This is a genomic window from Streptomyces iconiensis (genome assembly GCF_028657195.3).
GTDB classification, from domain to species: Bacteria; Actinomycetota; Actinomycetes; order Streptomycetales; family Streptomycetaceae; genus Streptomyces; species Streptomyces iconiensis.
Genome location: NZ_JANCPR020000039.1, coordinates 1 through 56,359, shown reverse-complemented (window position 1 = coordinate 56,359; position 56,359 = coordinate 1). Strand labels below are relative to the sequence as shown.

General features: G+C 71.0%; 48 protein-coding genes and 2 tRNA genes (1 of these 50 cut by a window edge). 22 read left to right on the top strand and 28 right to left on the bottom strand.

Annotated elements, in window-relative coordinates; all coding sequences use genetic code 11:
* Positions 1 to 414: the 5' portion of a ferritin-like domain-containing protein gene (locus NMN56_RS31350; protein WP_274038741.1), read on the bottom strand. The gene continues 378 nt to the left of window position 1, outside the view; only the first 414 of its 792 coding nucleotides appear in the window; its start codon is at positions 412 to 414; its stop codon lies off the left edge, out of view.
* A gap of 284 nt (positions 415 to 698) precedes the next feature.
* On the bottom strand, positions 699 to 1,754 hold the full coding sequence (locus tag NMN56_RS31345) for an LLM class F420-dependent oxidoreductase (RefSeq protein ID WP_274039341.1): 1,056 nt from the start codon (positions 1,752 to 1,754) through the stop codon (positions 699 to 701).
* Positions 1,755 to 1,840: 86 nt separating this feature from the next.
* On the opposite strand from NMN56_RS31345, the gene NMN56_RS31340 reads away from it, so the two are divergent.
* Together NMN56_RS31340 and NMN56_RS31335 are read left to right on the top strand one after the other, a co-directional pair.
* Complete coding sequence (locus tag NMN56_RS31340; protein WP_274038740.1) at positions 1,841 to 2,872, top strand: aldo/keto reductase; 1,032 nt, start codon at positions 1,841 to 1,843, stop codon at positions 2,870 to 2,872.
* Entirely contained in the window at positions 2,869 to 5,043 is a 2,175-nt protein-coding gene (locus tag NMN56_RS31335; RefSeq protein ID WP_274038739.1) for a helix-hairpin-helix domain-containing protein, read from the top strand. Before NMN56_RS31340 ends, NMN56_RS31335 begins: the two co-directional genes overlap by 4 nt.
* Before the next feature lie 286 nt (positions 5,044 to 5,329).
* Here the strand turns inward: NMN56_RS31335 and NMN56_RS31330 are convergent, their stop codons facing one another.
* Positions 5,330 to 6,199: a hypothetical protein gene (locus NMN56_RS31330; protein WP_274038738.1), complete on the bottom strand. Its 870-nt coding sequence runs from the start codon at positions 6,197 to 6,199 to the stop codon at positions 5,330 to 5,332.
* Positions 6,200 to 6,246: 47 nt separating this feature from the next.
* Between NMN56_RS31330 and NMN56_RS31325 the strand changes: the two genes are divergently transcribed.
* Entirely contained in the window at positions 6,247 to 6,435 is a 189-nt protein-coding gene (locus NMN56_RS31325; protein WP_274038737.1) for a DUF5703 family protein, read from the top strand.
* A gap of 221 nt (positions 6,436 to 6,656) precedes the next feature.
* Here the strand turns inward: NMN56_RS31325 and NMN56_RS31320 are convergent, their stop codons facing one another.
* The 3 genes from NMN56_RS31320 to NMN56_RS31310 all read right to left on the bottom strand — a co-directional run bounded on the left by NMN56_RS31320 (position 6,657) and on the right by NMN56_RS31310 (position 9,567).
* Positions 6,657 to 7,568: a chaplin gene (locus tag NMN56_RS31320; protein WP_274038736.1), complete on the bottom strand. Its 912-nt coding sequence runs from the start codon at positions 7,566 to 7,568 to the stop codon at positions 6,657 to 6,659.
* Between the two features lie 160 nt (positions 7,569 to 7,728).
* Entirely contained in the window at positions 7,729 to 7,962 is a 234-nt protein-coding gene (locus NMN56_RS31315; protein WP_274038735.1) for a chaplin, read from the bottom strand.
* Between the two features lie 288 nt (positions 7,963 to 8,250).
* Positions 8,251 to 9,567 (bottom strand): M20/M25/M40 family metallo-hydrolase, encoded by a 1,317-nt coding sequence (locus NMN56_RS31310; RefSeq protein ID WP_274038734.1) that lies wholly within the window; start codon positions 9,565 to 9,567, stop codon positions 8,251 to 8,253.
* 136 nt (positions 9,568 to 9,703) lie between these two features.
* On the opposite strand from NMN56_RS31310, the gene NMN56_RS31305 reads away from it, so the two are divergent.
* The 3 genes from NMN56_RS31305 (at position 9,704) to NMN56_RS31295 (ending at position 12,265) form a co-directional block, all read left to right on the top strand.
* A tRNA-Leu gene (locus tag NMN56_RS31305) sits at positions 9,704 to 9,788 on the top strand.
* A gap of 400 nt (positions 9,789 to 10,188) precedes the next feature.
* A complete protein-coding gene (locus NMN56_RS31300; protein ID WP_274038733.1) occupies positions 10,189 to 11,154 on the top strand; it encodes a cupin domain-containing protein in 966 nt (321 codons plus the stop codon).
* Positions 11,155 to 11,164: 10 nt separating this feature from the next.
* Positions 11,165 to 12,265: an alcohol dehydrogenase catalytic domain-containing protein gene (locus tag NMN56_RS31295; protein WP_274038732.1), complete on the top strand. Its 1,101-nt coding sequence runs from the start codon at positions 11,165 to 11,167 to the stop codon at positions 12,263 to 12,265.
* 101 nt (positions 12,266 to 12,366) lie between these two features.
* Here the strand turns inward: NMN56_RS31295 and NMN56_RS31290 are convergent, their stop codons facing one another.
* From NMN56_RS31290 to NMN56_RS31280, 3 genes are all read right to left on the bottom strand, one after another.
* Entirely contained in the window at positions 12,367 to 12,954 is a 588-nt protein-coding gene (locus NMN56_RS31290; RefSeq protein ID WP_274038731.1) for a S26 family signal peptidase, read from the bottom strand.
* On the bottom strand, positions 12,951 to 13,316 hold the full coding sequence (locus NMN56_RS31285; RefSeq protein ID WP_430542753.1) for a hypothetical protein: 366 nt from the start codon (positions 13,314 to 13,316) through the stop codon (positions 12,951 to 12,953). The genes NMN56_RS31290 and NMN56_RS31285 overlap by 4 nt, the downstream gene beginning before the upstream one ends.
* A 136-nt stretch (positions 13,317 to 13,452) precedes the next feature.
* Positions 13,453 to 13,953 carry a nuclear transport factor 2 family protein gene (locus NMN56_RS31280; protein ID WP_280842579.1) on the bottom strand — a complete coding sequence of 167 codons (501 nt, stop codon included), beginning with the start codon at positions 13,951 to 13,953 and terminating at the stop codon, positions 13,453 to 13,455.
* A 504-nt stretch (positions 13,954 to 14,457) separates the two neighbouring features.
* Here NMN56_RS31280 and NMN56_RS31275 point away from each other — a divergent pair.
* The 3 genes from NMN56_RS31275 (at position 14,458) to ctaF (ending at position 17,262) form a co-directional block, all read left to right on the top strand.
* Positions 14,458 to 14,850, top strand: coding sequence for a DUF2267 domain-containing protein (locus tag NMN56_RS31275; protein WP_274038729.1), 393 nt, complete (start codon positions 14,458 to 14,460; stop codon positions 14,848 to 14,850).
* Between the two features lie 184 nt (positions 14,851 to 15,034).
* Positions 15,035 to 16,876, top strand: coding sequence for an aa3-type cytochrome oxidase subunit I (ctaD, locus tag NMN56_RS31270; RefSeq protein ID WP_274038728.1), 1,842 nt, complete (start codon positions 15,035 to 15,037; stop codon positions 16,874 to 16,876).
* On the top strand, positions 16,873 to 17,262 hold the full coding sequence (gene ctaF, locus NMN56_RS31265) for an aa3-type cytochrome oxidase subunit IV (protein WP_274038727.1): 390 nt from the start codon (positions 16,873 to 16,875) through the stop codon (positions 17,260 to 17,262). Before ctaD ends, ctaF begins: the two co-directional genes overlap by 4 nt.
* Here ctaF and qcrB read toward each other — a convergent pair.
* A complete protein-coding gene (gene qcrB, locus NMN56_RS31260; protein WP_430542752.1) occupies positions 17,207 to 18,874 on the bottom strand; it encodes a cytochrome bc1 complex cytochrome b subunit in 1,668 nt (555 codons plus the stop codon). The two genes, ctaF and qcrB, sit on opposite strands and share 56 nt — an antisense overlap.
* A gap of 264 nt (positions 18,875 to 19,138) precedes the next feature.
* Here qcrB and NMN56_RS31255 point away from each other — a divergent pair, with 264 nt between their 5' ends.
* Positions 19,139 to 21,700 (top strand): ATP-dependent Clp protease ATP-binding subunit, encoded by a 2,562-nt coding sequence (locus NMN56_RS31255; RefSeq protein WP_274038726.1) that lies wholly within the window; start codon positions 19,139 to 19,141, stop codon positions 21,698 to 21,700.
* Positions 21,701 to 21,738: 38 nt separating this feature from the next.
* On the opposite strand, the gene NMN56_RS31250 is transcribed toward NMN56_RS31255, so the two are convergent.
* A complete protein-coding gene (locus NMN56_RS31250; RefSeq protein ID WP_274038725.1) occupies positions 21,739 to 22,296 on the bottom strand; it encodes a quercetin 2,3-dioxygenase in 558 nt (185 codons plus the stop codon).
* A gap of 243 nt (positions 22,297 to 22,539) precedes the next feature.
* On the opposite strand from NMN56_RS31250, the gene NMN56_RS31245 reads away from it, so the two are divergent.
* Positions 22,540 to 22,992, top strand: coding sequence for a MarR family winged helix-turn-helix transcriptional regulator (locus NMN56_RS31245; protein ID WP_274038724.1), 453 nt, complete (start codon positions 22,540 to 22,542; stop codon positions 22,990 to 22,992).
* Positions 22,993 to 23,041: 49 nt separating this feature from the next.
* Here NMN56_RS31245 and NMN56_RS31240 read toward each other — a convergent pair.
* A tRNA-Met gene (locus NMN56_RS31240) sits at positions 23,042 to 23,115 on the bottom strand.
* A 525-nt stretch (positions 23,116 to 23,640) separates the two neighbouring features.
* Between NMN56_RS31240 and NMN56_RS31235 the strand changes: the two genes are divergently transcribed.
* Positions 23,641 to 25,050, top strand: coding sequence for an MFS transporter (locus tag NMN56_RS31235; protein ID WP_274038723.1), 1,410 nt, complete (start codon positions 23,641 to 23,643; stop codon positions 25,048 to 25,050).
* 124 nt (positions 25,051 to 25,174) lie between these two features.
* Here NMN56_RS31235 and NMN56_RS31230 read toward each other — a convergent pair whose 3' ends face one another.
* From NMN56_RS31230 to NMN56_RS31210, 5 genes are all read right to left on the bottom strand, one after another.
* On the bottom strand, positions 25,175 to 26,092 hold the full coding sequence (locus NMN56_RS31230; protein ID WP_274038722.1) for an enoyl-CoA hydratase/isomerase family protein: 918 nt from the start codon (positions 26,090 to 26,092) through the stop codon (positions 25,175 to 25,177).
* A 23-nt stretch (positions 26,093 to 26,115) separates the two neighbouring features.
* Entirely contained in the window at positions 26,116 to 27,282 is a 1,167-nt protein-coding gene (locus NMN56_RS31225; RefSeq protein ID WP_274038721.1) for a CaiB/BaiF CoA transferase family protein, read from the bottom strand.
* A 2-nt stretch (positions 27,283 to 27,284) separates the two neighbouring features.
* Positions 27,285 to 28,979 (bottom strand): class I adenylate-forming enzyme family protein, encoded by a 1,695-nt coding sequence (locus tag NMN56_RS31220; RefSeq protein WP_274038720.1) that lies wholly within the window; start codon positions 28,977 to 28,979, stop codon positions 27,285 to 27,287.
* Complete coding sequence (locus NMN56_RS31215) at positions 28,966 to 30,171, bottom strand: hypothetical protein (RefSeq protein WP_274038719.1); 1,206 nt, start codon at positions 30,169 to 30,171, stop codon at positions 28,966 to 28,968. Before NMN56_RS31215 ends, NMN56_RS31220 begins: the two co-directional genes overlap by 14 nt.
* A 150-nt stretch (positions 30,172 to 30,321) precedes the next feature.
* A complete protein-coding gene (locus tag NMN56_RS31210; protein WP_274038718.1) occupies positions 30,322 to 31,338 on the bottom strand; it encodes a LacI family DNA-binding transcriptional regulator in 1,017 nt (338 codons plus the stop codon).
* 523 nt (positions 31,339 to 31,861) lie between these two features.
* On the opposite strand from NMN56_RS31210, the gene NMN56_RS31205 reads away from it, so the two are divergent.
* The gene (locus NMN56_RS31205) at positions 31,862 to 33,298 is read left to right on the top strand and encodes an MFS transporter (protein ID WP_274038717.1); all 1,437 of its coding nucleotides are present in this window, start codon (positions 31,862 to 31,864) and stop codon (positions 33,296 to 33,298) included.
* Between the two features lie 278 nt (positions 33,299 to 33,576).
* On the opposite strand, the gene NMN56_RS31200 is transcribed toward NMN56_RS31205, so the two are convergent.
* The gene (locus tag NMN56_RS31200; RefSeq protein ID WP_274038716.1) at positions 33,577 to 33,993 is read right to left on the bottom strand and encodes a VOC family protein; all 417 of its coding nucleotides are present in this window, start codon (positions 33,991 to 33,993) and stop codon (positions 33,577 to 33,579) included.
* A 105-nt stretch (positions 33,994 to 34,098) separates the two neighbouring features.
* Here NMN56_RS31200 and NMN56_RS31195 point away from each other — a divergent pair, with 105 nt between their 5' ends.
* Positions 34,099 to 35,199, top strand: a complete 1,101-nt coding sequence (locus tag NMN56_RS31195; protein WP_274038715.1) for a helix-turn-helix transcriptional regulator — start codon at positions 34,099 to 34,101, stop codon at positions 35,197 to 35,199.
* A gap of 279 nt (positions 35,200 to 35,478) precedes the next feature.
* The gene (locus tag NMN56_RS31190; protein ID WP_274038714.1) at positions 35,479 to 35,937 is read left to right on the top strand and encodes a PPOX class F420-dependent oxidoreductase; all 459 of its coding nucleotides are present in this window, start codon (positions 35,479 to 35,481) and stop codon (positions 35,935 to 35,937) included.
* Here the strand turns inward: NMN56_RS31190 and NMN56_RS31185 are convergent.
* The 3 genes from NMN56_RS31185 to NMN56_RS31175 form a co-directional block, all read right to left on the bottom strand.
* Positions 35,927 to 36,487, bottom strand: a complete 561-nt coding sequence (locus tag NMN56_RS31185) for a cysteine hydrolase family protein (protein ID WP_274038713.1) — start codon at positions 36,485 to 36,487, stop codon at positions 35,927 to 35,929. The two genes, NMN56_RS31190 and NMN56_RS31185, sit on opposite strands and share 11 nt — an antisense overlap.
* Before the next feature lie 190 nt (positions 36,488 to 36,677).
* On the bottom strand, positions 36,678 to 37,094 hold the full coding sequence (locus tag NMN56_RS31180; protein WP_274038712.1) for a CBS domain-containing protein: 417 nt from the start codon (positions 37,092 to 37,094) through the stop codon (positions 36,678 to 36,680).
* 194 nt (positions 37,095 to 37,288) lie between these two features.
* Positions 37,289 to 37,495, bottom strand: coding sequence for a hypothetical protein (locus NMN56_RS31175; RefSeq protein ID WP_274038711.1), 207 nt, complete (start codon positions 37,493 to 37,495; stop codon positions 37,289 to 37,291).
* 294 nt (positions 37,496 to 37,789) lie between these two features.
* Between NMN56_RS31175 and NMN56_RS31170 the strand changes: the two genes are divergently transcribed.
* Positions 37,790 to 38,701, top strand: a complete 912-nt coding sequence (locus NMN56_RS31170) for a phosphatidylinositol-specific phospholipase C (protein WP_274038710.1) — start codon at positions 37,790 to 37,792, stop codon at positions 38,699 to 38,701.
* A 287-nt stretch (positions 38,702 to 38,988) separates the two neighbouring features.
* Here the strand turns inward: NMN56_RS31170 and NMN56_RS31165 are convergent, their stop codons facing one another.
* Together NMN56_RS31165 and NMN56_RS31160 are read right to left on the bottom strand one after the other, a co-directional pair.
* Positions 38,989 to 40,590: a serine/threonine-protein kinase gene (locus NMN56_RS31165; RefSeq protein WP_274038709.1), complete on the bottom strand. Its 1,602-nt coding sequence runs from the start codon at positions 40,588 to 40,590 to the stop codon at positions 38,989 to 38,991.
* A complete protein-coding gene (locus NMN56_RS31160) occupies positions 40,583 to 41,368 on the bottom strand; it encodes a serine/threonine protein kinase (RefSeq protein WP_274038708.1) in 786 nt (261 codons plus the stop codon). The genes NMN56_RS31165 and NMN56_RS31160 overlap by 8 nt, the downstream gene beginning before the upstream one ends.
* 367 nt (positions 41,369 to 41,735) lie before the next feature.
* Between NMN56_RS31160 and NMN56_RS31155 the strand changes: the two genes are divergently transcribed.
* Entirely contained in the window at positions 41,736 to 43,568 is a 1,833-nt protein-coding gene (locus NMN56_RS31155) for a glycoside hydrolase family 35 protein (RefSeq protein ID WP_274038707.1), read from the top strand.
* A 50-nt stretch (positions 43,569 to 43,618) separates the two neighbouring features.
* Here the strand turns inward: NMN56_RS31155 and NMN56_RS31150 are convergent, their stop codons facing one another.
* The gene (locus tag NMN56_RS31150; RefSeq protein ID WP_274038706.1) at positions 43,619 to 45,238 is read right to left on the bottom strand and encodes a DHA2 family efflux MFS transporter permease subunit; all 1,620 of its coding nucleotides are present in this window, start codon (positions 45,236 to 45,238) and stop codon (positions 43,619 to 43,621) included.
* Between the two features lie 132 nt (positions 45,239 to 45,370).
* On the opposite strand from NMN56_RS31150, the gene NMN56_RS31145 reads away from it, so the two are divergent.
* Entirely contained in the window at positions 45,371 to 45,892 is a 522-nt protein-coding gene (locus tag NMN56_RS31145) for a MarR family winged helix-turn-helix transcriptional regulator (RefSeq protein ID WP_430542756.1), read from the top strand.
* Between the two features lie 180 nt (positions 45,893 to 46,072).
* On the opposite strand, the gene NMN56_RS31140 is transcribed toward NMN56_RS31145, so the two are convergent.
* Together NMN56_RS31140 and NMN56_RS31135 are read right to left on the bottom strand one after the other, a co-directional pair.
* Entirely contained in the window at positions 46,073 to 46,987 is a 915-nt protein-coding gene (locus tag NMN56_RS31140) for a serine hydrolase (protein ID WP_274038704.1), read from the bottom strand.
* Positions 46,984 to 47,850: a LysR family transcriptional regulator gene (locus tag NMN56_RS31135; protein ID WP_274038703.1), complete on the bottom strand. Its 867-nt coding sequence runs from the start codon at positions 47,848 to 47,850 to the stop codon at positions 46,984 to 46,986. Before NMN56_RS31135 ends, NMN56_RS31140 begins: the two co-directional genes overlap by 4 nt.
* 605 nt (positions 47,851 to 48,455) lie before the next feature.
* On the opposite strand from NMN56_RS31135, the gene NMN56_RS31130 reads away from it, so the two are divergent.
* Entirely contained in the window at positions 48,456 to 49,622 is a 1,167-nt protein-coding gene (locus tag NMN56_RS31130) for a chitinase (RefSeq protein WP_430542755.1), read from the top strand.
* Positions 49,623 to 49,844: 222 nt separating this feature from the next.
* Entirely contained in the window at positions 49,845 to 50,189 is a 345-nt protein-coding gene (locus NMN56_RS31125) for an SAV_915 family protein (RefSeq protein ID WP_274038701.1), read from the top strand.
* Between the two features lie 156 nt (positions 50,190 to 50,345).
* Here the strand turns inward: NMN56_RS31125 and NMN56_RS31120 are convergent, their stop codons facing one another.
* The gene (locus NMN56_RS31120) at positions 50,346 to 51,026 is read right to left on the bottom strand and encodes a GntR family transcriptional regulator (RefSeq protein WP_274039339.1); all 681 of its coding nucleotides are present in this window, start codon (positions 51,024 to 51,026) and stop codon (positions 50,346 to 50,348) included.
* A gap of 221 nt (positions 51,027 to 51,247) precedes the next feature.
* On the opposite strand from NMN56_RS31120, the gene NMN56_RS31115 reads away from it, so the two are divergent.
* The gene (locus NMN56_RS31115; protein WP_274038700.1) at positions 51,248 to 53,251 is read left to right on the top strand and encodes a collagenase; all 2,004 of its coding nucleotides are present in this window, start codon (positions 51,248 to 51,250) and stop codon (positions 53,249 to 53,251) included.
* A 117-nt stretch (positions 53,252 to 53,368) separates the two neighbouring features.
* Complete coding sequence (locus NMN56_RS31110; protein WP_274038699.1) at positions 53,369 to 54,088, top strand: helix-turn-helix domain-containing protein; 720 nt, start codon at positions 53,369 to 53,371, stop codon at positions 54,086 to 54,088.
* Here the strand turns inward: NMN56_RS31110 and NMN56_RS31105 are convergent.
* Positions 54,036 to 56,060, bottom strand: coding sequence for an MGH1-like glycoside hydrolase domain-containing protein (locus NMN56_RS31105; RefSeq protein ID WP_280842578.1), 2,025 nt, complete (start codon positions 56,058 to 56,060; stop codon positions 54,036 to 54,038). The two genes, NMN56_RS31110 and NMN56_RS31105, sit on opposite strands and share 53 nt — an antisense overlap.
* Between the last annotated feature and the right edge of the window lie 299 nt (positions 56,061 to 56,359).

Sequence of the window (56,359 nt, the reverse complement as noted above, 5' to 3'; positions counted from 1 at the left end):
CCTCTTGAGCGTGACCATTTCCTCGGAGGCACGCTGCTCGGTGACTCTGCTGTGCACCAGGTAGATGAGCAAGTCCCCTTCGGAGAGCGGCTCGTCACGGCGCAGCTTCTCGTGCGCCAGGCCGATCCCGAGGCCCTCCAGGAGCATCGTGTAGTCGGTGTCGTCGGGGATCTCGGCGGGCTCAAGGCCACGCTTGCGCAGCAGGGCGGTGAAGATGCGGCCGTGTTTGTCCTCGTCGGCGCCGTGCCGCGCCACCTTGGGCGCGAGACGGGCCTGTGCGGGAGGCACCAGCGCGGCGATACGGGCGTTCTCCCAACCGCCCTGGGACTCGCCGCTGGCCGCGATGGAGCAGAAGAGCCGGAACGACTCGTCGTTGTCGAGGATCTCCTGGAAAAGGCTCTTGGCCGAGAGCATCACTGCCACCTCCGTGCGACATACGCGAGGCATGACATCCGCAAAGGAAGAGTCAAGTACCGCGTGCGCGAACGGGCAACGGGTGGGGAAGCGATCTGCGCCGAACGAAGGAGGAGCGCGTGGCCGCCCGCGTAACGCGGAGGCGGGCGGCGCGTTGTGCTCCGTAACGGCCGTGGCGGGGATGACCCCCGAGCCCCCACCACGGCCGTAGGCATGTCCGGGGCCGCCCGGCCCCACCCGCTACGGAGCGCTCAAGCGATGCTCACGCAGTGCTCAAGCGGTGCTCAAGCGGTCGCGAGCCCGGCCCGCTCCAGCGCCTCAACTCCCGCACGCAGGCTGCTCAGCCGCTCGTCCCGGGTGAATCCGGCGGGAGCGAGCGAGAGCGTGGTCACCCCGGCGTCCGCGTAGGCCCGCATACGGTCGGCGATGCGGTCGACAGGACCGATCAGGGTGGTGGAGTCGATCAGTTCGAGGGGCACGGCCGCCGCCGCGCCCTCCTTGTCGCCCGCCAAGTACTTCTCCTGGATCTCCGCGGCTTCCTTCTCGTAGCCCATGCGCTGCGCGAGCTTGTTGTAGAAGTTCTGCTTACGGCTGCCCATGCCGCCCACGTAGAGGGCGGTGTACGGGCGGAACAGGTCGGCGAGCGCCTCGATGTCGTCGCCGACGGCCATGGGAACGGTGGGGCAGACGTCGAAGCCGTCCAGCGTCCTGCCCGCCGTCGCACGGCCCTGGCGCAGGTACTGGAGCGTGGTGTCCTCGGCGTGCTCGGGCGAGAAGAAGACCAGGAGAACTCCGTTGGCGATCTCGCCCGTCTGCTCCAGGTTCTTGGGGCCGATGGCGGCGATGTAGAGCGGGATCTCCTCGCGCTCCGGGTGCACGGTCAGCTTGATCGGCTTCCCGGGACCGCCGGGCAGCGGCAGCGTCCAGTGCTGCCCCTCATGGGTGAGGCGCTCGCGGGACATCGCCTTGCGGATGATCTCGACGTACTCGCGGGTGCGCGCGAGGGGTTTGTCGAACTTGACGCCGTACCAGCCCTCGGAAACCTGCGGCCCCGAGACGCCGAGGCCGAGCCGGAAGCGCCCGCCCGAGAGCGAGTCGAGCGTGGCGGCGGTCATCGCCGTCATCGCGGGGGTACGCGCCGGGATCTGGAAGATCCCGGAAGCGACGTCGATGCGCTCCGTGTGCGCTGCCACCCAGGTGAGGACGGTCGCGGCGTCGGAACCGTACGCCTCGGCCGCCCAGCAGACGTCATAGCCGAGCCTGTCGGCCTCCTGTGCGACGGCGAGGTTGTCCGCGTCCATCCCGGCACCCCAGTAGCCGAGGTTGATGCCCAATCGCATCCCCATCCGCGCCCACTCCCCTTACTGATCAGTAATGTCCCTGACCCCACGGACTCTAGCGCCCGTCGCAAGTACGCTCAACGCCCATGGAGCTAAGGCACCTCGGCCACACTGGCCTGCGCGTATCCCGGATCGGACTGGGCACCCTCAATTGGGCGCGCGGGAGCGGGGAGCACGCCTCGGCGGGGCAGTACGGACGGCACGAAGAGCACGAAGAGAATGCGGCCGACCAGCTCAAGACGTTCTGGGAGGCGGGCGGCACGCTCGTGGACACGGCCGACGTGTACGGCGACGGCGAGGCCGAATACCTGCTGGGGCGCCTGCTCGACAACCTGGTGCCGCGCCGCGATCTCGTGATCGCGACAAAGGCCGGCAGCGTGCCCGACCCCGACCGCAGGCTCGACTGCTCCCGTGGCCACCTCCTCGCGGCGCTCGACGCCTCGCTGGAACGGCTGGGCACGGACCACGTGGACCTGTGGCAGCTGCACGCCTTCGACCCGGCGACGCCGACGGACGAGACCCTCCAGGCACTCGACACGGCCGTCAGCAGCGGCAGGGCCAGGTACGCGGGTGTCGCCAGCTTCTCGGGCTGGCAACTCGCCAAGGCCGCGACCTGGCAGCTCGCCTCCTCGGGGCCGCGGGCGCGGCTGGCCAGCGCACAGATGGAGTACAGCCTGCTCCAGCGCGGCATCGAGCGCGAGGTGCTGCCGGCCGCACTCGACCTGGGCATCGGACTCCTGCCGTCCTCGCCGCTCGGCCGTGGCGTCCTCACAGGCAAGTACCGGCAGCCGGGTCCGCCGCCCGCCGGATCACGCGCCGACTCCGACCGGCTGGCGATGTTCGTCGAGCCGTATCTCGACGAGCCGGCCAGCCGGATCGTCGACGCGGTGGCCATAGCGGCCGACGGGCTCGCGCTGCCGCCGCTCCAGGTGGCGCTCGCATGGGTGCGCGACCGCCCTGGCGTGGTCGCTCCGCTCGTCGGCGCGCGGACATCACAGCAGCTCGCGGCGGCTTTGTCAGTGGAGGGCCTTAGTCTTCCCGAAGAAATCCGCGAGGCGCTGGACGATGTGTCGGCGCCCTTGCACCGCTACCCCGACCATGACTGGAGCGAGCTGTGACGAACGACAAGGCAGCCGAACTCCTCGCGGCCGTCCGCGCGGTGGAGAGCGGCGAGCGCCCCGCTGCCTCCTTCTTCTCCGACCCCGCACGCCAGACCGCGCCCCCCGCCAGAACCGCGCCCGCACCGCGCCCGGCACCGGGCGCAGGACCGGGAGCCGGGACGCCAGGTGCCGGAGGGCCCGTGGCGGTTCCGGCCGAGGTGCGCGCGCTCCTCACCGAGGGCGGCGCACCCGAGGCGCTCGGACAGCGCGTGGTCGAGGCGCTGGGTGACGGCGCCGCCGAGGTGCTGCGCGGCGACCCCTGGCAGCTCCTCACGGTCACGGGCGTACGCCCCCCGCAGGCTGACGGGTTCGCCCGTGCGCTGCTGGGTGACGAGGCGGCGCCTGACGACCCGCGCAGGACCGAGGCGCTTGTCGTGTGGCTGCTGGAGCGCGCCGCGCTGAGCGGGCACACGGTCCTGGACCCCGCGGCGCTGGGCAAGGGCCTGTCCCAGCACTCCGTGACCGACCCGGAGGAGGCCGTGCGCGGCGCCGTCGACGCGGGTGCGGCACTGGTCTTCGAGGACGCACTCGACGCGGGCCCCGTCGCCTCCGCCATGGACGAGAGCGGCGAGGAGGAGGAGCAGGAGCGCCCCGTGAAGGTCCTGGTGGGCCTGGACCGCTATGCCCTCGCGGAAGAGAGCCTCGCCGACGGCCTGTCCCGTGTCACCAGCACCTTCACGCCTCCCGGCGCCGAACTGCCGGCGGAGCCCGCGGAGGGCCCCGAGGCACCGGAGAGCGCGCCGCCGGCGCCCCCCTCGTCCGCCGACTGGGCCGCAGCCGCGACGGCGGCGCCCTCGCCCTCGGCGGGCGAGCTGATCCGCGCGGTCTCGCAGCATGGCCTGGTCACTCATACGGGCGGTGAGGCCGCACGCGCCGAACCCGTGGCACTCGTCGCGGCAGCACGCGCCCTCGGTCTGCGCGCCTGGCTCACGGCCCACACCGACAACGGCCGCGCCCGCCTCGCGCAGCTCCTGGGCTCCGCCCCGGGGCCCGGCTCAGGGACTGACTCCGCGTCCGGCTCCGGGCCGGACGCGGGGCACGGCGGCCCCGAGTCCGGTTCCGGGCCCGCGGCGGCCGGTTCCCCGGCGCCGGAGCCCGACGGCATGCCCGTCGCGACCCTCACCGGACTGCTGTCGGGTGCCGAGGGCCCCGGGCTCGACGAGGACGGCACCCTGGCCCTCGACCTGCTCGCCGTCTGTGACGCGCCCCAACTCGAAGCAGAGACCGCGGCCGTGCTCCTCGAATCGCTCCCTGACGGCGCCCGCCTCGTACTCAGCGGCGACCCCGGAGTGCTCGGATCGGCAGGCCCGGGGCAGGTCTTCACGGACGTGATGGCCGCCCGCGTGTGCCCGCACGTCGCATCCCGTACTCCTGACCCGGGGCCGGTTGGCGAGCTGGTCTCCGGCATCGGCATCGGCGAACTGAACGAGGTCGCGGCGCCCGGCAAGGAGGTCGTGATCGTCCCCGTGGGCGATCCGGGCGAGGCGGTGCACCGGACGGTGCAGCTCGTCGCCGACTCCGTGCCCCGCGCGATCGGCGTCCCGACGGCCTGGACCCAGGTGATCACGCCGGGACACGGCGGCGCAGCAGGCACCCGCGCGCTGAACGCCGCGCTCAAGGAACGGCTCAATCCGGGCCCCGGCCGCTTCGGCGGCTTCGACCCCGGTGACCGGGTGGCCCACTCCCCCGCACCCGGCCGCACCACCCTGGGCACCGTCGCCTCCGCAGACGAGACGGGGCTCCATCTGGACTGCGCGGGCAAGACGGTGACCGTGCCGCCCGAGAAGGCCACAGAGACCGTGCGCCACGGCTGGGCCGTCACCGCCCACCAGGCCGCCGGCGCACGCTGGCCCGCGGCCGTCGTCGTGCTGCCGGGCGACGCGGGTGACGTGCTGTCCCGCGAGTGGATCTACACCGCGTTCAGCCGCGGCGAACGGCACCTCTCGGTGGTGCAGGGCGCGGGCGAGGCGCTGCCCCGCGCGGTCACCTCGGTGACCGCCCCGGAACGGGTCACACGGCTGCGCACCCTCCTGACCGAATCGGCACGCGCGGCCGAGGCAGCCGAGGCCGCCGAGGCCCTCAGGGCCGCCGCACCGGCGGAAGGAGGAGCCGAAGCCGGGGCTGAGTAGGCGGGCGTACAGGATCCCCGATGAGACCGGTCCTGGGGCCCGGCCGGCACATGCTCCGGGGACGCCGCCGGGGTCCACGCAAAGGCCGGGCGCGAGTCCGCGTGGACAACCCACCTGCCCAACGCCCCCTCGCTCGGCAGCAAAGAAGCCCCCGGGGGAGGGACGCGGCAGGCGCGGAGAACCCGGAGGCGTACAGCCAAGTCCGGCGGTGCGACAGTGCGTTGGGCGCTGCCACACCGCCGGGCGGTCGGGACCAGTCTCGCCGAACGAGCCCGCTTTTAGGGCCCTAGCGGACGCGGGTACCGCGCTCCCCGTCGCTCTCGTCCTCCGTCTCGTCCTCTTCCTCCTCGTCCTCTTCCTCCTCGGCGTCCTCGTCTTCGGCCTCCTCGTCGTCCGCCAGCTCCTCGGACTCGTCGGCCTCCTCTTCCTCCAGCTCGTCGTCGTCCAGCTGCTCCGCCGGAAGCAGGTCCACGTCGTCGAAGATGGAGCTGACGTCGAAGCGGCAGACCACCCTTTGCGGGTCCGCCTGTTCGAAGGGGGCCGACAGCCACTCACCCGGTTCGCTCGGCTCGTCTCCGGCCGAGACCCACAGGGTGGAGTCGCCCTCCTCCAGCCCGAACTCCTTGTGCCGGGTGGCGATCTCGTCGGGCTCGTACTCCCCGAAGAGCACGCCCAGCGCAGCGTGCACGCTGCTCCCGGCGGACGGGCCGTCGACGCCGTCGTGGTCGTCCGCGGAGTCCGGGTCCAGCTCCGTGACGCGTTCGGCCTGCGCGAGCAGGCGCTGCGGTTCGGAGATGGTGTAGTCCCTGCGGATCAGCACGCTGAGCGCATGGGGCGCTTCGGGCCCCTCGTAGGCGGGGAGGGAATCGCTTCCGGGGATCTCGAAGGGCGTGACTTCGTCATAGAGCTCGTACAACAGCTCGTCGTAGGTCTCACCGGCCCCTGCCAGCTCGTCGAACGCGGCGTAGACCGCCGCGTCGAGCGCGGCGGTGTCCGTCGCGGCGGCCCCCTCGCCGGCGCCGGAGCTCGCTCCGGCAGGCGCCAAGGACTCCCCCGCCCGTCGCTCGACCGCTTCAAGGTGCCGGTCCAGAGCGGCTTTGACCGCCTCGGCGGCGGCGCGTACGTCGGCAGCGGTGGGCTGCGCAGCATCAGACATAGTGCAGACGCTATCCGCAGACAGGCACTGCACGCACAATAGATGAGATGCCGGAATACGAATTTCGCGATGTGTATGTCCCTCGCGGGGTCTCACGCAGGGCCGCGACCCAACTGCTGACCGATCACGCCGAGTACGGGCAGTGGGAGCTGGCCCGGCTGCGGCTGCTGCCGGACGGCAGCCGCCGCGTGCGATTGCGGCGCCGGATCATCCGTCAGCTGAGCGCCACCTGGTGAGACCCGGCGCATGCCGCCGGAAGCGACGGAGCGGGTCCCGTGAGTACGGGACCCGCTCCGTCCTGCTTGTACGGCCCCGCCCCAACTCGTACTCCCAGCATCGACCGCCTGACGGCCGATGCTCGTGGAGGTACCTCGGAGCGACCTCGGTACCTCGTGGCGGTACGGAGCGGGTCGGGGCGGTACGGAGCGGCGCGGCGCGTGGCGCGCGCTCGGTGGCGTCAGGGGCGTGCCACGACGCGTGAACGCCGGTAGAGCACGTAACCGCCGACCAGCATCCCGGCCCCCGCGGTCCCGAGGACACCGAGTCCCGAGCCGCCCGTCTCGGCCAGCTCGGCCGGCGCCTGGTGCGCCCGCGCCACGGGCGCCGCCTGCGTCGGCGCCGCCTCTGGCTGGGACTCGCCGCGCACCTCACCCGAGCTGCCGGGCTGCTCCGCCGACCAGGGACCGTCCGGCCCCTCATGGACGCCCGGTTCCCCAGGCTGTCCCGGACCGCCCGACTCCCCGGGCTCCCCCGGCTCCCCGGGCTCGTCCTGCGGTGGGTTGCCCGGCTCGGTGGGCTCGTTCGGCTCTCCAGGGTCATCCCGGTCACCGGGGTCACCGGGGCTGCCAGGGTCACCGGGGTCACCGGGGCCAGCAGGATTGCCCGGGGCGTCGTCGGACGACTCCCCGCAACCGTTGTCCGTGGCCGAGTTGCCGATACCGCCGACATCGATGCTGTTGCCGCACGCGTTGACCGGTACGTCGACCGGCACCTGCACGTTGTTGCCCGAGCCGACGCCGGGCGAATCGGAAGCGAAGCCGTTGGCGTGGGCTCCTCGGCCCCCCTGGACGCCGGGGGCGCCGGCCCGTTGCGAGGGGCCGTCCGTCTGTCGCGAGGAGCCACCCGAGCCGCTGTTCCGGCAGCCGTTGCCCGCCGCCGGGTTGAGCAGTCCCGCGGCGCCCACGGTGTTCCCGCAGACGTTGACCGTGACGTTCACCGGTGCCTCGACCGTGTTGCCCGAGAGCACACCGGCCGAACGCTCGCTCCCTCCCCGCGCGTTGGAGTCCGCTGACGCCGTTCCGCTCCCCGCGGCGAGCACACCGCCCGCCGCGACCACGGTGATCAGGCCCTGTCTGGTGACCTGTCGCATACTTTCTTCCCCTGCCTTGCGTGATCTTCCAGGAAACGGCAAGGGGGAGGCACGCTCACGCGTGCCGTCCCGCCCCCTCGGGAAGCCGACAGCCCCGGAGCGCATGGCACGCGCTCCGGGGCCGTCCGGGCTTCATGTCCTCATCGAGTGAGGCTCAATGTCACGAGTTCTTGCAGGAGTTGCCGAAGGCGGGGTTCAGCAGACCGATCACGGAAATCGAGTTGCCGCAGACGTTCGCCGGCACGTGAACCGGGGCCTGGACGGTGTTACCCGACACCACACCAGGGGAACCCATGGACGCGCCCTGAGCGCCGGAGTCAGCAACGGCCATACCCGCACCGGCGAGCAGGAGACCACCGGTGGCAGCCGCAGCGGCGACGACCTTCTTGATCATTATTCCTCCTTGTTGGCAATGCGGTCCCAGCCGAGGACCGCACCCCCTGTAACGAGGATGGAGGAATCAAGCTACGAGCTTATGGAATCATTCATCCTTCTCAGTCCCATGGGCACATCCAGCCGAATAGTGAAGCCCCCGTGCCGCAGGGCCTCGCGCACCACACGAATCCCGTACGGGCACCGCCGTGCCCTGGGACGGCACGCTGGTTGTCGTACGACTACGTCGGCGTCGTACGTTCGGCCTCCGTTCCCCCTGCGGCCTCGCTCATGCCCGGTCCGGAAACGCTCACGCCTGGTCCAGGAAACGGTCCAGCACGCGCGTACCGAACTGGAGCCCGTCGACCGGAACGCGCTCGTCCACACCGTGGAACATCCCGGCGAAGTCCAGCTCGGGCGGCAGCTTGAGCGGGGCGAACCCGAAGCAGCGGATGCCCAGATCGTCGAAGGACTTCGCGTCCGTACCGCCCGAGAGCATGTACGGAACGGCCTGCGCGATCGGGTCCTCGGCCCGCAGCGAGGACTGCATGGCGTCCACCAGGGCTCCGTCGAAGCTGGTCTCCAGCGCCTTGTCCGCGTGCACGTCCTCGCGGCGCACCCGCGGGCCCAGCACCCGGTCGAGATCGGCGAGGAACTCCTCCTCGTGTCCCGGCAGGAACCTTCCGTCCACGTGCGCCGTGGCCTGCCCCGGGATGACGTTCACCTTGTAGCCGGCGCCGAGCTGGGTGGGCGCGGCCGTGTTCTGGAGTGTCGCCCCGATGATCTTCGCGATACCGCCCAGCTTGGCGAGGGTCTCCTCCATGTCCTCCGGGTCCAGCTCCACGCCGAGCGCGTCCGACAGCTCGTCGAGGAACGAGCGCACGGTCTTGGTGACCCGCACGGGGAACTTGTGCCGCCCCAGCCGACCCACGGCCTCGCACAGCTCCGTGATCGCGTTGTCGGTGTTCGTCATCGACCCGTGCCCCGCCGTGCCGTCCACGGTGAGCCGCATCCAGTGCATGCCCTTCTGGGCGGTCTCGATCAGATAGAGCCGCAGGTTCTCGTTCACCGTGAACGAGAAGCCGCCGACCTCGCCGATCGCCTCGGTGACCCCCTCGAACAGGTCGGCGTGATGGTCGACCAGATGCTTGGCGCCATAGACGCCACCCGCCTCCTCGTCCGCCAGGAACGCCAACACCACGTCCCGGGGAGGCTTACGCCCCGTACGCAGCCGGTCGCGTACGACCGCGAGCGTCATGGCGTCCATGTCCTTCATGTCGACGGCCCCGCGCCCCCAGACGCACCCGTCGGCGATCTCACCGGAGAAGGGGTGGTGCTGCCAGTCGTCCGCGTTCGCCGGCACCACGTCCGTATGGCCGTGGATCAGCAGCCCCGGCCGCGACCGGTCCTCCCCCTCGATACGCGCCACGGTCGAGGCACGGCCGGGGCTGGACTCGATGATCTGCGGCTCCAGCCCCACCTCGGCCAGCTTCTCCGCGACGTACTCCGCCGCGGCACGCTCGCCGGGGCCCTCGTTGTTCCCGTAGTTGCTGGTGTCGATCCGGATCAGATCGCGGCACAGCTCGACGACCTCTTCCTCGGCCGTCCCGGGGCTCTCGGCACTCACGCTGCCTCCTCTTCTCGCAGGTACGCGCCCATCCTCCCGCTACCAGCCCCGCACCCCAAGAGCCGGGTGATCGCACTCCCGAACCAGTGCTAAGGTTTAACCCGTCGCGAGGCCGCACAGGCCCGCGGCACACCTGGTCGGGGTGGCGGAATGGCAGACGCGCTAGCTTGAGGTGCTAGTGCCCTTTACAGGGCGTGGGGGTTCAAGTCCCCCTCCCGACACAGACAGTACAAACTGGCGGCGGGCCGTGATGCAGTTGTCACGGCCCGCCGCCAGTTTTGTGTTGATTGTCATGTTGTGTGGGTGGGCACGGCCCACCGCCCCGTCGGGATTCCGGGTTCGGCGGGCGTGTCGCCTTTGTCGCAGCGACCGTTCTGCCAGGGACCGGGGCCACGGGCGGCAGGGGTGGACTTCGGGAGCCGCGTGTACGACCGTGCGGGGCATGCCTTCGCGTGGGGCGGGCGTCCTCGTCGAGGTACGGCTCGGGGCCGGCCGTCGTCGCCGGGACGGCGCCCGCACCTTTTCGACGCGTTGCCTGCCCGGACGGCGCTGAGGCGCCGGCGTCTGCCTCCTCTGTTCCTCCCCGTCCCCCCGACGCCCTCCCTGAGACGAGGAAGCCCCATGGGAACCGTTACCGAGGTGCTCGCCGTGTTCGGCTCCGACGGGCCGCTGCGGACCGTCGAACGCGACGAGGCGCTGCTGCTCGCGTCGCCTCGCCCGAGCCCGTTCCCCGTCGAGCTCTTCCGCGAGCACGAGCCGCTGGCCGTCGTGCACTTCCCGCAGGAGTTCGCGGCTCAGCCGTTCGCGCCGCCGCGTGGTGTGTACGAGAGCGGTCAACTGCGCATCGAGTGGCAGACGATGGACAACCGGCAGCCCTTCTACCACCGCAACTGCGACGTCGATGAGATCTCGTACCAGATCGCGGGCGAGCGCACCCTCATGACCGAGCTGGGGGTCGTGGAGCACAGGGCCGGCGAGTTCTCCCGGCTGCCGCGTGGTGTGGCGCACGACAACTACGGGCGGCGCGAGAGCCACCTGCTCTTCTACACGCCGGCGCCGGTGGCCGAGGAGCAGGCACCGGTACGGCGTTCGGAGGCGGTCATGCCGCCGTTCCCCGGCTGGGAGCCGAAGCCGGTCAACGAGGCCGTCACCGAGTGCATGGGCGCCCCGGGCCATGACCTCGCCGTGTTCCCTGTCGACGAGGAGCGCCTGCTCGGGCAGGTGTACGGCGAGAAGGAGCGGTTGGCGGTTCTCGTGGCCGGGCCGGAGGCCGCGGGTACGACGTGGCTGTACCGGTCCGGCTCCTTCCGTCTGGGCACCGTACGGCTGGTCCCGGTGGCCGGCGGGCCCCGCGTCTACGTACGCACCGTCGACGCCGATGAGATCCAGTACCAGATCAGCGGGCGCAGGACCCTGTACACGCAGCGCGGGACGGTCGAGTTGGGGCCCGGCGACTTCGTCCGCGTCCCGCTCGGCGTCGCCCACACCAGCGTGGTGTCCGGCACGAGCGAGCACATCAGCGTGCTCTCGTCCCGCGAACTGGCCCAGATGGCCGGGACGGCGCGCACCGCGACCTTCGAGCGCTGAGGAGCCGCACATGACCTCGATGTTGGCCGCACGCGTCCAGAAGGGCGCCGCCGCGCCGGAGTTGGCGAAGACCGCTGTCCCCGAGCCAGGTTCTCAGGACGTTCTCGTCAAGGTCGCCTCGGCCGGTCTGGCTCCTGGAATGACGCGGCTGCTGGCCTTGGGCGCCTTCCGGCATCTGCCGACGACGCTCGGCCACGAGGCGGCGGGCACGGTGGCGGCGGTGGGGGCCGAGGTGGAGGACGTGTCCGTTGGCGCACGCGTACGGGTGCATCCGAACCTCAACTGCCGTTCCTGTACGTACTGCCGCAGCGACCGCGACATGATGTGTCCGCAACAGGCGATGATCGGGCACGCGGCCTTCGGTGACGTGCCGACGCCGCTGTACGACGCGTACCACGACGGCGCGCTGGCCGAGTACGTGTGCGTACCCCACTGGCTGATCGACGAGCTGCCCGGCGCCGTGAGCTTCGACGTGGGCGCCAAGGTGCACGATCTCGCCAATGCCGTACGTGCCCTGAAGCTGGCGCAGCCACCGCTCGGCGGGACGCTCGTGGTCACAGCGGCGACCGGCACGATGGGCACGGCCACCGTGAAACTCGCGGCGCACTTCGGTGTCGCCCGTCTGATACTGGTCGGGCGCAGCGCCGAACGGCTGGCGGCCGTACGGCCGTTGGCCGGCCCAATGTCCGTGGACACCCTCGCCCTCGACGAGCTGCCAGAGGACTGGGCGGACACCCAGGGTCTGACTCGTGGGCTGCGCGAGCTGGCCCCTGAAGGTGCCGACGCCGTACTCGACTTCGTACCGGAGGGGCCGGCATCGGCCCAGGCGCTCGCCGCGCTCGCCACGGGCGGCGCACTCGTCCACATGGGAGCGAACGGGACACCGCTGCTGATACCTCCGAGTGTGCTCATGGTGAACTGCTGGCGGATCATCGGCACGCGCGCGTGCACCCGGGCCGATGCCCGGCAGGTGCTCGATCTGCTGCGCCAAGGCACGTTGCGCGCCGAGCAGTTGATCTCCCATCGCTTCCCGCTCACCGAGGTCGGGCCCGCGATGGCCGCGTTGCAGTCGCGTACGGAGCCGATCTGGATGGCGGTGGTCAACCCGTGAACCCGCCGGAATCCGAGCCGTTCCGGTGGGTGGTCGGCGGCGGGCCGGCCGGGCTGACCGCCACCGCGGGCGGCCCGGACGACGAGCCGGCGACGACGCTCTTACACGGAGGGTGGTGCGGCGGAGCGCGCGCGGGGGCGGGTGAGCAGTACCACTCCCAAGACCCGTTCTGCGGGGAAGTACCCCAACTGGCGGGAGTCGACGCTGTGTTGAGGGTTGTCGCCGAGCAGGACGAGGCGCCCGGACGGCACATGCCCGGGGACCTCGCCGCTCTCGCCGAGGTCAGGAGCGTGGGGCTCTCCCGGCAGTGCGCCCACGCGTTTGATCATCCACTGGCGCTCCGCCACCGCCGTGGCCCGTGCACCAGGGCTCAGGGCTGGTCCGGGCCAGACGTGCCCGTGACCTGGCCTCTCCGCGACAACGACCCGGCCGGTTGAGAGCCTGCGGGCGCGCAGCACCAGTACACGGTCACCGTCGCGGTAGGCGGGCTCCATGCTCCGGCCGCGCACCGTCACGGACACCAGCGCCCGGCGGGCGAGCACGGCGGTGGCGGCCACTCCGAGCGCACCGAGTACGCCGAGCGCACTGCGTACGCCGAGCGCGCTGAGTACGCCGGGCACGCCACGCGAGCCGAGAACCGTGGTTACGGGAGGGGCCGGCCGCGCCATCACCGGAGTCGTCGTGGTCATTGGTCGGCTGCTCCCACGGTGGTCGGTTCGCTCGGCGGCATACGTTCACTCGGGGACGTGCGTTCGCCCGGCGGCGTACGTTCGCCCGGGGACGTACGTTCGTCCGGCTCCTGCCGGTAGCCCGTCGCCTGGAGCGCTAACAGTTGCGCGTACCGGCCGCCGGACGCCATCAGGGCGGCGTGGTCGCCCTGTTCGACGACCTTTCCGTCGGTGAGGACCGCGATGGTGTCGGCGTCCCGCAGGTTGCCGAGGCGGTGCGAGATGAGCAGGCTCGTACGGGCCCCTCGGTGCTCCCGCAGAGAGGTGTGGATCTCGTGTTCCGCTGCCGCGTCCAGGCCGGCCGAGGGCTCGTCGAGGACCATGAGCCACCCCGGGCCGCAGCGTGTACCACCGGCGGCTGACGGACCTGGAACCACGCGCGGGTCAGATCCGGTTCTCACCGTTGGCGCCGAAGGTTCCGGGCGACCTGCGGGGACGGCGCCGCCGGTCGAGGAAGCGTCAGCTCATCAGCTCCGGCGCGAAGTAGTCCCGCAGCCGGGCGATCTTCCCGTCGCGTACGCGGAAGATCTGTACCAGCGAAACGGTCACGTCTCCTCCCGCCCCGCCGAAGACCGTTCCCTCCCCGTCGAAGACCGTTCCCTCCCCGCCGAAGACCGTTCCCTCCCCGTCGAAGACCGTTTCCTCCCCGTCGAAAACGGTGTCGATCTCGGCGATGAACACCTCCGGGTCGGAGGTGGTGTGGAGCACGTATCCCGACTTCGACAGATTCGGCGCACGGTTCGCACGGTTCTCGCGCGCCTGTCGCTCGTAGTACGCCGCCATGCCGCTACGGATCTCCTCCCGGCCCACCAACCGCCTGGGGAACGCGGCGCCGTCCGGCATGAGCGGTGCCTCGAAGACGCCGTCCACGGTGAAATGCGCGGCAAGGGCATCGGCATCCCGGCTCACGGCACCGGCGTATACGTAACTCTCGAAGATCTCCTGCGCCGTCCTCGACACTGCGGCCTCCCTGAACACCTCAACGCCACCCGGCGCCCGCCCCAACCCCCGCACCGGCACCGGCACCGGCGCCGGCACTGCTCCGCCCGGAGTTGTCACAGCTTCTCGTAAACCGACACGTGCTCGCGGCTCGTCGCGCCAATTGGCCCGTGGTTCGTCGTCAGTCCGGGGGCCGCAGGGCTGAGGGTCAGGTTCGTTGCGGGGCCAGGGGGGAGCCAGTGGGGGACGGGTCGGCCACGCAGCCATGGCGCCCGGCGCGGGAAGACCTGGCCCCAGGGGCTTACCGGGCCGCCGGTCGCCCGGACCGTCATGCCCCGAACCTCGCATCGCCGCGGTGACACGGCATCGGCTGCCCGGAACGATGTGCCTCCCCCTGCCGGGCCGGGCCGAGCCAGCGTCGGCCGTTCAGGAGAGTCCCCTCCGGCCGTTTGCCGGGTTTCGTACGCGGGTGCCCAGGGAACCTCTGCGCGGGTCGGACGAACGTCGAAGCTGTGGGGCGCCCCTATGCGTGAAGACGAATTCCTGGCCCGGGTCCGCGAGCGCGGCGAGTACGCCGGCCAAGAAGAGGCAGCGAAGGTCACCCGCGATGTCCTCGCGGTACTCGGAGTCCGTATCACAGCGCCGGAAGCCAACGACCTGGCGGCGCAGTTGCCCGGGGAACTCGGCGAGAGCGTCGCGAGGCAGGACGGCGGCGCCCCGGAAACCTTCGGAGTGGAGGAATTCCTGCACCGGGTCGCCGAACGCACGGGCGCGCACACCCGCACCGCCGAATGGGACGCGAGCGCGGTGCTCTCCACGCTGGCCGACTCCGTCAGCGGAGGGGAACTCAACCACCTCATCAGCCAGCTGCCCTCCGGATACGCCACCTTCTTCGGCAAGGCGGAATTGAGCGACTAGCGCCCAGCGGCCAGCCGCACCGCACGCGGCCGTGCGGGTGACGCGGGTACCGCCCTCGCTGAGCCGCCCCGGCGTGGTTCTCATGCAGGGGTGTTCATCTCGCCGCCGAGCGGTTTCCGGCCGCCGAGGAAGGCTACTTCTGTCGCGGAAGCAGTCCCGAGGCGTTCCGGACGGAGACAGTTGAATGGTGCTGCGCTGGCTGACGACGACCGATCACAAAGTGATTGGCAATCTCTATCTCGTCACATCTTTCTGTTTCTTCGCCGGGGCCGGCCTCATGGCCTTGCTGATGAGGGCCGAGCTGGCCAGGCCCCATATGCAGTTGTTCTCGCACGAGCAGTACAACCAGCTCTTCACCGTGCACGGCACCATCATGATGCTGCTGTTCGCCACGCCTCTGTTCGCCGGTTTCGCCAACGCCATCATGCCGCTGCAGATCGGAGCGCCGGATGTGGCCTTTCCCCGGCTGAACGCCTTCACCTACTGGGTGTACCTGTTCGGTGGCCTGATGGTCGTGGGGGGCCTGCTCACCGCTCAAGGCGCGGCGGACTTCGGCTGGTTCGCCTATGCGCCGCTGCACGGACCCAAGTACTCGCCGGGTACGGGCGGTGATCTGTGGACCATGGGGCTGATCGTCTCAGGGCTGAGCACCATCCTCGGCGCCGTCAACTTCATCACGACCATCATCTGTCTGCGTGCGCCGGGAATGACGATGTTCCGGATGCCGCTGTTCACCTGGAACGTGCTGTTCACGTCGATTCTTGCGCTGTTCGCCTTCCCCGTGCTCTCCGCTGCCCTGTTCGCGATGGAGGCGGACCGTAAATTCGGGGCGCACATCTACGATCCCGCGAACGGTGGCGCACTTCTGTGGCAGCACCTCTTCTGGTTCTTCGGGCACCCGGAGGTCTATATCGTCGCGCTTCCGTTCTTCGGGATCGTCAGCGAGATCTTCCCCGTCTTCAGCCGTAAACCGCTCTTCGGCTATATCGGTCTGGTCGGTGCGACCGCCGCCATCACGATGCTCTCCGCCGTGGTGTGGGCCCATCACATGTTCGCGACGGGGGGCGTGCTGCTGCCCTTCTTCTCCCTCACCTCGTTCCTGATCGCGGTGCCTACGGGGGTGAAGTTCTTCAACTGGATCGGCACCCTGTGGAGGGGTTCGCTGAGTTTCGAGACGCCGATGCTGTGGGGCATCGGCTTCCTCGTCACCTTCCTGCTCGGCGGACTCAGCGGCGTACTGATCGCCTCGCCGCCGCTGGACTTCCACGCGACGGACAGCTATTTCATCGTCGCCCACCTGCATTACGTGCTCTTCGGCACGGTGGTCTTCGCCATGTTCGGCGGCTTCTACTTCTGGTGGCCGAAGCTGACCGGACGCATGCTCAACGAGGGCCTCGGCAAGGTGCACTTCTGGCTGACCCTGGTGGGCTTCCAGGTCACGTTTCTCGTGCAGCACTGGCTGGGTGCCGAGGGCATGCCGCGCCGTTACGCCGACTATCTGCCGGCCGACGGTTTCACGGCGCTCAACACCGTCTCCTCGCTGGGCGCCTTCCTTCTGGGCGTCTCCACACTGGTCTTCGTCTACAACGTGTGGTGGACCACGACCCACGCGGAGAAGGTCACCGAGGACGACCCCTGGGGCTACGGCCGCTCTCTGGAGTGGGCGACCTCCTGCCCTCCCCCGCGGCACAACTTCCACGCGCTGCCCCGCATCCGTTCCGACTCGCCCACCTTCTCGCTGCGCCATCCGGAAGCCGACGAACGGATCGCGATCGTCGCGCCGGGGGCGCCGGAAAGCGAGGGGGTGAGGCCGGCGGACTCCGCGCGCTTCCCCTCCGGGACGGACTCCGGCGCCGGCCTGGACGCCGACCTGGCCGGTGGAAGCGGGGCCGGAGAAGGCGCGGGCGGAGGCGGTGGAGGCACGGGCGTGGGCGTGGGCGGAGGCGCGCGCGGTCCTGGGGTTCCGGCTCCGGACGCCGCGGGCCGCGAGGCGGACGACGCCGGGTCGCAGCGGAGGCCGTCATGAAGGCGGAGGCCATTCTCTTCGCCGGTGTCGCGGTCTTCTTCGCCTGCGTCACCGTCCCCTACGGGCTGTACGCGGAGGATCCGGCGGGGACCTCGGCCGTGTTCATCGCCTTCTTGATGGCGAGCCTCGTCGCGTTCTTCCTCGGCATGCAGTACAGGCGGCGCGGCAGGAGGCCCGAGGACCGCAAGAGCGGCGAAATCAGGGAGCGGGGCGGCCCGTTGGACTTCTTCCCGCCCCGCAGCGCCTGGCCTGTGACCCTCGCGTTCGGTGCGGCGACGACGGCCACCGGCATCGTGTTCGGACTGTGGCTCGCGGTGATCGGGATCGGGATCACCGGGGCCGCCGTGGCCGGCTTCGTCTTCCAGTACGCGCGGGCCCGGCCGTGACCCGGCCGCCGTCCTCACGCGTGCCGGCGCGCTGCCTGCTGATGGCCCCGCTCTCCTCGGGCAGCGATGCGTCGCGGTAGTACCAGCGGCTGAACGCCGCCCGCATTCGGCTCTGTCCGCGCTCCGGGTCGGCGCCGAGGGGCCGGGGGAAGGACTGCGCCGTCAGCCGGTACTTCTCCCCGTGCGGGAGGGGCCGGTGGTCGTCGCTGAAGGTGCCCTCAACCGACTGCCGTACGTTGCCGGTCTCGTCGCCCTCGTCGAGCCGCTCGGCGTCGTGCCTCTGCAGGGCCAGGGCCAGGTGCCTGGTCAGCAGGAAAGCGGCAGGCGGTGCCACCACCAGCAGGCCGCGCAGCGTCCACGTCAGCGCGTTCAGCGACAGGTCGAAGGTGTGGGCGAGGACATCGTTGCCCCCCGCGATCAGCAGCACACCGTAGAAGGTCACCCCGGCGACGCCGAGCCCCGTACGTACCGGGCGGTTGCGGGGCCTGTCGCACAGGTGGGGCGTGCCGTCCTCGCCCGTCACCCACCTCTCGAAGAACGGGTACGCGTACAGCAGCATGAACAGCAGGCCGGGCAGGACGACGGCCGGCACCAGCACGTTCCACATGACGGTGTGCCCGAACAGCGCCGTCTCGAAGGGCGGCATCAGCCGAAGCGAGCCCTCCAGGAATCCGACGTACCAGTCCGGCTGGGCGGCCGTCGAGACCTGCTCGGCGCGGTAGGGCCCGTAGTTCCACACGGGGTTGATCTGCGCCAGCCCGCCCAGCAGCACCAGCACCCCGAAGAGCGTGAGGAACAGACCCGTGGAGCGCGCCATGAACTGCGGATACATCGCGTGCCCGACCACGTTCGCGTTGGTTCTGCCCGGCCCCGACCACTGGGTGTGTTTGAGCACCACCACCAGGATCAGATGTGCCGCGATCAGGGCGAGCAGCAGCCCGGGTACGAAGAGGATGTGCACCGGGTAGAGCCGCTCGATGATCTCGTGTCCCGGGTACTCGCCGCCGAAGACGAACATCGCCACATAGGTGCCCACCACCGGGATCGACAGCATGATGCCCTGCGCGATGCGCAGCCCCGTACCGGAGAGCAGGTCGTCGGGGAGCGAGTAGCCGGTGAAGCCCTCGACCAGCGCCAGGACGAAGAGGGTCACCCCGATCAGCCAGTTCGTCTCGCGCGGCTTGCGGAAGGCGCCGGTGAAGAAGACCCGCAGCATGTGCAGGCCGATGGCGCTCAGGAACAGCAGCGCCGCCCAGTGGTGCACCTGGCGCATCAGCAGCCCGCCGCGCACCTCGAAGCTGATCTCCAGCGTCGAGGCGTACGCCTGTGACATCTCCTGGCCGCGCAGGGGCGCGTACGGCCCGGCGTAGCGGGTCTGCGTCATGTCGGGGTCGAAGAAGAGCGTGAGGTAGGTGCCGGTCAGCAGCAGCACGAGAAAGCTGTAGAGCGCCAGTTCGCCCAGCAGGAACGACCAGTGCTCGGGAAACGCCTTACGCAGCAGCGCCCGGCTCCCGTTGGCCACCGGCAGCCGGTCGTCGACGGCGTGGAAACCGCGCTCCACCCGCTCGCGCATCGCGGACCTGCGCCCCCCGGCCGACCGGGACCGATTCATGCGTTCGCCCTCCTTGAGATCGCATCCTCAGTCCCCCGCCTCCATACCGGCAAACGCACGCCGGCCCGGGTTGCTGCGGACGCTCCGCCGCGACACACCAACGGCGGGTGACAGGGCGTCCCCCGCCGTACGGGCCCCGCGTGGGGATGTGTCGTACGGGCGCCCCTGGGAACCCCGGGACGCAAGGGCTGTCCCGCAGCTCTTAGCCGCATGCAGCCGACACAGCGTGGCCCGTATCGGTCGGGTCAGCGGGACGGATACTCAATGACCAGCGGGTACATGGGTCCCGGCGACTTCGGACGGGACCCGTTCGGAGACTTCATCGCGCGTTTCCTGGGCGGAGGCCCCTCGGGGGGCGGAAGGCGGCGCGGCGATTCCCGGTACTTCGACTTCCTCCGCCTGATGAGCGAGCCCGCCAGGCAGCTCGTCTCCGAGGCGGCTTCGTACGCGGCCGAGCACGGCAGCAGCGACCTGGAAACGGAGCACCTGTTGCGGGCGGCGCTCACTTCCGAGCCGACCCGCACGATGGTGATGAAGGCGGGGGCCGACGCCGACGCGCTCGCCGCCGAGATCGACCGGGAGGTCGGAGACAAGCAGCCGCGTACGTCCCTCGCCGTCAGCCCCGCCGTGAAGCGGGCGCTGCTGGACGCGCACGAGATCGCCCGCTCGCGTGGCGCCTCCTACATCGGCGCCGAGCACGTACTGATCGCGCTCGCCGCCAACCAGGACTCCACGGCGGGCCAGATCCTCAACGCCGCCCGCTTCGACCCCCGCTCGGCGGCGCCGGGCAACGGCGGCGCCGGCCAGGGCGGGACCGAGGCACCGGCGCGTGGCGGGGCCCAGGCGGTCAGCAGCAACACCCCCAGCCTCGACAAGTACGGCCGCGACATGACAGCGCTGGCCCGCGAGGGCCGTATCGACCCGGTCATCGGCCGGGAGAAGCAGATCGAGCAGACCATCGAGATCCTCGCCAGGCGCGGCAAGAACAACCCCGTGCTGATCGGTGAGGCCGGTGTCGGCAAGACCGCCATCGTGGAGGGCCTGGCCCAGCGCATCGTGGAGGGCGAGGTGCCCGACAACCTGCTCGGCCGCCGCGTCGTCGAGCTGGACTTCGGCAGCGTCGTCGCCGGTACCCGTTACCGGGGTGACTTCGAGGAACGGCTCTCCGGCATCATCGACGAGATCCGCGCCCACAGCGACGAGCTGATCGTCTTCATCGACGAGCTGCACACGGTCGTCGGTGCCGGCGGCGGCGAGGGCGGCTCGATGGACGCGAGCAACATGCTCAAGCCGCCGCTGTCCCGGGGAGAGCTGCACGTCATCGGCGCCACCACGCTGGACGAGCACCGCCGGCACATCGAGAAGGACGCGGCGCTGGCCCGCCGTTTCCAGCCCGTCCTCGTCCCCGAGCCCACCACGGCCGACGCCATCGAGATCGTGCGCGGCCTGCGGGACCGCTACGAGGCGCACCACCAGGTCCGTTACACCGATGAGGCGCTGGTCGCCGCCGTGGAGCTGTCCGACCGCTATCTGTCGGGGCGCTATCTGCCGGACAAGGCGATCGACCTGCTGGACCAGGCGGGAGCCAGGGTACGGCTGCGCACGGCCACCAGGGGAACGGACATACGGGCCCTGGAGCGCGAGGCCGAGCAGGTCAGGCGGGACAAGGACCAGGCCGTCGCGGCGGAGGACTACGAGCGGGCCAAGGAGCTGCGCGACCGGCTCAAGGAGCTGGAGGAGAGCATCGGCCAGGACGAGCGGCGGCACGAGACGCAGTCCTCGCAGCGCATCGCCGAGGTGACCGTCGAGGACATCGCCGACATCATCTCCGGGCAGACCGGCATCCCCGTCAGCAACCTCACCCAGGAGGAGAAGGACAGGCTGCTGGGTCTTGAGGAGCAGCTGCGGCACCGGGTCATCGGCCAGGACGAGGCCGTCACCGCCGTGTCCGACGCCGTGCTGCGCTCGCGGTCCGGGCTGTCCAGCCCGGACCGGCCCATCGGCAGCTTCCTCTTCCTCGGCCCCACGGGCGTGGGCAAGACGGAGCTGGCGCGGGCGCTGGCCGAGGCGCTGTTCGGCACCGACGACCGGATGGTGCGCCTGGACATGAGCGAGTTCCAGGAGCGGCACACCGTCAGCAGGCTCGTCGGCGCCCCGCCCGGGTACGTCGGGCACGAGGAGGCGGGGCAGCTCACCGAGACGGTACGGCGCAACCCGTACTCGCTGCTGCTGCTGGACGAGGTGGAGAAGGCGCACGCCGATGTCTTCAACATCCTGCTCCAGGTCCTCGACGACGGACGGCTGACCGACTCGCAGGGCCGCACGGTCGACTTCACCAACACCGTGATCGTCATGACCAGCAACCTCGGTTCGGAGGCCATCGCCGGGCGCGGCGCCGTGCTCGGCTTCGGTGGCGGCGGTGAGGAGGCCGACGAGGACGCCCGGCGGGAGCGGGTGCTCCGGCCGCTGCGTGAGCACTTCAGGCCGGAGTTCCTCAACCGTATCGACGAGATCGTCATCTTCCGCAGGCTCGACGACGAACAGCTGCGGCAGATCACCGACATGCTGCTGGAGGAGACCTGGAGGCGGCTGCACGCGCAGGATCTGTCGGTCGACTTCGCCCCCGCCGCCGTCGAATGGCTCGCGCAGCGGGGATACCAGCCGGAGTACGGGGCCAGGCCGCTGCGCCGCACGATCCAGCGCGAGGTCGACAACAGGCTCTCCCGCATGCTGCTGGGCGGCGAACTCAGCCCGCACACCCGGCTGCTGGTCGACGTGGAGGACGGAAAGCTGGAGTTCCGCACCGAGGGCGCCGGGGCTGCGTAGGAGAGGGCGCGGAAGATCCGGAGGCGCCCCGGGGGGGCTCACCGGGTGTGCCACTCGTGGTCGGGGAGGAAACGCACGTCGTGCTGCCCGGGGACGGTGGCGAACTTCTCGGGGGCCGGCACGACGGGCTCGCGCGGCAGCCCGAGCTGTTCGGCCGGTGCGCCGAGGGTCTCGAAGAAGCGCTCGAAGGTGCCGCCGGGGCCCGCGGCCACGCCGGTGACCTGGCTGTGGTGCCGCTCCATGCGGTACGCGTGCGGACACCCCTTCGGAACGAAACCGAAGTCGCCGGGGGTCAGCAGCTTCTCCTGCTGGGCTCCCCCGGTGTCCTCGACGAACAGCCGGACGGCTCCGGCGGTGACGTAGAAGACCTCGTAGGTGTCGTGGTGCACATGGGCGGGGATGACATCGCCCTTGGGGCCCTCGACGGTGAAGAAGTTGAACCCGTTCTCCGTCTGCTCGCCGCCCGCGTAGATGGTGACCAGGTCGCCGAAGAGGTGGGCGCGGTCGCCCTCGCCCTTCTCGATGAAGTACGGCTTCCCCGGCTCGGCCGGGATGCGCGAGGCGCGGCGGTAGCGGGTGGCGTACTCGATGGTCATGGGGACTCCGTTCCTCGGCATCACTAATGTCAGGCAGCCTGACATATGCTTCCCGGGGTGGACAAGCCGGTGCCGGGCGAGCGGAGATGATGGGGGCACCCGGCTCACCGCCGTACCGTCCGGATCACCGCCGTACGGTCCGCGTCACCGCCGTACAGTCCGATCAGCGCCTACCGCCCGGCCCGCAGCCGTAACAGTCCGGCCCGCAGCCCGTGCCGCCCAGCCCACCGCCGTGAGGAACAGATGCACCCCACCCGCCGCAATCTCCCCCAGCTGCTCGGTGAAGCCAGGCGCTGGTTCGACGAGGCGCTGCTGGCGGCGCTGGACGAGGCGGACGCCACCCCCGTCTCGCCGACCCAGCTCCAGCTCTTCACGGTGCTGGACGAGCAGGGCACCACGGTCTCCGAGCTGGCCCGGCGCATGGGTGTCACCCGGCAGACCGCGCACCAGGCCGTGCACGGGCTGATGCGGAGCGGGCTGCTGGAGCAGGTGCCCGACCCCGCGTCGGCGCGGCAGCGGCTGATCCGCCGCACCCCCGAGGGGGAACGCGCGCACAGCCGGGCCGAGTCCCTCCTCGAAGCGCTGGAGGAACGGCTCGCTGACCGCCTCGGCCGGGAGGCGGTGGACGCGCTGCGGGCCGCGCTGGAGGAGCCGTGGGGGCCGCCGCCGTCCGTGGCCGTGCCGACGCAGCGGTGAGGCCACGCGAAAGGGCCCGGATCCTGAAGGATCCGGGCCCTGTGCGCAGTAGCGGGGACAGGATTTGAACCTGCGACCTCTGGGTTATGAGCCCAGCGAGCTACCGAGCTGCTCCACCCCGCGTCGGTAGACCTCACCCTACGCCCTCCCGGCACCCACCCGTGACCACCCCCTCCACACGGGGCCCGGCCCGGAGGCCGTCCGCCGGGAACCGCTCGCCGCGAGCGCCCATCGGGAGCACCCGCCGGGACCGCCGTCCGGGACCGCCGTCCGACCGCTGTCGACGACCGACGTGCGGGACTGCGGACGGCCAAGTCGCCGTCGCAGCCCGTAGCGTTCGCGCACGAACGACTCCCCAGCGTCAGGAAACACGGGGCAGGCGGCGGGCTGCCGCCCGCTGTGATGAAGGGCATACACCGCTCAACCCCCATGGCAGCTGTGCCAGTTGAGGGAGCCGGTGCGCCAGGTACCGCCGGTTCGGGGCGAGTACCGCGCTCACGTTTGTGAACATGGGGGGCTGAAGCGCCGTTGCCGGCCTGGCCACCGCGTTCGCGATCAGCGCCGGCCTGCCTCGTCCGCCACCCCGCCCAGCACAGCCGCTGCCCGGGGCACCCTGTCTCCTCCGCGTGCCTGGCCTGGTTCCCCCACATGACTTCAGCACCCGCGCCGCCCGAGGCCGCTCCGCCCGTCGAGCGCCCCTCGCGAGGCCGCAGCCTGCCCCGAATCCCCTCACCACGCCGAACGAAGACCGCCGGACCCGAAGGCACACCCCGCGACAAGGAGGACCGCACTCCCTGGCGGGCTCTGCGTCACCGGAGCCTGCGGTGGTGGTCGGTCGCGAACTTCGTCTCCAACACCGGCACGTGGATGCAGCTCACCGTGCAGAACCTTCTGGTACTGCAGATCAGCGGTTCAGCCGCGGCCACCGGCCTCTCCCTGTCCGTGCAGGCGGCTCCGGGGCTGCTGCTCGGTCTTGCGGGCGGCGCCGTGGTGGACGCCTGGCCACGCAAGCTCACGGCGGCCGTGAGCCAGGCGGTGCTGGGCCTCGTCGCCTTCGTCACGGCGGCGCTGGTGGCCTTCGACATGCTGAACATGCCCGTCCTGATGGTGCTCGCCGCCGTCACAGGACTGATCGCCACGGTGGACGGCCCTGCCACCTCGCTGCTGGGCAACGACCTGGTGCCGACCAAGGACGTACCGTCGGCCATCGCTCTGGGGTCACTCGTGCACAGCGCGGGACGGCTCACGGGGGCCGCGCTGGCGGGCGTCGTGGTGGGTGTCTTCGGCATGGCGGTCGCCTACGGCGCCAACGGCCTGTCGTTCCTCTTCGTGGCCGCCGTCATCCCGTTCCTGAAGCTCGCGGTCAAGGAGGAGAACAGACCCGCGCCCGCCGACCCCGCCACGTCCGACGGCAAGCCCTCGTCCCGTAAGCGCGCCCAGCGGGGCACCGCGCGGGAAGGCATCGCGTTCTTCGTACAGCGGCCCCGGCTGGTGGCCCTCGCCGTGATCACGGGCGTCAGCGCCATCTTCGGGCGCAACTACTCGCTCACCCTCGCCGTCCTGGTCACGGGGCCCCTGGCCAGCGGTCAGGAAGCGTTCGGCACCGTCTCCACCATCCTCGCCGGCGGTGGCATCGCGGGCGCGATCCTCGCGGGCCGCCTCCAGAAGCCGTCGGTCCGGCTCGTCGGGACGCTCGCCGCCACAGGGGCGCTCCTCCAGGTCGCGGCCGGGTTCTCGCCCAGCCTGTTCCTGCTGATGCTGCTCGTGGCCCCCATGGCCGTGCTGGAGTCCATATCCGACACGGCGGGCACCACCATCCTCCAGACGGACCCGCCTCCGGAGATGCGAGGCCGCGTGCTGGGTGTGTGGCGCAGCGCGAGTACGGGCTGGGGCCTGGCAGGTCCGGCCCTCATCGGCGTGCTGATGGAGGTCGTGGGGCCGCGCGGCACCCTGGCGGCGGGCGGAGTGCTGATCGCGCTGGTCGTGGTCGCCGGCCGGGTCCTCCACACGACCCGCAACCGCGCCCTGCCCGAACCTGTGCCCGCGCCCGCGACCTGACCACTCTCCCCTGCCCCACGCCCGTCTCCCCCTGTCTCCACGCCCGCCCGTCCCGCCCGTCCCGGCTGTCACCCTGCCGGGACGGGCGGGCTACGAGCGGGGCGCGAGCTACGGGCGGGCGGTGTCAGGCGCCCTTGAAGCGGGGGGCGCGCTTCTCCATGAAGGCGGCGATGCCTTCCTGGCCGTCGGCGGAGCCGAAGAGCCCGCCCAGCGCCGACTGCTCGGCCGTGAGCGCCGCGTCCAGTGCCTGGCCCACTCCCCCGTCGATGACCCGCTTGGCCTCGCGCACCGCCAGGGGCGCCCGCGTCGCGAGGAGAGCGGCGAAGGCGAGGGCGCGTGCCGTCAGCTCCTCCGGTTCGGCGACCTCGGTCACCAGGCCACGGCGTGCTGCTTCGTCGGCGCTCACCCTGCGGCCGGTCATCACCAGCTCCTTGGCGAACCTGGTACCCGCCGCCCTCGCCAGCCGCTGGGTGCCCCCGCCGCCCGGGATCAGGCCGAGGGTGACCTCGGGCAGCGCGAACCTGGCGCGGCGGGAGGCGACGATGAAGTCGCAGCAGAGCGCGATCTCGAAACCGCCGCCGAAGGCGTAGCCGTTCACTGCGGCGACGCTGGGCTGCGGCAGTCGTTCGAGCGAGTCGAAGACCTGGCGTGACCTGCGCTGGTACTCCATGAACGCGTCGGTGCTCGCACCGGAGTACTCGCCCACGTCGGCGCCCGCGATGAAGCCGCGACCGGTGCCGGTGAGGACCACCGCACGGACGCCACGGTCCTGCCGGACACGGACGATCTGTTCGCCGAGTGCCGCGACGAGTTCGCCCGACAGCGCGCCCAGCTTGTCCTCGCGGTCGATCCTCAGCACCCGTACGGTCCCGCGGTCGTCGTCACGGTCGCCGCCCTCTTCGCCGCCCGCGCTCCCGCTCCCGCCCCTGCTCCCACCGCCGTCACCGACCATGTGGACCGCGTGGGCTGGGTGGACTGGGTGGGCCGGGTGATCCTGGACCGCCAGGTGCGGGTGCGGGTACTCGACCTGTCCCGCCGTCACGGAGGGTTGCTCATGGCCCGTACTCACCTGGCATCACCGACCAGGCGGGCCACGCTCCGCGCGTCGAGCACCTCGCCGAGTACGGCCGCCGTGTGCTCGCCCGTCCGTGGCGGGGCGAGGCGCTGCCGCCAGGGCGTCGCGCTGAGCGAGACGGGGCATCCCACGAGTTCGATCGGCGTACCCGCCGGTCCTTCGAGGTTCACCAGCAGGTCCGAGCCCTCGTGACGCAGCTCGTCCACCGCCTCCTTGGTGGTGCGCACCCGTGCCGCCCAGACGCCGGCCGGGAGCAGTGCGTCGAGCCAGTGCTCGACGGTGTTCGTCCGGGTGACCGCCTCAAGTGCCCTTTTGGCCTCGTCCCGTTGGGCCCAGGCGTCGAAGTCGGCGAGGCCGGTGCAGCCGACGGCCGCAGCGACCGTTTCGAGCGGCGCCATCGCGATGGCGAGCCAGCCGTCACGGGCCTCGTAGACACCGAACGGCGCCGACAGCCACGCCTGGCCGATGCCGGATTGCGAACGCTGGTACTCCGTGCCCTGGTTCGTGAAAGCGGAGATCTCCTGGCACTGCATCGCGATCGCGGTCGAGTACAGATCCACCTCGACCCGCTGGCCGATGCCGTGGGTGTTGCGGGCGATGAGCGCGGCCAGTATGCCGTTGGCGAGGGTGAGCGCGGTGGCGTGGTCGACGATGGCCGTTCCCGCCGGGGTGGGCGGATCGGTGGCGCGGCCCGTCGAAGCGGCGAGCCCCGACATCGACTGGATGAGCAGGTCCTGGCCCGGCCTGCCCTCCCTGGCGAAGCCGGTGTCCTGGCCCCAGCCCGAGCCCGAGCAGTAGACGATGTCCTCCCTGACGGCCTTGAAGTCCTCGTATCCGAGGCCGAGTCGGTCCATCACGCCGGGGCGGAAGTTCTCGACGACGACGTCGCATGTCGCGCCCAGCTTCAGCAACGCCTCTTTGGCGCCCGGGTCCTTCAGGTCGAGCGCCACCGAGCGCTTGTTGCGGTTCATCGCGAGGAACGCGGCGGACTCCCCGTCCACGTACCCGCCCATCATGGAGAGGTCGCGTTCCCACTCCCCCGCCGGGCGTTCCACCTTGATGACATCGGCACCGAGGTCGGCCAGTACCTGGGTGGCGTACGGGCCCAGCATCATCTGTGTGAAGTCGAGGACGCGGATGGCGTCGAGCGCTTGCATGCTCAGTGTTCCTCTCGGTCGGACAGCAGCTGCCGCAGCGTCCTGCGGTCGATCTTGCCTGCGGGGTTCCTGGGGATCTCCGGTACGGCGTGCACCGCCACGGGTTTCTTGTAGCCGGCCAGCGCCGCGGCGCAGGCGTGCGCGATGCCGGCGAGGACGCCCTCGCCCGGGGTGCCGGTGGCCGGGCCGCCGTCGAGTACGACCGCGGCCGTGATGCCCTCGCCCCACACCGGGTGGGGCAGGCCCACGACGGCGACCTCGCTCACTCCGGGTACCTCGGCGACCACCCGCTCGACCTCGGCGGGTTGGACGTTGAACCCGCCGGTCACGATCAACTCGCTGGAGCGGCCGGTGAGATGGACATAGCCGTCGGCGTCGACACGGGCCAGGTCGCCGGTACGGAACCAGCCGTCGTGGACCGCCTCAGCGGTCAGCTCGGGGCGGTTCCAGTAACCGGCCATCACGGTGTCGCAGCGCACCACGATCTCTTCGCCGACGAGCCGCAGCTCGACACCGCCGACGGCCCGCCCCGCGGAACCCAGGCGCTCCGGCACCCCCGAGGCGTGGTCGGCTGGCGAGAGCACCGTGAGCGGCGCCAGCGCCTCGGCCAGCCCGTAGAACTGGGTGAGAACGCCCGGGAAGACCCGCTCGGCCAGCGCCAGGGAGTCGGCGCCGATGGGCGAGCCGCCGTACGGCACGGCCCTGACGCCTCGCAGGGAGGCCAGCGGTCCGCCCGCCGCACGCGCCACCCGTTCGAGCATGATCGGCGCCAGCGGGATGACCGTCACGCCGTACGCCGCGACGGCCTCCAGGACCGTACGAGGGTCGAAGCGCGCCATCGTCACCGTTGCCGCGCCGCTCACGGCGCAGTCGAGCCCGATCGACCCGCCGAAGTGGCTCATGGGCGCCACCGCGAGAACCACGTCGCCGGGTCCGACCGACGGCAGTTCGCCCAGCGCCCGGTCCGTCTGCGCCACCCAGGCCGCGTGCGTGACGACGGCGCCTTTGGGGCGACCGGTCGTCCCTGAGCTGTACATCAGCATCGCGGTGTCGGAAGGAGCCGGTGCGGGCCATACGGGGAGCGGTGCACGCGCCTGCTCAGCCAACGACGCCGGGGAGAGCGCCGCGTCCGGACGGCCGGGCCGCGGTGCCGTACCGGAAGGACGGGGGGAGCCGGCGGAGCGGCCGGAACGGTCGGAACAGGCCGTCACCGTGGCCGCCGATCCGACGGCGGCGAGAGCCGTACGGATGCCGGCCGCTGCCTCGGGGCCGCAGCAGACCACCCGGGCCCCGCAGTCGGCCGCGATGCCGGCGATCTCGCGGGCGTGCAGCCGTGGGGAGAGCGCCACCCGTACGAGCCCGGCGCCGAGTACGGCCCGGTCGAGGACGCGGAGCACCACACTGTTCGGCAGCGCGAGAACGATCCGGTCGCCGGCGACCGCGCCCTGCCCTGCCAGATGTGCGACGGCTGCCCCGGCCAACTCCGCGACCTCGGCGAACGTCAGCCAGCCGGAAGCCTCCTGCCCCTCAGCGACCGGCTCAGCCCCGGCCGTCGCCGCACGCAGAGCCCGGCGGTCTCCGTAGGCGGATTCGACGCGCGCGAACTGTTCCGCGATGGTGCGGGGCCGCGCGACGGTGCCGGCCCCGGCGGCGGTGCGGGCGCTGGCGCCGCCCGGTCCTGGATCAGACGCGGACATATTTGCGCCACAGCTGTCCGAGCGAGGTCACGATCTCCCGCGTCCGTACGTCGGTGACCACGCCGCTGTGCAGCGTCTCCGCCGCCGCACGCTGGTAGGCCGGGTAGCCGGGGAGCCGGGGGCGCAGGAACGAGCGGTCCATCGTGGCGAGGGTGTCCCGGTAGAAGTGCGTGACCTCGGCGTCGACCCGTTCGTCCGTCCACACGGAGCGGCGGCCCGCCTGCCCTCCGGCGTCGTGTGCGCATCCTGCCTGCGTATCGGCCGAGGTCGCGAAGCGTACGAACGCCGCCGCTTCCCTTCCGGCGGCCGAGCCGGCCGAGCCGGCCGAGACGGCGAGCCCCACCCCTCCCGTCAGCGTGCCGACGGGGGCCTCGCCGATCCGCGGTGCGTCGCTGAACGCCACCAGCGCTTCGCGCTCACCGGGTCTGGCGTAGGTGATGTAGCCGAACACCAGCGGGCTGTACAGCGCGCGGTCGTCGGCGCCGGCGAGGCGTTCGAGGACGGTGACCGGATCGCTCTCCAGCGACTCGGGGGCGCACAACGCCAGCAGATGGCGGGCCCGTTCGACCGCTTCGCCCAGCACAGCGGGGTCGATCCCGGTGTCCTCCCACCAGTACGGGCGCCCGTCGGCGCCGCGCCGCCAGCCGCCAGGGGGACCGACGGCGGTGTTCGCGCCCGCTTCGCACAGGGACAGCACGGTGCCCCACAGGTGGGTCGGGTTGGCGGCCAGCAGCACCGCGTCCTGCCCGTGGCGCCGCGCGAACCCGGGGACGTCGTCCCAGCGGTCCGGTATCTCCTCGCGCGCAACGGCGCCCGCGCGATGGGCGCCGACCATGCACGCGGCGTCGACGGCGCCGCCCCACTGGCGCCCCTGCCAGTGGTAGCTGTCATGGCTGGCACCGGCCGAGTCCCCGGCCCGTTCGGCCAGTTCGCCGGGGAGGAAAACGGTCTCGAGCGGCAGCAGCGCACCGGCGTCCACCGCGTCACCGATGAACGGGTGATCGAGCGCGACGAGGTCGTACGCCGCCGCCAGTTCGACCACCGGGGTGTCCTCGAACTCCCGCAGCGAACGGACGGTCCAGTCGATCGCCGTCCCCGTTGCCCGTGCGAACTCGTCGCCGGCCGCACGGAGGGCGTCGATGCCGCGCGGGTGGTCCCAGGTGATTCCTTGAAGGCGGCTCGCGTTCCGCATCAAGACCTCCTCGTCCGGCTCGTCAGACGCCACACTCCGGGCCGGTCGGCACGCTGCGGCACCGGGTCACGCGCCGGGTGGGCATCAGGTTGGTAAAACGCCTTACCACCCTAGCCTCTTCTCCCCGGGCCGGGCAAAGGCGGGTTTCGGTCAGTGACGCGCGGGCGGAGCCGTGGAGGCGCGGAGCACCATGACGGGCTCCGGCGTCTGGATGCTCTCGTGCCGGGCCGGCTCGTTCTCCATCTGGCTCAGGAGCAGCGTGACCGCCCTGGCGCCCAGCTCGAAGAGCGGAAGGCGCACCACCGTGAGCCGCGGCTGGAGGAAGTCGGCGACGAAGACATCGTGGAGACCGACCAGCGAAATACCGTCGGGCACCTGCACATCCCTGTCGTACGCGGCACTGAGCGCACCGACGGCGGAGAGCACATTGGCCGCGAACACGGCCGTGGGCAGGGTGGGTTCCATGAGCAGTTCGCTCATGCCGCGATAGCCCTGCTCGGCGGTGTGCCCACCGCGGAAGACGCGGGAAGCCCGCGCCTCCAGCCCTGCCGCCTCCAGCGCGTCGGCCCAGCCCTTGCGCCGACGGGTCGCACGGCTACGGGGCCCGTCGACCTGGAGCAGAGCGATGTCCCTGTGCCCCAGCTCGATCAGATGCGAGACCGCGAGACGGGCCGCCGCGTAGTCGTCGACGGCGACACTGCCGATGGCGCCCCTGGTGTGGTCGTTGAGCAGCACGGTCGGCACTTCGCCCGAGGCGATCTTCGACACCAGGGCGTCGGCCGAGGTACCGGCCCGCTGGAGGAGCAGCCCGTCGATCGCACCGCCGGAGACGAACCGCTTGAACCTCTCGTCGTCCGTGGCGAGCGCGTCGACGTCCGACAGCATGAGCGCGTAACCCGCCTTCGTCGCCTCGGCCTGGGCGCCCGCGATGATCTCGCTGTAGACGGGGTTGCTCGCGTCGTGCACCGCCAGGCCGATCACGCCGACCCTGGATTTGCGCAGTGCGCGCGCGGCGTAGTTCGGCGTGTACTCCAGTTCCGCCGCCGCGGCCCTGACCCGCTGCTTCGTCTCCTCGCGTGCGCGGAGGGTGTCGTCACCGTTGAGCAGTCGGGAGACGACCCCGACCGACACCCCTGCCCGCTTCGCTACATCAGCGAGAGTGGCCATCGTGTGCAATCCTCCCCAAGGCTGCTCCCCACACTAGCTTGATCGCCCCTGCTCCAGCGCGTGCCCCGGCACCTGGCCGGGGCCTTACGCGGCATGCGGGGCCACGCCGGACCGTTCGCACCGCGCCCTGGTCCGTCCCTCACGTGCGGCCGGTTCCCCGCGGCGCGGACGGCGGGCACCCACTGTCCGCACGGCGCCCGCACGGCGGGCACACATCCTGCGGAACAGCGGGCGCGCCGCCTCCTCAACTCCCCTACCCGTACGGGTAGTTACCGCCACCACGCCTCCACGGCGGGGCTTCGGCGGGACGCCACCGAGCCCCGGTGCGGGTGGGCGGGAAGCGCCGGGGCGGGGCCGGGGGCGTGGTCACAGCACTGCTTGACGGCGCATCGTCCGGGACTTAGCTTGACTGGTAAAACGTCATACCAGATCGTGCAACGGCCTGGTTCTGAGTGCCGAGCGACAGACATCCCCGCGCAGCGCGACGGATGGAGCCGCCCGTCCGACTGCCAAAGGAGACCCGGTGAAGACAAAGGGGTCCGGCAAGACCAAGATCGTCGTCGCAGCCGCCGCCGGTAACTTCGTCGAGTGGTACGACTTCGCCATCTACGGGTACTTCTCACCCGTTCTTGCCAAGAACTTTTTCCCCGATTCCGACGGGCTGACCGGCCTTCTCGCCACGCTGGCGATCTTCGGTGCCGCGTTCGTCCTCCGTCCGGTCGGCGCGGTCGTCTTCGGTCACCTCGGCGACAAGAGGGGGCGGCGCTGGGTACTGTCCGTCGTCATTCTCACCATGGCCGGTGCGACGACGCTGATCGGAGCGCTGCCCTCGTACGCCTCCGCCGGATTCCTGGCACCGCTCGCGCTCACGGTGCTGCGTCTCGTCCAAGGGCTGTCGGCCGGCGGCGAGTTCGGCGGCGCCGCCTCGCTGCTGTTCGAGCACGCGCCGTCGCGGCGGCGCGGCCTGTTCGGTTCCGCGCAGGCCGCGAGCATCGCCGTGGCCCTTGCCGTCTCGGCCGGTCTCGGTACCGCGCTCACGAGCTGGATGAGCCACGACTTCCTCTACTCGGACGGATGGCGCATCCCGTTCCTGCTGGGCCTGCCCCTCGGCATCGGCGGCTGGTACATCCGCAGGCACGTCGAGGAGACGCCCTCCTTCACCGCCATGCAGGAGAAGGGCGAGGTCGCCGACAGCCCGGTCAAGGACGTCTTCCGAGGCCATTGGCGCATGATCGTCGCGGGCACCGCCGCGATCGTGTCCTGGACGGCCGGCGGATATGTCACGCTCCAGTTCCTCCCGACGTTCTTCGACGGTGTGCTCGGCCGGGAACTCTCCGAAGGGCTGACCGCCTCGCTCGTCGGGCTGACGGCGTACGCCGCTTTCATCGTGCTGGGCGGCTGGCTGTCCGACCGCTTCGCACGCTGGAAGGTCATGATGGTGGGCGCGGCCGGGCTGGCGGTGCTCGCCGTTCCCTGTTACCAACTCCTCATCCATGGCGGGGCGTTGGGCATCGGAATCGGAGTGGTCCTGTTCGCGGCCTTCCTCGGGCTCACCGCGGGGCCGACACCGGCGATGCTGTCGGAACTCACCCCGGGCAACGTCCGCAACTCCTACCTGTCGATCGTCTACTCCATCGCCAACGCCGCGTTCGGCGGGTTCGCCCCGTACATCGTCACCGCCCTCATCGACTCCAGCGGCAACCAGTTGTCACCGGCCTTCTACCTCATCGGCCTTGAGGCCCTGGCCGTCGCCGGGCTCGCCGGCATCGCCGTCCACGTCCGCAACCGCGCACGGCGGCCGGAGGGGAGGCCGACGCGGGGTGCGGGCGCGGGGTCAGGAGCGGACTCGGGGTCAGGAGCGGACTCGGGATCGGGTGCGGGTGCGGACGGGGGGCCGGGGCCGAGTGCAGGCCCGGACGGGGGTCCGGGGGCGAGTGCGGGCGCGGGTGTCGGTGCGTAGGGCGTGCTTGCCGTGAGATTGCTCGGCGGCGGCCCGTGAGTGGGTGGCCCGTGAGTGGGTGGCAGCGGAGCTGCCGGGGGCTGTACGGGGACGGACCACGTACCCCCCCGGCGTGCGGCGGGTGGGCCCCGCGCCGGCGGGGCCGCTCACATCCCGCGTACGTCCCCCGGCTCCGGGTGACGGCTCACCGCAGCACAAGCCCCGATGACCCGGCCCCATGATCCCGCCGCCTGCTCCGCCCGCTCCATCGGCCCAAGTGCCGCCCCGCTCCTACGGTTTCACGCCGACGGCGTCTGCTGGCGGTCCTGGCGCCGCAGGGCATCTTCCGTGACGGGCGTGAAGAAGTTGATCAGGTTGCCGTCGGGGTCCCTGAAGAGGAGGGAACGGTTGCCCCACGGCATCGTTGTCGGCTCCTGGACGAACTCGATGCCGAGTGCCGACAGACGCCGGTGTTCCGCGTCGACGTCGCCGACGCGGAATTCTGTGATCACGGTGTGGTTCGCCGCCGCTCGGGCGGAGTCGGCGCCGAACAGCGCCACCGTGCTGCTGTCGGCGATCGCGAGCGTGCACGAGGGCGTCACCAGCTCGGCGAACACAGGGGCAGGCCACGTCGCCGTGACGCCGGTGACCTGCTCGTAGAAGGCGACCATGCGGGCGGCATCGTCGGTAATGACACGAATTGAAACGAAGTTCATGAAGCACTTCCTATCAGCGCGGGGAGGTCGAATGGTGGGAACGCCTCGAAGGCTAGGAGCTATACCGGGCAGAATCCGCCCGGTATCTGCGGCAGACTTTCCGGTGTGACCACATCGACCGCCCGAGTGCTCGCCCTGCTGGAGATCCTTCAGGGCGGCGGCCTCCGTACCGTCCCCGATCTGGCCTCCCGCCTCGACGTGGACGAGCGCACCGTCCGCCGCTACGTAGGGCACCTGCTCGACCTCGGGGTGCCCATCGACTCGGTGCGGGGCCGCCACGGTGGCTACCGGCTCGCTCCCGGCTATCGGATGCCGCCGCTGATGCTCACGGACGAGGAGGCCCTCGCCGTTCTGCTCGGCCTCCTGACCGGCCGGCGTGCCGGGCTGCTCGCCGCCTCGGCCGCCGCGAGCGAGAGCGCGGCGGCGAAGCTGCGCCGGGTCCTGCCCAAAGCTCTGGGACTGCGCCTTGAGGCGCTGCTGGAGACGGCCGACTTCACCGCGCGGCCCCGTCCCGGCACCGCGCCGGAAACGGATGTCCTCCTCACACTCGCCGAGGCCGCACGCGATCAGCGGCCGGTGGCGATCGCCTACACGGACAGGAAGGGCCGCGGCAGCGAGCGCACCGTTCTCCCCTATGGCCTCGTGGCCCATTCCGGACGGTGGTATCTGACCGGTGCCGATCCGGCCACCGAAGAGGTGCGCACCTTCCGGCTGGACCGGATCACCGCCATGACCGTAAGGGCCGGCTCGTTCACCGTCCCGGCGGAGTTCGACCCGGCGTCCACGGTGCTCGCCAGCCTCGCCCGCACACCGTGGGCCCACGACGTGTCGCTCCGTGTCCGCGCCACCGTCCCGCACATCCGCCGCCACCTCCCCGCCGACATCGCCACCCTGACCACGCTCCCGCCCGCCGCACCCGACGGGGCCCACGGGACGGACCCGGCCGATCACGGTGCGGCCGGCTCCGACGGCTCGGGAGCCGACGACCCCTCCAACTCCCCCTCCGCCGCCGAAGGACACACCGGCTCCGCCGGCGACGGACACACCGGATGGGTTCGGGTGCGGATCCGGGCCGAGCGGCTGGACTGGATTCCTCCCGTACTCGCCGCCCTCGACAGCCCGTTCGTCATCGAACACCCCACCGCCCTCCGCGATCTCGTGCACGCCCTGGCCCACCGCCTGAACGAGCACGCCGCCGCGCGTTAGGACGCGTGGCGGGCCCGGAAAAGGCCGCGGTCACGGGGGGGGCTGCTCCTTGGCCCCTCTCCCGGATCCCGCTCCCGGCGCGGAGAGGGGGCTGCCCCTGTGTCGTGCGTCCCCGGGCGCGGACCGGTCGTGGCTGGGCGCGCAGTTCCCCGCGCCCCTGGCGGGGTGCGTCCTCTCCCCTGTGCCGGATCGGCCGGGGAGAGGTGTCGGTGACGTCAAGTGGGCCTGGTTTTCCGCCGGTCGGGGAATTCCTGGGCGCATGCGGGGAGTTCCCCCGCCATGAATCCTGGTCCCGCACCTCGCTTGCTGTCCGACGAAGCACTCTCCGACCTGCTGGGCGAGCAGCAGTTCGGCACGCTCGCCACCACCAAGCGCAGTGGCCATCCTCATCTGACCACCATGCTCTACAGCTGGGACCCCGACAGCCGCACGGTGCGGTTCTCCACCACGGCCGACCGGGTCAAGGTCCAGCATCTGCGGCGTGACCCGCGCGCGGCCCTGCATGTGTCGGGCGGGGACGTGTGGTCGTTCGCTGTCGCCGAGGGCGAGGCGGAGATGTCCGGGATCACGGCGGTGCCGGGTGACGCGGTCGGGCGGGAGTTGCTCGCGATCGTTCCGGAGGCGGCCCAGCCGGAGGACGAAGGGGCGTTTCTGGAACAGCTGGTCGCCGACCGCAGGCTCGTCATCCGGCTGAAGGCGCACCGGCTGTACGGAACGGCGCTGGACATCAGCGGCTGAGGGTCTTCAGCCAGGTGTCGGTGGGGAGGACGGCCGCCCACTGGGGGAACAGCCGTTCCGTCAGGAGCCGGTGCACCTCGGGGTCGGTGTCGAGGCAGGCGTCCGGCAGGACGGTGAGGGCGAAGTCCAGGTCGTTGGCCTGGCACAGGGTGTAGAGCACGACGCCGCTGGTGGCGATGCCGGTGAGGACGAGCGCGTTGATGTCCCGTGCTCTCAGCACCAGGTCCAGGTCGCTGCCGGAGAACGCGCTGCCCCGCCGCTTCGTGACCAGGATGTCGTCCTGGTGGGGCGCGACGGCGGGGTGTATCCCGGTGCCCGGGGCACCCTCGGTGAACAGGCCGCCCTCAACGGCGGCGGTGAGCACCCTGTTGCGTGTGCTGACCTCCGGGTTGCCCGGCCGTAAGCCGATGGTCACGTAGATCACGGGGAGCCCCGCCGCGCGGGCGCCGTCGATCGCGCGGCGCAGGCGCGGCAGATATCCGGAACCGTCGTCGGCGATGTCCACGATGTCCCGTTGAACGTCCATCACAAGGAGTGCGCTGTTCGCCATCTCGTCGTCCTCTCTCTTCACCGGGAGGGACGAGCGAGTCTGGCTGATCGAACGGGCCGGCGCTGGGCACATGCGCGGATTTCCGCCCCGGCCCCGCCCCGGCGCCGCGCCCCGCCCGTGCGGCGGGGGCGTGCGCGAGAGCTGAGGAGCCGACGGGGCCTTCGCCCGGGCGGGGACCGCCGGCGGGGGCTCAGTCCGCCGAGAGTGATTCGACGAGCTGTCCCGTATCGGGGTGGGGAAGCGTGCGGGCGACGTCCGCGACGGCGACCATGCCGACGAGCTGGTCGCCGTCGATCACGGGCAGCCGCCTGACCTGGTGCTGCGACATGGTCTCCAGCACCTCTTCCGCGGTGTCGTCGGCGCCGATGGTGACCGCTTCGGCCTGGTTGAGGCTCCCTGCGGGGAACTCGGCGGGGTCCCTGCCCGCGCCGAGAACCTTGACGACGAGATCGCGGTCGGTCACCACGCCCTTGATCTTGTTGTCGGGCCCGCAGATGGGCAGCGCTCCGACTCCCGTCTCCTTCATCAGCCGCGCCGCGTCGCCCGCTGTCTCATCGCTGCGGACGCACTGCGCGCCGCCGGTCATGATCTCGCGCGCGATGGTCATACCGATCACTCCTACCGATCGAGAGCCTGTGGCATGCGCCGGAACGCCTCCTGGGGCCGTACTCCCGGCGCCGCCCGTCGGGTTGCCTCCGCTCCCTGGCTGAAACGCGACCCCGTCGGCGCCGCAACGCGCGGCGGCTCGCCGACGGACCGCTGCGGCGACCACGACGAGTTACCGCTCCGGTGACGTGCGGCTCACTCCCCGCCGGCGTCCTCCTGACGGCCACGGTTCGGGCTGAGGGCGTCGCCCGCCTCACCGCTCCACTGGCGCTTGCGCCGGGGCTCGGCGGCGTCGTCCTCGGTCTCCGCTTCCTCGAACTCCCGCAGGGTCTCCTCCAGCGCCGTCTCCTCCCTGCCGGAGTCCCTGTCGGAGCGATGCCGCATACCGTGCTCACCAGCCATGACCGACCTCCTCGGACAGTTGCTGCCGCTGCTCAGTCACCGAAGAGGGCCCGCTGAGGCCACCGGACCGAGCTGCCCGCCGGGTGCCCCCGCGCCCACCGGCGTACACGTGCACACCCCGCGACCTGCGGACTCCGCTCGCGGGTTCCAGCAGTGCGCCGCGAGGGAAGCCCCGGCGACGGGGCCGGGCTCGCCGGGAGGCACTGCCGGGCCGTAGCGCGCAGAACCCGGCCCGTAGGGCGAACGGGACATGCCCCGTAGGCGAGTTGGGCCGCGTGTGCTTCGATTCCCCTCATGCCGCTCACACGTCGCTCCTTCCTCACCGGTCTCTCCGCCCTCTCCGCCGCCACCGTGCTGACCACCACGGCGGCCGGCCCCGCCGAAGCCGCGCCGGCCGAGGCGGCCGGCCCCGCTTCCTGGATGGCGGGGATACCCGACGGCACGGACCTGCGTACGCTCACGATCCCGGGCACGCACGACTCCGGGGCACGCCATGGCGGCCCGTGGACCGAGTGCCAGAACACCGGTATCGCCGCCCAGTTGGCCTCGGGCATCCGGTTCCTCGACATCCGCTGCCGGCTCTTCGACGGCGCGTTCAGCATCCACCACGGCGCGGTCTACCAGCACCTCAACTTCGACGACGTACTGCGCGCCTGCCGCGACTTCCTGGCCGCGCATCCGTCGGAGACCGTGCTGATGCGAGTGAAGCAGGAGTACTCGCAGGAGAGTTCCGACGCTTTCCTGCGGGTCTTCGAGGAGTACCTGAACCGCGGCTGGCGCACGCTCTTCCAACTCGACCCGAAGCTCCCGGACCTGGGCCGCGCGCGCGGAAGGGTGGTGCTGCTGGGCGACTCCGACGGGCTGCCCGGCGTCCGGTACGGGGACCCCGGCCTGTTCGACATCCAGGACTCGTACATGACGGAGCCGCTGAGCAAGTTCGGCCTGATAGAGGACCACTTCCGCAAGGCGGTCGGGCAGCCGGGGAAGCTGTTCGTGAACTACGTCAGCACGGCTGCGCTCCTTCCGCCCCGTTCCAACGCCGACCGGCTCAACCCGCGCGTCAAGCGGTTGCTGTCCTCGGACGGCAGCGGGTGGCGCGGTCTGGGCATCGTGCCGATGGACTTCCCCAACGAGCACGGAATGGCCGAGGCGCTGCTCGCCCACCAGCCCGCCGCCGCACGCCGCCCGGCCACTTCCCGAAGCTGACGGCGGGGCGCGCACCCGCGGCCTCGCTCCTCCTGACATCCGTCAGGTTCCGTCCCGACCCCGCCGTTCCTAGGCTCTGGTGTCAAGGGGACCGGGTATACGGGGAACCGGGCCCGACCCACTGGGCCTGACCACCGCCCCGTCCGGCCGAACCGGGGGACGGCCGGACGGGGACAGTCCAGTGGGTTGCACGGGGGGCATGGGGGGCGGACGGAACACCGGCTACGGGCCGGTCACCGTCCGCCCCTCGTGCGAGGAGCCGCTTCACACCCCGGGGGAAGCCGGTGTCATCGCGTGTAGTCCTTCAGATAACGCTCCACGCGGTTGACATGGTCGCGGGTGCGCGCGGGAACGCCGCGGGTGTCGATGACCGTACGGGAGCTGGTGCGGTATCCGGCGGCCATGAGCGCGGGCAGGTTCTCGCGCAGGCCCTCCTTCTTGAACTCCTGGTCGAGCCAGCACACATAGGACGACATGGTGGTGATCGCGTCCGGCGGTGACATGTAGTCCTTGTCCCCGTCCTTGTCACCGTCCACGGCCCACCCCTTGAAGACGGACGGCGTCCACATGGCGATGCCGTACTCGTCCTCCCGGGGCCGGGCCGCCTTGGCGTCGAACCCGCTCTCCGCCTTGAGCATCGCGGCGAGCAGCGCCGGAGTCACCTCCTTGTCGGCGCACATGCGCGCGGCACGGGTGATGACGGGCCGCAGCTCGCGGGGCACGTCGGAGTCGGCGGGGATGGTGCCGGGCGGCGCACTGGGCGAGGCGGACGGCGACTTGCCGTCGTCGCCCGAGCCGTCGTTGGCGAGCAGCGCGCCGGTGGCGGCCCCAGCCCCCAGGAGCGGTACGCCGATGGCCGCGGCGAGCACCGCGAGACGGCGACGCCGGGACGCCCGCCGACCCCCCACGGGTTCAGGCCCCACCGGCACGCCGGCCCCCGGTACGTCCCGCGTCCCCGCACCGGCCGACGGGGCCGGTGCGTCCGCCCCACGGCACGCGGCGGCGACGCGTTCCTTCAACGTGCCGGCTTCGAGCACCGCGCGGGAGGCGTGGTCCGGTTTCAGGCAGTCGGAGATCAGCGCGCGCCAGCACTCGGGCACACCGTTGTCGAGGCGGAGCCCCGCGCTGCCCCGTGCGTACGCCTGGGCCGCCAGTGCACGGGCCCGCGCCGTACCGCCGGGAAACGGGTGCAGGCCACCGGTCAGCGCCTGGTGTGCCAGCACCCCGAACGCCCAGATGTCGGCCGTCGCACGCACCACGCTGTGGCCGCCCTCCCGGTCCGACCACCACTCGGGCGGCACATGGTCGAGCGAGCCCAGCGCGGGAACGTACGCGTGGGTGCCCTCCAACTCGACGGTCAGCCCGAAGTCGGCGAGCCAGACCCCTCCGTCGGGCGCGAGCAGCACATTGGCCGGTTTGAGGTCACCGTGCACCCACCCACGGGCATGGATATGGGCGAGCCCCGCACTCACTCCCTCCAGCACCTCGGCAGCCCCCGCCACAGGCGTGCCGCTCCCCTGTCCGGGCTGCGCCAGCACGTCCTGGAGGCTGCGCTCGGCCCGGTCCATGACCAGGGCCGTGGCACCCTCCAGCTCGGGCCGGTCCGCATCGTGGATCACCAACGACGCACGTGTGCGCACCACATGGGGGTGATCGGCCTCCAGGCTGAGCCGCACCTCACGCTCGACGAGCCGCTCCATGGCCTCACGCTGGCCGGGCGGGAGCCGGTGGGTAGGCAGCAGCTTCACGGCCGCCTGAATACCCGTGTCCACGCTCTCGGCCGAGTGGACCACACCCCAGCTTCCGGCCCCGATCCGTCCGGTCACCCGCCACTCACCCAGCCGGTACCCGACGGGCAACTCGCTTCCGGAAACCGAGGGTTCAGGCATCGCCGCCGCTCACCACCCGCGCACGGCAGGGACGCAGCAGAGCCAGGTGCTCCTCGCGCACGAGGTCGAAACGCAGGGCCAGCGCCGCGAGTTCGGCGCGTTTCCCACTGGTGCCCGCCGGCCGGTCGACGGCGTCGTCACGCAGCCGCAGCTTGACGGCGGCCAGGTAGTCGATGTGGTAGTTCACCGCCGAACGGGTCAGATCCTGACACCCCTCGACACCACGCAACCGCTCCAGCACCTCGGCAACGCCGGGGACAGCACCACTGGACGGATCCCGCAGCCGCGGCTCGCACAGGGCGAGCAGCACCAGAAAGTACTTCGCGGTCTGATCGAGAGCGAACGGGCTCTGCGTCGGCTCCCCGCCCCGCTCACCGGCCCCCCGCTCCAGATAGCTGTGTTCAGGCGCGAACACCTTGAAGTGCGCCCCACCTTCGGTACTGGGCAGGACGACGCGGGAGAACTCAAACGGTACCGGCGCCCCCAACCGCCCGGGCGCCACCTTGATGTGCTCCCCGGCGCCCTCCATGTTCTCCACCACGTAGGTGACATGGCCGCTGTAGTTGGACAGCCGCCAATAGTCCTCGGCCGCTGTGATCTGCCCGGCGTGCCGGGACACCCCAGGATCGTTCAACGCCACCTCGACCGGACTACCGGCCTCGCCCCGCCCGAAGTCGGCGGTCTCCCCCGGGCCCAGGCGCAGCAGACGCGGCATGTCGCCGGCAACCTTCCCGAAGCGCCCTTCCTGGTCGGGCAGTTGCACGATGACCGTGTCCATGCTCAGCCTTCCCCTTCAACCGCGGGCATCCTATATCGACCCTGACAGATGTCAGGGTCCCCCCAACGCCCCCCAGCCACCCCGAACCAGCCACCAGAGACCCCGATTACTCCAGGACAAGACCCGATACGGGCGGGGGGAGTCCTAGAGGGTGGGGGTCCCCCCGGACGGAGTCTGGGGGGACCCCCCTCTAGCGGGGGGCTGTTGGGGGGCAGCGCCCCCCAACGCCCGGCCGGCGAGGCCAACGGGGCAAGGGGCGAAGCCCCATCAGGAACAGAAGGCCACACAAGTGGCACGCACCCACCCACCAGGGGTTCAACGTGCCCCATGATCGAACACAAAGCACCCACAAAGAGAAGAGCAGCACGTGCCCACACCCACAACCCGCACCCTCAGCGGCGGCATGCACTACTTCCGCACACTCCCCGCCCAATGGCCCGACAGACTCACCAAACTGCGCAGCATGGGCCTCGACACGGTCGAGACGTACGTCCCGTGGAACCTCCACGAACCCACCCCCGGCGAGTTCGACTTCACCGGCCGAGCCGACCTGGAACGCTTCCTGCGGGACGCCGCAGCAGCCGACCTGAAGGTCATCGTGCGACCAGGCCCCTACATCTGCGCCGAATGGGACAACGGCGGCCTACCCAGCTGGCTCCCGGGCCCCCTGCGCTGCCACGACCCCCGCTTCCTGAACCCGGTGGACCGCTTCTTCGACGAGCTGATCCCGCTGATCGCCCGGCACCAGGTGACCCGCGGCGGCAACGTCTCCATGGTCCAGGTGGAGAACGAGTACGGCTCGTACGGCAACGACCAGCCCTACCTCCGCCACCTGGCCGACGGCCTGCGCGACCGGGGCATCGAGGTCCCCCTCTTCACCTCGGACGGCACCAGCGACCTGATGCTGACAGCCGGCACACTGCCCGGCGTACGGGCAACGGCCAACTTCGGCCGCCGAGCGGCGGAACAGTTCGCAGCACTGGCCCGCCACCGCCCAGGCGAAGGCGAAGGCATAGGTGAAGGCAAAGGCAAAGGTGAAGGCGAAGGCGCCGAGCCGTTCTGCATGGAGTTCTGGAACGGCTGGTTCGACCACTACGGCGACCAGCACACCACCCGGGACGCCGCCGACGCGGCGGCCACCCTCGCCGAGATCCTGGACCTGGGCGGCTCGGTCAACCTGTACATGGCATGCGGCGGCACCAACTTCGGCTTCACGGCGGGAGCGAACGCCGGCGGCGACCACGCCGACGGCGCGTACGAACCCACCGTCACCTCCTACGACTACGACGCACCGATCTCCGAGAGCGGCGCCCTGACGCCCAAGTACTGGGCGTACCGCGAGGTACTGGCGCGCTACACGCAACTGCCCCCGGCCCCAACGGCAGCCGCAGCACCCGCTCAGGAAACACAACTCCGGGAACCACAACACCCGGAAACACGCCTCCGGGAGCCCCGCCTCCGGGAGCCCCGCATCGAACTCAACGACCGACTGGCCCTGCTGGACTGCCTGGACGTGCTGTCGCGGGGAACCGTCCACAGCGCCGTTCCACCGACCTTCGAAGACCTGGGCCAGGCGCACGGCCTCGCCGTACACCGTACCCGCGTCCCGGGGCCGCGCTCCGAAGCGGAACCGCTGCGCGTCAAGGGCCTGCACGATCGCGCTCACGTCCTGGTCGACGGCGAACCGGTCGACGTACTGGAACGCGACGGCCGCACCGCCACCCCGTTGAGCGTGCCGAGCGGCGGCGCCGGCCTCACGCTCGTCGTGGAGTCGATGGGCCGCGTCAACTACGGCCCGCTCGTGGGGGAACGCAAGGGCATCGTCGACGGCGTACTGCACGAGCGCCAGTACCTCTTCGGCTGGGAGACCGACCCCGTCCCCCTCACCTCGGAGGACATCGGCTCCCTCCCCTGGGGCCGCGAGACCTCGGCGGCGGGCCCTTCGTTCCACCGCGGGACGCTGTACGCGGACGAACCACGGGACGCGTTCGTGGCCCTGCCCGGCTGGACGAAGGGCTACGTGTGGGTCAACGGCTTCAATCTGGGCCGCTACTGGTCCAGGGGCCCACAAGTAACGCTCTACCTGCCGTGGCCACTGCTGCGCACGGGGCCCAACGAGATCGTCGTCCTGGAGCTGGACCAGAGCCCCGAGGACCCCGCCGTGGAAACGAGAACGGAACCACAACTGTCCACGAACTAGCCGAACGTAACTTCGACGAGGAGCAGGACACCGAGTCGACGAGGAGCAGGTCAACGAGGAGCAGGCTCCTCACCCACTTCGGCAGGAGCCACCCGCGGCCGGCCCCCCGGCCGGATGAACAACGTGGCTCCGAGCGCCAGCGCGAGGAGCCCCGCACACACATAGCTGGAGACTTCGATACCCGTACTCATGGCCTCACGCGCCGCATCCGCGTAAGCCGCAGTCCGCGGCTCGGAGGAGAGCGCGGGAATCACGGACCCCGCGCTCTCCGTCACCACCCCACCGAGACGTTCCGCTTCCCCTCCGGGGACCCCCGCTTCGGCGAGACGCTCACGCAGCCCAGCGGTGAGCGTGGTGAAGAACAGCGTGGTGAGGAGGGCGATACCGAGCGCGGAGCCCAGTTCACGCGCCGCGCTCTGGATGCCGGAGCCCTGCCCGGCGCTCCCTTCCGGTACATCAGCGAGGACGATGTTGGTGACATGCGCTGTGGCGAATCCGACGCCGACGCCGTAGAGGAACAGCGCGAGCGCGATCAGCCACCACGCGCTGTCCGTACCGGCGATGAGCCCCAGCATGACGAGTCCGGCCGCCTCCAGGACCAGGCCGATGCGCACCTGTGTCAGCGCGGGCACCGAGGCGGCCATCGAGAAGCTCGCGCCGCTCGCGAAGAAGCTGCCGACGGCGAGCGCGACCAGTGCGAGCCCCGCCTCGAACGCGCTGTAGTCCAGGGCGAATTGCAGCCACAGCGGCAGTACGGCGATGATGCCGAACTCGCCGAGTCCGACGCACAGGGTCACGACGTTGCCGTTGCGGAAGGAGGGAAGCGAGAACAGCCGTACGTCCATCAGCGGCTCCCCGCCACGGCGGCGCAGCGCGGCCTGGCGCCGCCAGAACGCGCACAGGGCCGCAGCGGCGAGGACGAGCGCGACGAGAACGGGAGAGGGGCCGCCGCTCCAGGAGAGACCGCCCAGGGACAGCGGTTCGGTGGTGATCAGCCACCCGTGGCTCCGTCCCTCGATGAGCCCGAACGCCACAAGCCCGAGCCCGGCGGCCGACAGGAGCCCGCCGAGCACGTCGATGCTTCCCCGCGTGCGGGGAGAGGCCGGCAGATGGAGCAGGACGCCCGCCGTGATCAGGGCGACGAGCGGGATGTTGACGCCGAAGGCCCAGCGCCAGGAGAAGTCCGCGAGCCAGCCGCCCAGCAGCGGGCCGACGGCGGCAGCGGCGCCGATGGTCGAGCCCCAGACGGCGAACGCCTGCCCCCTGGCCTTGCCCGTGAACGTGGCGTTCACCAGGGCCAGCGAGGTCGGCAGGATCAGTGCCCCACCGACGCCCTGGAGGAACCGCGCCAGGATCAGCAGCTCCCCGTTGGGCGCCACCGCCGCGGCCAGGCTGGTCACGCCGAACACGGCGAGACCGGCGAGGAAGATCCTGCGGGCGCCGTACAGATCGCACAGCCGGCCGGTGACCAGGAGCAGCGCGGCGAAGACGATCGCGTACGACTCCTGGACCCACTGGGCCTCGGCCGAGGTGATCGAGAGGTCGTCGATGATCGGGGCCAGGATCACATTGACGAGCGTGAGGTCCACCACGATCAGTGCCACCCCCAGGGCGACGGCGACGAGGCCGAACCACTGGCGTGCGGTGGGGGGTTGAGCTGTGCCGTCCACGGCGACTCCACTCCAGAAATACCTTTGCCACAAAGGTAGTTAACTTTGCGGCGAAGGTAGTTTGGCCGGGGTAGGTTGTCAACCGAGCGCCGGGACCCCGGGCGCGCGGAGCGGGAAGTGAGCGGCATGGCGATGGAGAAACCCGAGTACGGCGACGTGGAGGCCCAGCGCGACCGCCTCATGGAGGGGCTGCGCGCGTTCGGCGCCAACTACACGGAGTTCACCCAGCGCTTCGCGACCTGGCTGGGGCTGCACTCGACGGACGCGGCGGCCCTGGTCGAGATCCTGTACGCCGAGGACAAGGGCTCCCCCCTCTCCCCGGCCAGGCTGAGCGAGCGCGTCTCGCTGTCGTCAGGCGCGACGACCCTCCTGCTGAACCGTCTGGAGTCGGCCGGGCACATCGTCCGTACCCGGGAGCACACCGACGGCAGGGTCGTGACGCTGCGCAGCAGCCCCGAAGTCAGGCCGCACGCCGAGGAGTTCTTCCGGCCCTACGCCGCCCGCATGGCCGAGGAGATGTCGCAGTACCCGCCCGAACTGCTCCAGCGCTTCGAGGGCTTCCTCGGCCACCTCCGCACAACCATGGACACACTGCTCGCGCACGAGTACGACGGCAAGGGCCCCGGAACCCGTCCCGCGCCCCGCGACTCCTGAACGCCGGGGCAGCCCACGGGACACAGCACCGACCACCACACCGGCCACAGCACCGGCCAGCACACCAGCGGGTCAGCGGCGGCCGGCGGCCCGGCGGTTCAAGGGCGGCTCAGGACCCGGCGACCCGGGGACCCGGCGGCCCCAGGGACCCGAGGACTCGGCGGCCCGGGGCCCGGCGGGTCAGATCCCCTCGCTGCCCCGCAGTTCCTCCACGGCGACACGGGCCGCCGCCCCGATGACCGCGTCGGCGCGCGGAAGCCTGCGGTCGGCGCGCGCCGCCTGGGTGAAGACCGCCGCGGTGTACGTACTGCCGTCGGGGAACTCCACGACGCCCGCCTCGTGCCGCATCGAACCGAAGCTGCCCGTCTTGCCGTAGACCTTCACGTCGTCGTACGGGAATCCGGCGGCCAGCCGGTGCGTCCAGGGCTGGCGGTGCATGGCGGCGCGCATGAAGGCACAGCGCTCGGCCGAGGCCGCCGTGTCGGTCCAGATGGCGCGCAGCAGCAGCGCCATGTCGGCCGGTGTCGTGGACGCCTTGAAGACGGGGTCGTAGACGCCGGGCGGCGCAGCGGTGTCGTTGTCGGACAGCCGCGCCATGGCGGCGTCCAGCGAGCCGGCGCCCGTCTCGGAGACCAGCTGCGCGAAGGTGCCGGCCGCTCCGCCATGGATGGCGGTGTCGGTCAGCTGGAGGTCGCGGCAGACCTCGTCGACGAAGGCCGGGCCCACGGCACGCAGCACGGTGTCGGCCGAGGTGTTGTCGGAGATGCTCATCATGAGCAGGACGAGGTCGCGCAGGGACATGGTGACGCTGTCGTGGAGCATGGAGACGCCGGTCGGCCCGGGAATCCGGTCGTGCGGCTCCAGGGTGAGGCGCTGGAGCGGGTCGAGCGCTCCCTCGTCCGCGAGGCGGCAGAAGGCGACCATCAGCGGGACCTTGTAGACGGAGCCCATCGGAACCGGCTCCTGCGGGTCGACGGCGATGTGTGCCGAGGGCTGCCGCAGGTCCGCGACGTGCAGCCAGCCGCGGACACCCGCGTCGGCGAACATCTCACGCAGGGTCCGTTCCACGCTGCTCGCACGGGTACGCGCGCTCATACGGCTGCCTGCCGGGAGAGCGCGTCGACCAGGACTTCCGCCGCGTCCGTCGTCTCGGCCGTGTGCAGCCGCCGGGGATCCCACACGACGCGCAGCCGCAGGGGCAGCACCGGGTCCTTCGCCTCGTACCGCTCGACCCCTTCGGCCACCAGGCTGTCGTCGGCGGTGACCAGCACCGCCTGTCCCGCGGCCACCAGCGCGAGCCCGGCGCGCTCGTCGGACACGGCAACGGTCTCCACCCGGCGCCCCCGGCCCGCGAGCGTGTCGACGAACAGGTCGTAGGCGGCCGGGGCCTCGGCGCGCGGCCTCACCGCGTACGGCAGCGGCGCCTTCGCGTCCCGCCGGGAGCGCTCGGCCGGGGCGAGAAGACTGGTCGGGAACAGCCCGACGGGTCCGGCCGCCAGGCCGTGCAGTACGGCCGGATGCCGGACAACGGCCACATCGAGGCGGCCGGCCGAGACCTCGGACAGGAGCGTGGTGGTCGGCGCCGTCGTCACGCTGACCCTGCGCCGCTCCCCCGCGCGTACGGGCGCGGCGGCGACCGCGGCCCCGAGCCTGGCCGGCAGCTCGGGCACAAGCCCGAGTCGCAGCCTGCGCCCGTCGGCCTGTTCGCGGGCTCCGGTGTCACGGAGTTCGGTGAGCGCGGCCAGGGCGCGGCGCGCGTGCGGCAGCAGCAGGGTGCCCTCGTCGGTGAGGGTGACTCCCCTGTCACGGTCGAAGAGCCGCACACCGAGCAGCGTCTCCAGGCGCCGGAGCGCCTGCGAGAGCGGCGGCTGCGTGATACCGACGCGCTGCGCGGCGTCCCCGAAGTGCTCCTCCTCCGCGAGCGCGACGAAGATCTCCAAATGCCGCTCCGTCAGCATCCCGCCTCCCGTATGCAGCGATATCGCGAGCGAATCGTCCCCATGTGCGAGAGCTTATGCGACACCCGCGGGAAGACGACAAGGCGGCGGGGCCTCACGCTCTCCCGGTCCAGGGATCTCCGTACTCTCCCGGGACACGGATCTCCTTGCCCTCCCTCGCCCAGGGATCTCCGTACTCCCGTGGCCGGGCCCCGCACTCCCCCGGGGCGGGAGCCGGCGCACTCCCGCGTGGCGGGAGTCACAGCGGCAGGTTGGCCCCTGTCCCCCCATCGCGCTGAGCACCTACCGGACGGCGAGCGCGAGGACGAGCAGGAAGAGGGCTCCGGCGATCAGATGGTTACGGCGGGTGCGGGGCCCGCGGGCGTCGTAGAGAACGGGTACCCGACGAGTTGACCGACGCGCTCACCGATTCGGGCGAGGTGAAGCCGACGCCGGCCAATCCGGCCCGCTCCTCCCCGACTTGAGGAGCGGACGGCCCAATTCCCTTACGGCGGTGCACATTTGGTCCAGACCTATTGACGGTAGGTCTGGACCACCCTACGGTGCGGTTGCTCGATCGGTTCGGTTGCTCATGACGGCCCTCAGCGGCGAAGGAGCCAAGAATGATCGGTCGGAGAGCACGACTGCTGGGTGCGGGGCTGGCGGTGGCGTGCGTGGCGCAGGTGATGACCGCCGTCGTGCCGAGCGCCGCGGCACCCGCGGCGCAGCAGGCGGAGAAGAGCGCGCACGCCGCTGGGACGCGGGAAGCGGCAGCGCACACGTCGGCCGCTCCCGTGGCCGGTAAGGCGGATCCGGGCCTCCGTAAGACGGCCGAGGACACCTGCGCCGTCAAGTCGAAGCCCTCGGGCAAGGTGCTTCAGGGGTACTGGGAGAACTGGGACGGCGCCGCCAACGGCGTCCACCCGCCCTTCGGCTGGACCCCGGTCACCGACAGCCGCATCCGAGCGCACGGCTACAACGTGCTCAACGCGGCCTTCCCCGTCATCCGTTCGGACGGCACCGTCCTGTGGGAGGACGGGATGGACTCCACCGTCAAGGTGGCCACCCCGGCCGAGATGTGCCAGGCCAAGGCGGACGGCGCCACGATCCTGATGTCCATCGGCGGCGCGGCGGCGGGCATCGACCTCAGCTCGCGTGCCGTGGCCGACCGGTTCATCGCGACGATCGTTCCCCTGCTCAAGAAGTACAACTTCGACGGGATCGACATCGACATCGAGACGGGGCTCGTCGGCAGCGGCAACATCAACCAGCTCTCGGCCTCGCAGGCCAACCTGATCCACATCATCGACGGTGTCCTCGCGCAGATGCCCGCCAACTTCGGCCTGACGATGGCCCCTGAGACCGCCTATGTGACAGGCGGCAGCGTGGTCTACGGCTCGATCTGGGGCGCGTACCTGCCCATCGTCAAGAAGTACGCGGACAACGGCCGCCTGTGGTGGCTGAACATGCAGTACTACAACGGCAGCATGTACGGCTGCTCGGGCGACTCCTACTCGGCCGGCACCGTCCAGGGCTTCACCGCGCAGACGGACTGCCTGGACAAGGGGCTCGTCATCCAGGGCACCACCATCCGCGTGCCCTTCGACAAGCAGGTACCCGGCCTTCCCGCCCAACCTGGCGCGGGCGGCGGCTACATGTCGACCGGCCTCGTCTCCCAGGCGTGGAACCACTACGGCGGCAAGCTCAAGGGCCTGATGACCTGGTCCCTGAACTGGGACGGGTCCAGGAACTGGACCTTCGGCGACAACGTCAAGGCCCTCCAGGGCCGCTGACCGCCCGACTCCTGCGGACGGCGGCCACACCCGGGCGGCCACGCGGCGGCCACGCGCCAATGGCGCGTCAGAGCCGGCGCGTGGCCGTCCGCATGGTGTCGGTGCCGATCGCGGCGGGACGTGAGGGGCGTAACGTCGTCCTGGTGGAGGCCCCGGTGAGGCCCGAAGACGTGCGTCACCGCGAGGACTCCGGGAAACATCGAGGATCGAGGAGAGACCCCCATGTCAGAGGATTCGGAGCCCGAAGAACGGGCCACCGCCAGGCCGCTGTTCGTCCCCGTACGCACGGGACCCGCAGGAAGTGTCGCGCTGATGTACCGCACACCGCTCGGCGCCCGTACGGCCGTCGGGTTCACCAGCGCACAGCGGCTGGCCGCCACCCTCGGGCCCGCGCACGATTCGGTCCGGCTCTCGCACCGCGCGCTGCGCGCGCTCGCCGAGCCGCTCGGGATCACCCACATCGCCGTCGACCCCCGCCTCGCGGCCCCCGCACCACCGGCCCCTTCGGTGGTGAGCCCCGTGCCCCACGCGGGTTCGGGAAGGCCACGCGGAGAGTTCGTGTCCTGACCACCACAGCACCTTCGCGGCGCCGCAGGACCTGCGGCGCCCCGCGTCACCCACGGGCGCCAGGGAATTGCCCGGAGGCGCGAGCGGCCCCGAACGTACGGGCCCCCGGGCCGGGTTGGCCGTAGCGGGTCCGCAGAGGGTGAGGCGGCGCCCCGGTCAGCGCTCGGCGTGCGGGGGTTTCCACTGGGAGCTGAGGCGGCGCAGGTGGGTGCGCATGCGGTGTTCGGCGGCCTCGGGGTCGCGGGCGAGTACGAGGTCGAGGAGCGTTTCGTGCTCCTCGGCCGACTCCATGAGCTGCCCGCTCGCGGCGAGCCCCGCGAGGCCGTAGAGGCGTGAGTGGCCGCGCAGTTCGCCGACGACCTCCACCAGGCGGCGGTTGCCAGCGAGGTCGAGCAGGGCGAGGTGGAAGCGGCGGTCGGCCTCCAGGAAGCCGACGAGGTCGACGGCGCGTGCGGCCTCCACGATCTCGTGGGCCACGGGGCGCAGTTCCTCCAGCAGCGCGGGGTCGCCCGTCCTGGCGACCTCGCCGACGGTGGGCACCTCTATCAGCTCCCGTATGGCCACGTACTCCGCCAGGTCGCGCGCGGTCAGCTCGGTGACACGGAAGCCCTTGTTGCGTACCGGCTCGACCATGCCCTCGCGGGTGAGGTCGAGCATGGCCTCGCGTACGGGGGTGGCGGAGACGCCGAACTGGGCGGCGAGTTGAGGGGCCGAATAGACGGCGCCGGGGCGCAGCTCGCCCGCGATCAGTGCGGCGCGCAGCGCGTGCGCGACGTGGTCGCGGATGCTGAGCCGCTCCGGTACGGCGGGCAGCTTCAGCGAACGGTCTGCGGGTATGGGCACGCGGCTCCTCGGAGGGCAGGGGCGAGCGGGTGATCGTGTAGATCCTACGGCGGTCTTCTTCAACATCGCCTGGAACCCGGGGCGTTACGGAGTCTTCCCGAGTCATGTGATGTGTGAAATTGTACTGCCACATCACACAGGGCGTGTTCACGTCAATGCAGACGCGGTCAGGCCCCGTGGCGAGTTCAGGATCCACACCCCACAGGAGATCCCCGATGAGCCGGAACGATCGAAGAAGCTCGTTACGCCGTCTGACCAGAGCCGTGTGCGCCGGTGCCGTCGCCCTGTCCCTGGGCCTCACCGTCGGCGGCCCGCTCTCCGGGCCCCCGGCGCAGGCCGCGGCGGGCGAAGCGCGCACCTCGGCCGGTACCGCGCCCCGCTCGGCACCGGGCCCGGCCCCGGCCGACCCGGCCGCAGCGGCCGAGCACGTACGCGGCACCCCACTGAAGGTGCGCGAACGGGCACCTCTCTCCGCTTCCAAGGACGCGCTGAAGCGGGAGCACGGCGAGCGGAACATACGCCCCTCGCACCAGCGGCCGTCGATGAAGACGGCCACCAAGTCCGCACGCGGCGCCGCGTGTTCGCCCGGTGACTTCACCAGTAGGACGGGCGCCGCGCTCGTCAAGCAGATCACGTCGTCCACGACCGACTGCGTCAACACCCTCTTCGGCCTGACGGGCGCCGACGCACGCGGCGCGTTCCGCCAGGAGCAGATGGTCACCGTCGCCAACGCGCTCCGCGACGGCTCCGCCGTCTACCCGGGCGACGGCAGCACGGGTATGCCGCAGATCGTGCTCTACCTGCGCGCCGGTTACTACGTGCACTGGTACAACAAGCCGGATGTCGGCGAGTACGGACCCAAGCTGAAGGCGGCGATCCAGCGCGGGCTGGACGCGTTCTTCGCCTCCGGGCGCTCCCATGACGTCACCGACGCCAACGGCGAGACGCTCGCCGAGGCGGTCACCCTGATCGACAGCGCCGAGGAGAACGCGCGCTACGTGAGCGTCGTCCAGCGGATGCTGGAGGGCTACGACTCCTCGTACAACGACAAGTGGTGGATGCTCAACGCGGTCAACAACGTCTACACCGTGCTGTGGCGCGGGCACCAACTGCCCGAGTTCGTCCGCGCGATCGAGTACGACCCCCGCGTGCTGGACACCCTGCACACCTTCGCCTCCGACCACCTCGCCATGCTCGGCGGCGAACAGTCCTACCTGGTCTCCAACGCGGGCCGCGAGATGAGCAGGTTCGTCCAGCACGCGGGCCTCAAGCAGCGGCTGCGGCCCCTGATGAAGGACCTGCTCGGGCTGAGCCGGATGACCGGCAGGACGGCCCAGTTGTGGGTCGGCGTGGCGGAGATGGCGGACGCGTACGACAAGGACAACTGCGCGTACTACGGGGTCTGCGACCTCCAGCAGCGCCTGCGCGACGCCGTACTCGCCGACCGGCAGGCGTGCAGCGGCAGCATCTCCGTGATCGCCCAGGACATGGCGGGGGGCGACTTCTCCACCGCCTGCGCCAGCCTCAACGGGCAGGACGCCTACTTCCACGAGGTCGCCAGGGACCGGGGCCCCGTCAAGGACGACAAGAACACCAGGATCGAGGTCGTCGTCTTCGACTCCAGCGCCGACTACCAGACGTACGCGGGCGTCATCTACGGCATCGACACCAACAACGGAGGCATGTACCTGGAGGGCGACCCCTCGGCCGAGGGCAACCTGCCGCGCTTCATCGCCTACGAGGCCGAGTGGACCCGTCCCGACTTCCAGATCTGGAACCTCAACCACGAGTACACCCACTACCTCGACGGCCGCTTCAACATGTACGGCGACTTCGGGGCCGGGGTCTCCACCCCGACCATCTGGTGGATCGAGGGCTTCGCGGAGTACATCTCCTACTCGTACCGCGGTCTGCGCTACGACGAGGCGATCGCGGAGGCCGGCAAGAAGACCTACCGGCTGAGCGAACTGTTCGACACCACCTACGAGAACGGTGACACCACCCGCGTCTACCGCTGGGGCTACCTCGCCGTCCGGTACATGCTGGAGAGGCACCCGGACGACACGGCCACCGTGCTGGCCGCCTACCGGACCGGCGACTGGGCCGGTGCCAGGCGGCATCTGACCGAGACCATCGGCACACGCTACGACGCCGACTGGAACGCCTGGCTCGACGCCTGCGCCGCCGGTGCCTGCGCGAAGAAGACCGCGCGCCGATGACGGCCTGACCACTCGTGGCCCCCGGACCACCCGGGGGCCACGTTCGTGCGCGCGAACACGCCACCCGCACAAGGGGGTACGGTATACCGAACGGAATCAGGTGGTGAAGGAGTCGGTGTGAGTCCCCACGACGGCCCGGTCAGGGAGATGCTGGCCGCCAACGTGAAGCGCGCGCGGAGCCGGAAGGGACTGTCGCTCTCGGAGCTGGCCCGGCTCTCCCACATCAGCAAGGCGACCCTGTCCCAACTGGAGGCGGGCACGGGCAACCCCACCATCGAGACGGTCTTCAGCCTCTCCCGGGCCCTCGAACTACCCCTGTCCGACATGCTGGAGCGGCAGCACACCGAGGAACTGACCGTCGTACGCGCCGCCGAGGCCGAGGTGATCAGCGGCACTGGCGTCGACCTGCGCCCCCTGCACACGGTCGAGGGAGGCGGCGCCACCTTCGAGATCTACGACCAGCGGGTGCGCGCCGGCTCCCGCCAGGAGTCCCTGGGGCACGCGGGCCGCGAGCACACCGCCGTCCAGACGGGCCGCCTCGCCGTGCGCGTGGACGGCACGGAAGTCGAGCTGGCACCCGGCGACTACATCGCCTTCGACGCGGCGCTCCCCCACTCCTACACCGCGCTCGCCGACACGGTGCGCTCCGTGCTCTTCCTCACCTACCGCGCGGGCCGGCGGCAGGACGCGCGTGTTCACTTTGCCGACCACCGGGACCGTTCGTTTTACGGAACAGAGGCCCCCTCCCCAGGCACCGGAAACGGCACCCGGGGAGGAGCGGAGATCACAGCAGCGGAAGCAGCAGCGCCGCCGTCCAGGAGAAGTTCGGGGCGTTGAGCGAGGCCCCGGTCAGCGGGTTGTAATTCTCGTGCAGGGGCCGGGAGTCGCCCATATGAGTGCCCTCCACCAGCCGCGAGGTGAGGGCCCGCGCGTCTCGCCCGTAGCCGTACCGCCGCAGCCCCTCGGCGGCGAAGTACGCCTGGTCGATCCAGACGGGCCCACGCCAGTACGTGCTCGCGGCGAAGTAGGGCGAGCTGCGCGCCACGGTCGGGAACGGTACGGGCGTGCCGAAGTGCTCCGAGTCCAGCAGCCCGGAGCGCACCCGCCGCGCCTGGTCCCGCGTCGCCGTACCCGACCAGAGCGGCACCGCACCCTCGATCCCGCGCCCCCGCGCGGTGAGCCGGTCACCGTCGAGCGAGGTGTCGTAGAACCACCCGGTGCCGGGGTCGTACATGGACTCCCGCACGGCCCGGTTCACCCACCCCGCACGCGCGCGCCACTCACGCGCGGCACCTTCCCGCCCCAGCCGCGAGGCGATCCGTCCCAGATACCTCTGGTCAGCAGCCAGATAAGCGTTGAGATCAACGGATTCCTGATTGATCGAGAACCCGACGGGCTTTCCCGCACCGTCCCGGTTCTCCAGCGCCTTGGTGCCCAGCTTCGCGTCGAAGCGCGGCGCGTTGTCCATACCGCTCTCCCACGCGGCGGCGAGCCTGGCCTCCTCCTCGCTGTCGTTGGCCGGGTCGATGGTGGCCCCGTACTCGGCGAGCCCGTCCCGGTCGTGATCACGGTTGCGGTACCACCACGCCTGGTAGGCGGCGAGCTTCGGATACATCTCGCGCAGGAAGGAACGGTCGCCGGTCGCGCGGTACACCTCCCAGACCGCCCAGGCGGCGAGCGGCGGCTTGGAGTTGCGCTCGTTCCAGTTGCCGCCGTCACGGGAGGCGTCGTTGTAGAAGACCGCGTCCGGGACCATACCGGCGTCCTGCGGGCGCCGCTTGTCACCCTTGGTGATCTGGTGATCGAACATCGACCTGATCTGGTCCTTGGCCAGCCCGGGTGCGAACCGCGCGGTGCCGACGGCGTGCTTCCACGTGTCCCAGGCCCAGAAGCCGCCCGTGAACCACTTGTACGAGATGGACGGGGTCACCCCGTCATGCTTCAACTTCCCCGCCGCACTACGCCAGTTGGTGACCAGCGTCTGAACGGACTTGACCGCCAGCCGCCGCCGGTCGGCGGGCACACCCTCCGTCGCCCTTCGCACATACCCACGCCAGCGCACGTCCCCCGCCTCGGCCACCACACGGGGCGCCGCAAGCGCCGACTCGGCCCGCGCCACCTCCCTGCGCCGCTCGGCGGCCGTGAACGTATACGACTCCGTCCAGTCCAGCTCCGCACTCCGCCCCGGCCGCACCCGCACCGCCCGCTTCAGCTCCGTGCGGTACGCGTCCCCGTCCACCGCCGTACGAACGGGCTCCCCGTGCCGCACCTCGAAGCGCTCGGTCCCGTCCGTGAGGTAGTCCCACGTCTCCCGCACCTTCGCGAAGTCCACCCCCACGCCCCGCCCGGTACCGCGCAATTCCGGGGCATCCCGCATCGGCTTCTTCTCCGGCCGCAGCAGCTTCCCACTCCACGACGCCCCCAGCCGACGGCTCTCGTCCCCCGTGTTCTCGATACGGGCCCGCACCAACGCCGTTCTGTTCGTCGCATACCGCAGTTCCATCGTCAGCCGCAGTCCCCCCTCAAGCCGATACGTCTGCCGCAACCTGCCCGGCAACCCCGTGAATTCCGGCTTACCCCCACCCCCCAGATCCAAGGACTCCCCGTCCTCCGTCAACCGCAACTTGCTGAACGTATCGCTCAGCCACCACGGATATTCCTGCGCGATGTACAGCGGCCCACTAAAACCGCCCCATGTCTTTTCGTCCTTCTCCTCCGGAAGCGCATACGCATGCCATGCGCCCTTGTCGGCGAAGACATTGACCGGATTGTTGTCCTTTTCCTCCTTCCCTCCCGGATGAGCGGTCACAGGAGTCCCCTGCTGATCCAACACATCGGCATACCCCACCTTCACCCCCACCGTCTCCCCCACGGCAGGCCCCGCACCCAACGTCCCCACCACCACCGCCCCGGCGGCCACAGCAACCAGCACATTACGTGCACCTTTTCTCATGTCACCTCTCTTTGTGTTCGCTGACCCGATAATGCCCCCACCCCTTCCCTCCCCCAACCTCCGAATGGGAGGTGCCCCCCAGGACGGGCTCGAATGTGCTGCCCCTCGCCTTAAATTCAAGGGCTGGTCCCGATACGGGCGGGGGAGTCCAGAGG

What these genes read in the sequence shown, in the direction of transcription:
- NMN56_RS31345 (WP_274039341.1), bottom strand. Translation starts at nt 1,754, where the DNA reads ATGCGATTGGGCATCAACCTCGGCTACTGGGGTGCCGGGATGGACGCG.
- NMN56_RS31340 (WP_274038740.1), top strand. Translation starts at nt 1,841, where the DNA reads ATGGAGCTAAGGCACCTCGGCCACACTGGCCTGCGCGTATCCCGGATC.
- NMN56_RS31330 (WP_274038738.1), bottom strand. Translation starts at nt 6,199, where the DNA reads ATGTCTGATGCTGCGCAGCCCACCGCTGCCGACGTACGCGCCGCCGCC.
- NMN56_RS31325 (WP_274038737.1), top strand. Translation starts at nt 6,247, where the DNA reads ATGCCGGAATACGAATTTCGCGATGTGTATGTCCCTCGCGGGGTCTCA.
- NMN56_RS31320 (WP_274038736.1), bottom strand. Translation starts at nt 7,568, where the DNA reads ATGCGACAGGTCACCAGACAGGGCCTGATCACCGTGGTCGCGGCGGGC.
- NMN56_RS31315 (WP_274038735.1), bottom strand. Translation starts at nt 7,962, where the DNA reads ATGATCAAGAAGGTCGTCGCCGCTGCGGCTGCCACCGGTGGTCTCCTG.
- NMN56_RS31300 (WP_274038733.1), top strand. Translation starts at nt 10,189, where the DNA reads ATGGGAACCGTTACCGAGGTGCTCGCCGTGTTCGGCTCCGACGGGCCG.
- NMN56_RS31295 (WP_274038732.1), top strand. Translation starts at nt 11,165, where the DNA reads ATGACCTCGATGTTGGCCGCACGCGTCCAGAAGGGCGCCGCCGCGCCG.
- NMN56_RS31290 (WP_274038731.1), bottom strand. Translation starts at nt 12,954, where the DNA reads ATGACCACGACGACTCCGGTGATGGCGCGGCCGGCCCCTCCCGTAACC.
- NMN56_RS31285 (WP_430542753.1), bottom strand. Translation starts at nt 13,316, where the DNA reads ATGGTCCTCGACGAGCCCTCGGCCGGCCTGGACGCGGCAGCGGAACAC.
- NMN56_RS31275 (WP_274038729.1), top strand. Translation starts at nt 14,458, where the DNA reads ATGCGTGAAGACGAATTCCTGGCCCGGGTCCGCGAGCGCGGCGAGTAC.
- ctaD (WP_274038728.1), top strand. Translation starts at nt 15,035, where the DNA reads ATGGTGCTGCGCTGGCTGACGACGACCGATCACAAAGTGATTGGCAAT.
- ctaF (WP_274038727.1), top strand. Translation starts at nt 16,873, where the DNA reads ATGAAGGCGGAGGCCATTCTCTTCGCCGGTGTCGCGGTCTTCTTCGCC.
- qcrB (WP_430542752.1), bottom strand. Translation starts at nt 18,874, where the DNA reads ATGAATCGGTCCCGGTCGGCCGGGGGGCGCAGGTCCGCGATGCGCGAG.
- NMN56_RS31255 (WP_274038726.1), top strand. Translation starts at nt 19,139, where the DNA reads ATGACCAGCGGGTACATGGGTCCCGGCGACTTCGGACGGGACCCGTTC.
- NMN56_RS31250 (WP_274038725.1), bottom strand. Translation starts at nt 22,296, where the DNA reads ATGACCATCGAGTACGCCACCCGCTACCGCCGCGCCTCGCGCATCCCG.
- NMN56_RS31245 (WP_274038724.1), top strand. Translation starts at nt 22,540, where the DNA reads ATGCACCCCACCCGCCGCAATCTCCCCCAGCTGCTCGGTGAAGCCAGG.
- NMN56_RS31235 (WP_274038723.1), top strand. Translation starts at nt 23,641, where the DNA reads ATGACTTCAGCACCCGCGCCGCCCGAGGCCGCTCCGCCCGTCGAGCGC.
- NMN56_RS31225 (WP_274038721.1), bottom strand. Translation starts at nt 27,282, where the DNA reads ATGCAAGCGCTCGACGCCATCCGCGTCCTCGACTTCACACAGATGATG.
- NMN56_RS31220 (WP_274038720.1), bottom strand. Translation starts at nt 28,979, where the DNA reads ATGTCCGCGTCTGATCCAGGACCGGGCGGCGCCAGCGCCCGCACCGCC.
- NMN56_RS31215 (WP_274038719.1), bottom strand. Translation starts at nt 30,171, where the DNA reads ATGCGGAACGCGAGCCGCCTTCAAGGAATCACCTGGGACCACCCGCGC.
- NMN56_RS31210 (WP_274038718.1), bottom strand. Translation starts at nt 31,338, where the DNA reads ATGGCCACTCTCGCTGATGTAGCGAAGCGGGCAGGGGTGTCGGTCGGG.
- NMN56_RS31200 (WP_274038716.1), bottom strand. Translation starts at nt 33,993, where the DNA reads ATGAACTTCGTTTCAATTCGTGTCATTACCGACGATGCCGCCCGCATG.
- NMN56_RS31190 (WP_274038714.1), top strand. Translation starts at nt 35,479, where the DNA reads ATGAATCCTGGTCCCGCACCTCGCTTGCTGTCCGACGAAGCACTCTCC.
- NMN56_RS31185 (WP_274038713.1), bottom strand. Translation starts at nt 36,487, where the DNA reads ATGGCGAACAGCGCACTCCTTGTGATGGACGTTCAACGGGACATCGTG.
- NMN56_RS31180 (WP_274038712.1), bottom strand. Translation starts at nt 37,094, where the DNA reads ATGACCATCGCGCGCGAGATCATGACCGGCGGCGCGCAGTGCGTCCGC.
- NMN56_RS31175 (WP_274038711.1), bottom strand. Translation starts at nt 37,495, where the DNA reads ATGGCTGGTGAGCACGGTATGCGGCATCGCTCCGACAGGGACTCCGGC.
- NMN56_RS31170 (WP_274038710.1), top strand. Translation starts at nt 37,790, where the DNA reads ATGCCGCTCACACGTCGCTCCTTCCTCACCGGTCTCTCCGCCCTCTCC.
- NMN56_RS31165 (WP_274038709.1), bottom strand. Translation starts at nt 40,590, where the DNA reads ATGCCTGAACCCTCGGTTTCCGGAAGCGAGTTGCCCGTCGGGTACCGG.
- NMN56_RS31160 (WP_274038708.1), bottom strand. Translation starts at nt 41,368, where the DNA reads ATGGACACGGTCATCGTGCAACTGCCCGACCAGGAAGGGCGCTTCGGG.
- NMN56_RS31145 (WP_430542756.1), top strand. Translation starts at nt 45,371, where the DNA reads ATGGAGAAACCCGAGTACGGCGACGTGGAGGCCCAGCGCGACCGCCTC.
- NMN56_RS31140 (WP_274038704.1), bottom strand. Translation starts at nt 46,987, where the DNA reads ATGAGCGCGCGTACCCGTGCGAGCAGCGTGGAACGGACCCTGCGTGAG.
- NMN56_RS31135 (WP_274038703.1), bottom strand. Translation starts at nt 47,850, where the DNA reads ATGCTGACGGAGCGGCATTTGGAGATCTTCGTCGCGCTCGCGGAGGAG.
- NMN56_RS31125 (WP_274038701.1), top strand. Translation starts at nt 49,845, where the DNA reads ATGTCAGAGGATTCGGAGCCCGAAGAACGGGCCACCGCCAGGCCGCTG.
- NMN56_RS31115 (WP_274038700.1), top strand. Translation starts at nt 51,248, where the DNA reads ATGAGCCGGAACGATCGAAGAAGCTCGTTACGCCGTCTGACCAGAGCC.